The 48,328-nt window shown below is 40.2% G+C and carries 48 protein-coding genes; 46 read left to right on the top strand and 2 right to left on the bottom strand.

Annotated features, from left to right (window positions below; translation table 11 throughout):
• Positions 1-239 precede the first annotated feature (239 nt).
• The 26 genes from AC1FXZ_RS07580 to AC1FXZ_RS07455 all read left to right on the top strand — a co-directional run bounded on the left by AC1FXZ_RS07580 (position 240) and on the right by AC1FXZ_RS07455 (position 23,528).
• Positions 240-1,187, top strand: coding sequence for a nucleoside recognition domain-containing protein (locus AC1FXZ_RS07580; protein WP_480052202.1), 948 nt, complete (start codon positions 240-242; stop codon positions 1,185-1,187).
• The gene (gene ppaX / locus AC1FXZ_RS07575; protein ID WP_480052200.1) at positions 1,177-1,833 is read left to right on the top strand and encodes a pyrophosphatase PpaX; all 657 of its coding nucleotides are present in this window, start codon (positions 1,177-1,179) and stop codon (positions 1,831-1,833) included. The genes AC1FXZ_RS07580 and ppaX overlap by 11 nt, the downstream gene beginning before the upstream one ends.
• Positions 1,830-2,330 (top strand): acyltransferase, encoded by a 501-nt coding sequence (locus AC1FXZ_RS07570; RefSeq protein WP_480052198.1) that lies wholly within the window; start codon positions 1,830-1,832, stop codon positions 2,328-2,330. Before ppaX ends, AC1FXZ_RS07570 begins: the two co-directional genes overlap by 4 nt.
• A 203-nt stretch (positions 2,331-2,533) precedes the next feature.
• Positions 2,534-3,070, top strand: a complete 537-nt coding sequence (locus tag AC1FXZ_RS07565) for a TetR/AcrR family transcriptional regulator (RefSeq protein ID WP_480052196.1) — start codon at positions 2,534-2,536, stop codon at positions 3,068-3,070.
• 259 nt (positions 3,071-3,329) lie between these two features.
• Positions 3,330-4,229, top strand: a complete 900-nt coding sequence (locus AC1FXZ_RS07560; protein ID WP_480052194.1) for a beta-keto acid cleavage family enzyme — start codon at positions 3,330-3,332, stop codon at positions 4,227-4,229.
• The gene (locus AC1FXZ_RS07555; protein ID WP_480052192.1) at positions 4,222-5,190 is read left to right on the top strand and encodes an L-carnitine dehydrogenase; all 969 of its coding nucleotides are present in this window, start codon (positions 4,222-4,224) and stop codon (positions 5,188-5,190) included. The genes AC1FXZ_RS07560 and AC1FXZ_RS07555 overlap by 8 nt, the downstream gene beginning before the upstream one ends.
• A 17-nt stretch (positions 5,191-5,207) precedes the next feature.
• The gene (locus tag AC1FXZ_RS07550) at positions 5,208-5,681 is read left to right on the top strand and encodes a thioesterase family protein (protein ID WP_480052190.1); all 474 of its coding nucleotides are present in this window, start codon (positions 5,208-5,210) and stop codon (positions 5,679-5,681) included.
• 170 nt (positions 5,682-5,851) lie between these two features.
• Positions 5,852-7,051: a quaternary amine ABC transporter ATP-binding protein gene (locus AC1FXZ_RS07545; RefSeq protein ID WP_480052188.1), complete on the top strand. Its 1,200-nt coding sequence runs from the start codon at positions 5,852-5,854 to the stop codon at positions 7,049-7,051.
• A complete protein-coding gene (locus AC1FXZ_RS07540) occupies positions 7,048-7,878 on the top strand; it encodes an ABC transporter permease (protein WP_480052186.1) in 831 nt (276 codons plus the stop codon). The genes AC1FXZ_RS07545 and AC1FXZ_RS07540 overlap by 4 nt, the downstream gene beginning before the upstream one ends.
• 19 nt (positions 7,879-7,897) lie before the next feature.
• Positions 7,898-8,770, top strand: coding sequence for a glycine betaine ABC transporter substrate-binding protein (locus tag AC1FXZ_RS07535; protein ID WP_480052184.1), 873 nt, complete (start codon positions 7,898-7,900; stop codon positions 8,768-8,770).
• 100 nt (positions 8,771-8,870) lie between these two features.
• On the top strand, positions 8,871-10,601 hold the full coding sequence (locus tag AC1FXZ_RS07530) for a CocE/NonD family hydrolase (RefSeq protein ID WP_480052182.1): 1,731 nt from the start codon (positions 8,871-8,873) through the stop codon (positions 10,599-10,601).
• A 311-nt stretch (positions 10,602-10,912) separates the two neighbouring features.
• Entirely contained in the window at positions 10,913-12,085 is a 1,173-nt protein-coding gene (locus AC1FXZ_RS07525) for an ATP phosphoribosyltransferase regulatory subunit (protein ID WP_480052180.1), read from the top strand.
• A 1-nt stretch (position 12,086) separates the two neighbouring features.
• A complete protein-coding gene (gene hisG / locus AC1FXZ_RS07520; RefSeq protein WP_480052178.1) occupies positions 12,087-12,719 on the top strand; it encodes an ATP phosphoribosyltransferase in 633 nt (210 codons plus the stop codon).
• 1 nt (position 12,720) lies between these two features.
• Positions 12,721-13,992: a histidinol dehydrogenase gene (gene hisD / locus AC1FXZ_RS07515; RefSeq protein WP_480052176.1), complete on the top strand. Its 1,272-nt coding sequence runs from the start codon at positions 12,721-12,723 to the stop codon at positions 13,990-13,992.
• The gene (gene hisB / locus AC1FXZ_RS07510; protein WP_480052174.1) at positions 13,993-14,583 is read left to right on the top strand and encodes an imidazoleglycerol-phosphate dehydratase HisB; all 591 of its coding nucleotides are present in this window, start codon (positions 13,993-13,995) and stop codon (positions 14,581-14,583) included.
• Between the two features lies 1 nt (position 14,584).
• A complete protein-coding gene (hisH, locus tag AC1FXZ_RS07505; RefSeq protein ID WP_480052172.1) occupies positions 14,585-15,229 on the top strand; it encodes an imidazole glycerol phosphate synthase subunit HisH in 645 nt (214 codons plus the stop codon).
• The gene (hisA, locus tag AC1FXZ_RS07500) at positions 15,222-15,956 is read left to right on the top strand and encodes a 1-(5-phosphoribosyl)-5-[(5-phosphoribosylamino)methylideneamino]imidazole-4-carboxamide isomerase (RefSeq protein WP_480052170.1); all 735 of its coding nucleotides are present in this window, start codon (positions 15,222-15,224) and stop codon (positions 15,954-15,956) included. Before hisH ends, hisA begins: the two co-directional genes overlap by 8 nt.
• A 1-nt stretch (position 15,957) precedes the next feature.
• Positions 15,958-16,716 carry an imidazole glycerol phosphate synthase subunit HisF gene (hisF, locus tag AC1FXZ_RS07495; protein ID WP_480052168.1) on the top strand — a complete coding sequence of 253 codons (759 nt, stop codon included), beginning with the start codon at positions 15,958-15,960 and terminating at the stop codon, positions 16,714-16,716.
• On the top strand, positions 16,713-17,339 hold the full coding sequence (gene hisIE, locus AC1FXZ_RS07490) for a bifunctional phosphoribosyl-AMP cyclohydrolase/phosphoribosyl-ATP diphosphatase HisIE (RefSeq protein WP_480052166.1): 627 nt from the start codon (positions 16,713-16,715) through the stop codon (positions 17,337-17,339). The genes hisF and hisIE overlap by 4 nt, the downstream gene beginning before the upstream one ends.
• A gap of 118 nt (positions 17,340-17,457) precedes the next feature.
• A complete protein-coding gene (locus tag AC1FXZ_RS07485; protein ID WP_480052164.1) occupies positions 17,458-18,507 on the top strand; it encodes a tetratricopeptide repeat protein in 1,050 nt (349 codons plus the stop codon).
• 53 nt (positions 18,508-18,560) lie between these two features.
• Positions 18,561-19,547 carry a thioredoxin-disulfide reductase gene (gene trxB, locus AC1FXZ_RS07480; protein WP_480052162.1) on the top strand — a complete coding sequence of 329 codons (987 nt, stop codon included), beginning with the start codon at positions 18,561-18,563 and terminating at the stop codon, positions 19,545-19,547.
• A 346-nt stretch (positions 19,548-19,893) separates the two neighbouring features.
• The gene (locus tag AC1FXZ_RS07475) at positions 19,894-20,355 is read left to right on the top strand and encodes an NUDIX hydrolase (protein WP_480052160.1); all 462 of its coding nucleotides are present in this window, start codon (positions 19,894-19,896) and stop codon (positions 20,353-20,355) included.
• A 15-nt stretch (positions 20,356-20,370) separates the two neighbouring features.
• The gene (gene rapZ / locus AC1FXZ_RS07470) at positions 20,371-21,270 is read left to right on the top strand and encodes an RNase adapter RapZ (protein ID WP_480052158.1); all 900 of its coding nucleotides are present in this window, start codon (positions 20,371-20,373) and stop codon (positions 21,268-21,270) included.
• Positions 21,270-22,217: a gluconeogenesis factor YvcK family protein gene (locus tag AC1FXZ_RS07465; RefSeq protein WP_480052156.1), complete on the top strand. Its 948-nt coding sequence runs from the start codon at positions 21,270-21,272 to the stop codon at positions 22,215-22,217. Before rapZ ends, AC1FXZ_RS07465 begins: the two co-directional genes overlap by 1 nt.
• Before the next feature lie 79 nt (positions 22,218-22,296).
• The gene (gene whiA, locus AC1FXZ_RS07460) at positions 22,297-23,253 is read left to right on the top strand and encodes a DNA-binding protein WhiA (RefSeq protein WP_480052154.1); all 957 of its coding nucleotides are present in this window, start codon (positions 22,297-22,299) and stop codon (positions 23,251-23,253) included.
• 20 nt (positions 23,254-23,273) lie between these two features.
• Positions 23,274-23,528, top strand: coding sequence for an HPr family phosphocarrier protein (locus tag AC1FXZ_RS07455; RefSeq protein ID WP_480052152.1), 255 nt, complete (start codon positions 23,274-23,276; stop codon positions 23,526-23,528).
• Between the two features lie 148 nt (positions 23,529-23,676).
• Here the strand turns inward: AC1FXZ_RS07455 and clpP are convergent, their stop codons facing one another.
• On the bottom strand, positions 23,677-24,261 hold the full coding sequence (gene clpP / locus AC1FXZ_RS07450; protein ID WP_480052150.1) for an ATP-dependent Clp endopeptidase proteolytic subunit ClpP: 585 nt from the start codon (positions 24,259-24,261) through the stop codon (positions 23,677-23,679).
• Positions 24,262-24,670: 409 nt separating this feature from the next.
• Here clpP and rpoN point away from each other — a divergent pair, with 409 nt between their 5' ends.
• From rpoN to eno, 8 genes are all read left to right on the top strand, one after another.
• On the top strand, positions 24,671-25,981 hold the full coding sequence (gene rpoN, locus AC1FXZ_RS07445) for an RNA polymerase factor sigma-54 (RefSeq protein ID WP_480052148.1): 1,311 nt from the start codon (positions 24,671-24,673) through the stop codon (positions 25,979-25,981).
• Positions 25,982-26,087: 106 nt separating this feature from the next.
• Positions 26,088-26,339 (top strand): glutaredoxin family protein, encoded by a 252-nt coding sequence (locus tag AC1FXZ_RS07440; RefSeq protein ID WP_480052146.1) that lies wholly within the window; start codon positions 26,088-26,090, stop codon positions 26,337-26,339.
• Between the two features lie 131 nt (positions 26,340-26,470).
• The gene (locus tag AC1FXZ_RS07435) at positions 26,471-27,493 is read left to right on the top strand and encodes a sugar-binding transcriptional regulator (protein ID WP_480052144.1); all 1,023 of its coding nucleotides are present in this window, start codon (positions 26,471-26,473) and stop codon (positions 27,491-27,493) included.
• Between the two features lie 59 nt (positions 27,494-27,552).
• Entirely contained in the window at positions 27,553-28,560 is a 1,008-nt protein-coding gene (gene gap / locus AC1FXZ_RS07430; protein ID WP_480052142.1) for a type I glyceraldehyde-3-phosphate dehydrogenase, read from the top strand.
• 90 nt (positions 28,561-28,650) lie between these two features.
• Positions 28,651-29,835, top strand: a complete 1,185-nt coding sequence (locus AC1FXZ_RS07425; RefSeq protein WP_480052140.1) for a phosphoglycerate kinase — start codon at positions 28,651-28,653, stop codon at positions 29,833-29,835.
• Between the two features lie 42 nt (positions 29,836-29,877).
• On the top strand, positions 29,878-30,633 hold the full coding sequence (gene tpiA / locus AC1FXZ_RS07420; RefSeq protein WP_480052138.1) for a triose-phosphate isomerase: 756 nt from the start codon (positions 29,878-29,880) through the stop codon (positions 30,631-30,633).
• Positions 30,630-32,165, top strand: a complete 1,536-nt coding sequence (gene gpmI, locus AC1FXZ_RS07415; RefSeq protein WP_480052136.1) for a 2,3-bisphosphoglycerate-independent phosphoglycerate mutase — start codon at positions 30,630-30,632, stop codon at positions 32,163-32,165. The genes tpiA and gpmI overlap by 4 nt, the downstream gene beginning before the upstream one ends.
• Before the next feature lie 137 nt (positions 32,166-32,302).
• Positions 32,303-33,592: a phosphopyruvate hydratase gene (gene eno, locus AC1FXZ_RS07410; protein WP_480052134.1), complete on the top strand. Its 1,290-nt coding sequence runs from the start codon at positions 32,303-32,305 to the stop codon at positions 33,590-33,592.
• 45 nt (positions 33,593-33,637) lie between these two features.
• Here the strand turns inward: eno and AC1FXZ_RS07405 are convergent, their stop codons facing one another.
• Complete coding sequence (locus AC1FXZ_RS07405) at positions 33,638-34,306, bottom strand: hypothetical protein (RefSeq protein ID WP_480052132.1); 669 nt, start codon at positions 34,304-34,306, stop codon at positions 33,638-33,640.
• Positions 34,307-34,897: 591 nt separating this feature from the next.
• Here AC1FXZ_RS07405 and AC1FXZ_RS07400 point away from each other — a divergent pair.
• The 12 genes from AC1FXZ_RS07400 to rnr all read left to right on the top strand — a co-directional run bounded on the left by AC1FXZ_RS07400 (position 34,898) and on the right by rnr (position 47,987).
• On the top strand, positions 34,898-36,250 hold the full coding sequence (locus AC1FXZ_RS07400) for an FAD-binding oxidoreductase (protein ID WP_480052130.1): 1,353 nt from the start codon (positions 34,898-34,900) through the stop codon (positions 36,248-36,250).
• A 104-nt stretch (positions 36,251-36,354) separates the two neighbouring features.
• The gene (locus AC1FXZ_RS07395) at positions 36,355-37,203 is read left to right on the top strand and encodes an ABC transporter permease (protein ID WP_480052128.1); all 849 of its coding nucleotides are present in this window, start codon (positions 36,355-36,357) and stop codon (positions 37,201-37,203) included.
• Positions 37,204-37,354: 151 nt separating this feature from the next.
• Positions 37,355-38,395: an ABC transporter substrate-binding protein gene (locus AC1FXZ_RS07390; protein ID WP_480052126.1), complete on the top strand. Its 1,041-nt coding sequence runs from the start codon at positions 37,355-37,357 to the stop codon at positions 38,393-38,395.
• 16 nt (positions 38,396-38,411) lie between these two features.
• Positions 38,412-39,059: a creatininase family protein gene (locus AC1FXZ_RS07385; protein WP_480052124.1), complete on the top strand. Its 648-nt coding sequence runs from the start codon at positions 38,412-38,414 to the stop codon at positions 39,057-39,059.
• A 205-nt stretch (positions 39,060-39,264) separates the two neighbouring features.
• Positions 39,265-40,059: an ABC transporter ATP-binding protein gene (locus AC1FXZ_RS07380; RefSeq protein WP_480052122.1), complete on the top strand. Its 795-nt coding sequence runs from the start codon at positions 39,265-39,267 to the stop codon at positions 40,057-40,059.
• A gap of 271 nt (positions 40,060-40,330) precedes the next feature.
• Positions 40,331-41,590, top strand: coding sequence for an amidohydrolase family protein (locus AC1FXZ_RS07375; protein ID WP_480052120.1), 1,260 nt, complete (start codon positions 40,331-40,333; stop codon positions 41,588-41,590).
• A gap of 43 nt (positions 41,591-41,633) precedes the next feature.
• Positions 41,634-42,932 (top strand): amidohydrolase family protein, encoded by a 1,299-nt coding sequence (locus AC1FXZ_RS07370; protein WP_480052118.1) that lies wholly within the window; start codon positions 41,634-41,636, stop codon positions 42,930-42,932.
• 11 nt (positions 42,933-42,943) lie between these two features.
• Entirely contained in the window at positions 42,944-43,636 is a 693-nt protein-coding gene (wrbA, locus tag AC1FXZ_RS07365; protein ID WP_480052116.1) for an NAD(P)H:quinone oxidoreductase, read from the top strand.
• A gap of 137 nt (positions 43,637-43,773) precedes the next feature.
• On the top strand, positions 43,774-44,004 hold the full coding sequence (gene secG, locus AC1FXZ_RS07360; protein ID WP_480052114.1) for a preprotein translocase subunit SecG: 231 nt from the start codon (positions 43,774-43,776) through the stop codon (positions 44,002-44,004).
• A gap of 142 nt (positions 44,005-44,146) precedes the next feature.
• Positions 44,147-44,863: an alpha/beta hydrolase gene (locus AC1FXZ_RS07355; RefSeq protein ID WP_480052112.1), complete on the top strand. Its 717-nt coding sequence runs from the start codon at positions 44,147-44,149 to the stop codon at positions 44,861-44,863.
• Positions 44,844-45,590, top strand: coding sequence for an alpha/beta hydrolase (locus AC1FXZ_RS07350; RefSeq protein ID WP_480052110.1), 747 nt, complete (start codon positions 44,844-44,846; stop codon positions 45,588-45,590). Before AC1FXZ_RS07355 ends, AC1FXZ_RS07350 begins: the two co-directional genes overlap by 20 nt.
• A gap of 42 nt (positions 45,591-45,632) precedes the next feature.
• Entirely contained in the window at positions 45,633-47,987 is a 2,355-nt protein-coding gene (gene rnr / locus AC1FXZ_RS07345; RefSeq protein WP_480052108.1) for a ribonuclease R, read from the top strand.
• The last annotated feature ends 341 nt before the right edge of the window (positions 47,988-48,328 follow it).

The following is a 48,328-nucleotide window of genomic DNA, read 5'->3' as shown; positions in this document are numbered from 1 at the left end:
TTGCCGTCCATGAAAGTGCTAAACAAGATAAACACCAAAAGGGCGGTCTTCCCTTTTGGTGTTACTTCGAAGCAATGAGCGAAGCCCCTGCCAGGTTTTAAAGTTTCTGCGAGTGGTTTACTCGAAGAAACGAGCAGGGGGATAAGCCATTGCCGTCCAAGAAAAGGCTAAACTAAGATCAACACCAAAAGGACGGTTTCCCTTTTGATGTTACTTCTGAAGGAGGGAGAGCATTGGGGATGCTAAAAAGAGGGCTCTTTGTTGGACTACAGACAACATGGACGCTCGGTAAAATTATCTTTCCCATTACATTAATTGTTACAATATTAGGCTATACACCTGTCTTAGAGTGGCTTGCTGCTTTATTGTCGCCAATTATGCGTTGGTTTGGATTATCGGGAGAAGCGGCGATCCCACTTGTTCTTGGGAATGTTCTGAACCTCTATGCTGCGATAGGGGCGATCTTAACGTTAGAGTTAACGGTGAAAGAAGTGTTTATCTTAGCGATTATGCTCTCTTTCTCTCATAACCTTTTCGTTGAATCTGCTGTCGCCGCAAAAGTAGGCATACGGGTGTCTGTTGTGCTACTTGTACGGATTGGGTTAGCATTGTTCTCAGCTTTCGTGATTAACCTGTTTTGGAATGGGGGCCAAGAGATTGCCCAGTATGGTTTAGTCTCAACATCCACCCAACCGATTGTTGAAGGCTGGGGAGCCATTTTATGGAAAGGTGTTACAAGTGCTACATTTGGGATTTTACAGTTGGCGATGATTGTTATTCCGTTAATGATGGTTGTCCAAATTATGAAAGAGAAAAATTGGCTTAGATTAGTAGCGAAGGCGATGACTCCATTTACGAAAATGCTAGGAATAAAAGAGAATACTTCTACCACTTTAGCTTCAGGGTTAATGTTTGGTCTGGCATTTGGAGCAGGAGTAATGATTCAAGCAATAAAAGAAGATGGTGTAGAAAAGAAAGACCTATACTTAGTCTTTATATTTCTTGTTGCATGCCACGCCGTCGTAGAGGATACTCTTATTTTCATTCCACTTGGAATTCCTGTATGGCCCCTTTTACTAATTCGTCTCGTTACAGCCATTTTATTAACAATAGCAATAGCCTACATCTGGAACAGAGTAGAGAAAAAACAAGAGAAAGAGCGAAAGGAAGCGACTTATGGACACTAAAAAAATTGATACGCTATTATTTGATTTAGACGGAACACTTATTGACACCAATGAATTGATTATTACTTCATTTCTTCACACATTAGAATATTACAAGCCAGGTGAATACACACGGGAGAAAATTTTGGATTTCATCGGTCCTCCGTTAACGGATAGCTTTGGAACTGTTGATCCTGATCGAGTTGATGAAATGATTGATATGTATCGCAAGCATAATCATGAACTTCATGACGAGTTGGTCGAGGAATACGAAGGTGTTTATGAAACAATTGAGAGATTCCATAAAGAAGGATATAAACTAGCTATCGTGACGACTAAAATTAACAAAACAGCGTTAATGGGTTTAAAATTAACAGGACTTGATCAATTTTTTGACGTTGTGATCGGCCTTGACGATGTGGAAAAAGTAAAACCTGACCCAGAACCACTTGAAAAAGCATTAACTGCGTTAGGTTCATCAAAAGAAACAGCGATGATGATTGGTGATAACCTTTCTGATATTGAAGCTGGGAAAAATTTAGGAATGCCTACGGCTGTAGTTGGTTGGTCGATTAAAGGGGAAGAAAAAATTAAGACGTTTAATGCTGATTACATTCTCTCAGACATCCGAGATTTGTTGGCGATTGTCGGAGTGGAAAATCAATGAGTAGAAAAACAGAGCGATTTAAAGTAAAAGAAGCGAATTCGCTCTGGCAGATTTACAAAACAGTTCCTTTTTGGAAAGTGGTACGAAATTTTATTGTGATCCAATTGGCTCGTTATACACCTTGGATTGGAATGAAAAACTGGTTGTACCGGACTTTTCTTGGTATGAAGGTTGGCGGGCAAACAGCCGTCGCTCTAATGGTTATGATGGACATTATGTTTCCTGAACGTATCTCAATTGGCCGTAACTCGATTATCGGCTACAATACGACGATTTTAGCGCATGAGTATTTAATTAAAGAATACCGTTTAGGGGATGTTGTCATTGGAGATGAAGTTATGGTTGGAGCCAATACTACGATCTTACCTGGTGTGACGATTGGAGATGGGGCAGTTGTATCTGCAGGGACATTAGTTCATCGTGATGTTCCTGCAGGAGCTTTTGTCGGAGGAAATCCGATGCAGGTGATTCGTGAGAATATCGATGATGATCAATGAAAATGCTGCTTGAGCAATCGCTCGCAGCTTTTTTTGATTTACTGCATCTACTTTTCCGAGTAACCAACATTCCATATTAGGGCATTATAGTCTAAAAAGAGAAATTTGTTGAACGAGGTTTGAGAATTTTTTACAGGTAGTTGAAATCTAAACCGTCTGGATGGTATAGTTGAGTCGCAAATTTTTTTGAAAAGGAGACTATAATGAGCAGAACTTCAAGAAAAGTAGAGATTCTTCACGCTGCATCTAAAATAGTTAGTGAACGTGGAATATTTAATTTAACTTTAGAGGCAGTGGCGATAGAAGCGGGGATTAGTAAAGGTGGTCTGCTCTATCATTTCCCATCTAAAGAAGAGCTAGTTAAAGGAATGGTTGAGCATTTAGCAAGCAATTATCGAGCAAAAATCGCTGGAAATGCAGAAAAGGATCCAGTAGAAGAAGGTAAATGGACTCGTGCTTATGTAGATGTAACATTTAATCAAGCGTACACTAATAAAGATATGCACTCAGGACTCTTAGCAGCCAAGGCTGTTAACTCAGAATTGTTGGACCCGATTCGCGAGCTTTATTCAGAATGGCAAGAGTCGATTGAGGATGACGGGATAGATCCAGTGAAAGCGACAATTATTCGTTTAGCAACGGATGGGATCTGGTTATCAGAGTTATTTGATATCTATCATATTGGCGAGGATAAAAAAGAAATCGTATATAAGAAGTTGAGAGAATGGGCAAATGAATAATTAAACATAGCAGGCCATCCAATCGGGTGGCTATTTTTTTTGTCATTTTTTTTAGAATTATAGAGAAACCCTGATAATACAAGCTTTTCAGGAGAAAAGAATAATCAAAAAATAGAGTAAGAAAACCCTTTCATTTAAGGTCTTACTTGCATACATTACCGTCCGGATGGTATAGTTTTGTTTGTGCTTAGGTAAACCGTCCAGATGGTTTAGTAATATACTTGTATATGAATTAGTCAAATATAGAGGAGGAGACATGATGAAAAAGAAAATTTTATTAACAGCTGCGGTAACGGGTGCAGGTGATACAACAAAGAAAAGTCCACATGTCCCAGTAACTCCAAAAGAAATTGCAGAGGCTGCAATTGAATCAGCCAAAGCTGGTGCAACGGTTGCTCACGTTCATGCGAGAAACCCAAAAACGGGTGGAATCAGCCATAACGTTGAACATTATCGGGAGATCGTTGACCGGATTCGTGAGTCGGAAACAGATGTAATTATTAACATTACTTCGGGTGGTGGCGGAGATTTTATTCCAAGCTTAGCTACACCAGCTGCTGGAGGGAACGGAACGGATATTCAAACTCCAGAAGAGCGCCACAAACCTGTAGGGGAACTGCTTCCTGAAATGTGTACGCTTGACTGTGGAAGTGTTAACTTTGGCGACATGATCTACATGAGCCCAACCGAATGGTTACGTCAACAAGCAAAGTTAGTGCAGGAAAGTGGTGTGAAGCCAGAATTGGAATGTTTTGATACAGGACATATTCGTTTTGCAAAACAATTAATTGATGAAGGGTTAGTTGATGGCGATCCGATGTTTCAATTCTGTCTAGGAATTCCGTGGGGAGCAGATGCTGATATCGAGACGATGCTTTACATGAAGAGTCGCTTACCTGAAAATGCGCACTGGTCAGCGTTTGGAATCGGTCGTATGCAAATGCCAATCATGTTGCAAACAGCAATCTTAGGTGGGAATGTCCGAGTTGGCTTAGAAGATAATCTCTATCTTGATAAAGGTGTCTTTGCTCGTAATGATCAGTTGGTTGAAAAAGCTGCAAATCTGATCGAGAGCAACGGAATCGGGATTTTAACACCACAGGAAGCGCGTGAACAGTTCGGATTAAGAAACCCATACGGAGGCGATTGTAATGAGTAACAAACAACACGAAATGAAACAACTTGCTGTGATTGGAACAGGCGTTATCGGAAACGGTTGGATTGCTCGTTTCCTTCAACAAGGCTATGACGTTGTAGCGTTTGATCCCGCAGAAGGAGCAGAAGAGAGAACACGCAAGGTCGTTGCTCATGCTTGGCCGTCATTAGAAAAGCTTGGGTTAGCAGCAGGTGCTTCTCAGGAGCGTCTAACGTTTGTCCCGACAATTGAAGAAGCTGTAAGAAATGCTGATTTTATTCAAGAAAATGTACCAGAGCGTGAACAATTAAAGAAAAATGTGTTAGCTGAGATTGATCAGTACGCAAAGGCTGAAGCAATTATCGGATCTAGTACATCTGGAATTATGCCGACTGTCTTACAGGAAGGCTTGCAACATCCAGAGCGTTTGATCGTAGCACATCCATTTAATCCAGTTTATATTTTGCCACTTGTTGAACTAGTTGCAGGTAAGGCAACAACAGCTGAAGTTATCGAAAGAGCAGGTACGTTCTTTGAATCGATTCAAATGAAGCCACTTGTGATTCAAAAAGAAGTGGAAGGCCACTTAGCTGACCGTTTAATGGAAGCTTTATGGCGTGAAGCTCTTCACCTTGTTAATGACGGGGTAGCGACGACAGAAGAGGTCGATGCAGCGATTACGTACGGTGCCGGACTGCGCTGGGCACAAATGGGGCCGTTCTTGACGTTCCACTTAGCAGGAGGAGAAAAAGGCATGCGCCATATGCTCGATCAATTCGGTCCTGCGCTTAAGCTTCCTTGGACAAAGTTAGAAGCTCCAGAGCTAACTTATGAATTGAAAGAAAAAGTCATTCAAGGCTGTGAGAGTCATGCGGGTGATGTATCCATTGCTGAACTTGAACGGAAGAGAAATGAGTTTTTAGTAGAACTACTGGATCTAGTGGAAAAATATTGGCCAGAATCTAAAAATCTAGTTACGAAATAATAGAAAGGAGGGATTGGATGGGGGTTGAACCATTTGTTTATCAAGATTATGTACGAAAAGAGTGGGTCGATTACAACGGTCATATGAATGATGCCGAATATGCAAAAGTGTTTAGTTTAGCTGTCGATTCATTTATGGAGTATATCGGTTTAGATGAAAGTGCGCGTGAACGTTTGGACTATACCATTTTTACGCTAGAAACGCATCTGTGCTATTTACTAGAAGCACATGAGGGTGAAAAATTGGCAGTCGAAATGCAATTGCTTGATGATGATGCCAAACGTCTCCATGTATTTTTTACAATGAAAAATCATGATGGAACGGACATTGCCACAAGCGAACAAATGTTGATGGGGATCGGTACAAAAGAGGGAAAACCTACTCCTTTCCCTGCATCTGTGGCTTCAAACATTGAAACGTTACGAAACGCGCATGAACATTTACAACCACCAAAACAAGTAGGTAGACAGATCGGAATTAAGAAGCGATAAGGCTGTTACTTGTGCGTATTGAAATCAACCATGAGTATCTTGCTCACAATTTGGAATGGGAATTAGTTTTGGGTTTGCATTACAAACTTAAAATTTGGCGACGGGGCAGAATGCATCCTTAGATCCAACAAAGAAGCTCCGCCCTTTTCCATAGAAAGAGGAGAATGTTTATGAAGAAAATAGAAGTGAACAATTTGACGAAAATCTTTGGATCACATCCGAAGCAAGGCTTAAAAAGCTTAAAGAATGGGGAAACAAAGGCTGAGATTCTTGAGAAAACGGGAATGACGGTAGGAGTTAATGAGGCTTCCTTCTCTGTAGAAACAGGAGAAATTTTCGTCATCATGGGCCTATCAGGAAGTGGGAAATCGACATTAATCCGTCTAGTGAATCGACTGATTGAACCAACTGACGGAGAGATTTTAATCGATGGAGACGACATTACAAAAATGGATAAAAAGGCACTCATTGAAACGAGACGCAAAAAACTAGCAATGGTATTTCAGCAGTTTGGATTGTTACCCCATCGGACAGTATTAATGAATGTTGCCTATGGGTTAGAAATTCAAGGGGTAGACAAAGTCGAACGTGAAAAGAAGGCTTTAAAATCAATTGAAGATGTTGGGTTAAAAGGCTATGAAGAAAGTTACCCAAGCCAATTGAGTGGTGGAATGCAGCAACGTGTTGGACTTGCTCGTGCCCTCGCAAATGATGCGGATATATTGTTAATGGATGAAGCGTTCAGTGCGCTTGACCCATTAATAAGAAAAGAAATGCAAGATGAACTATTAAACTTACAAAGTAAGTTAGGGAAAACAATACTATTTATTACCCATGATCTAGATGAAGCATTAAAACTTGGAGACAGGATTGCGATTATGAAGGACGGAGCAATTGTTCAAGTTGGAACAGCTGAAGAAATTTTAGAAAATCCAGCGAATCAGTATGTCTCAAACTTTGTAAAAGATGTGGATCGCTCTAAAGTGTTGGAAGCTTCTCATGTCATGAAAAAACCTGAGGTGTTAACGACGTATAAAGACGGTCCTCGTGTCGCAGTTAGAAAGATGGAGGAAGTGGGGGCATCTAGTATTTTCGTTGTTGACAAAGAGAAGAATTTCAAAGGCTTGCTAACCATCGATGATGCAATTAGAGCTTATAAAGAAAGTATTCCGATGGAGGATGTTCTGCTCGATACTGTACATGCAGCTACTCCAGCAACACCGTTAAATGACTTGATTCCTATAGCTGTGGAAACAAAGTATCCTATCGTGGTTATTGAAGATGGTAAGTTAAAAGGAATCATTTCACGTGTCTCGATTCTCTCAGGCTTAGTCCTTGGAAAAGAAAAAGATGAGGAGGAATCAGCATGAATTACTTCAATTTCCCGTTAGAGGAATGGACGAACCACTTTGTTGATGGTTGGTTGCTTCCTGTAATGAGTGGGTTTTTTGATGAAATTAGCAATATTCTAAGAGGATTTATTGATATCGTAACCGGTTTGTTATTATTCCTTCCTGCTGAAATGATAGCGGTCATTGTGGCGTTAATAGCATGGAAATTTGCCGGGAAAGGGATTGCTATTTTTAGTTTAATTGGTTGTCTTTATTTAGGGTCAGTTGATCTATGGGAAGCGTCGATGCAGACCGTATCGATCGTCCTTGTGTCAACGTTAATTTCAGTCGCTGTCGGTGTGCCAGTGGGAATATTAAGTGCGACAAATAATATGGTTGAAAAAATCGTTAGACCGATTTTAGACTTTATGCAAACATTACCAAGTTTTGTTTACTTAATTCCAGCGATTTTACTATTTGGTCTTGGTGGTGTTCCAGCGGTTATCGCAACATTCGTGTTTGCAACGCCCCCAGCTGTTAGAATGACGAACTTAGGGATTAGACAAGTTCCTAGCAATGTCGTTGAGGCATCGAGAGCTTTCGGTTCGACACCTTGGCAATTGTTACTGAAAGTTCAATTACCACTAGCGTTGCCTACGATTATGGCAGGTGTGAACCAAACGATGATGCTAGCGCTATCAATGGCCGTTATTTCTTCGATGATCGGAGCGCCAGGACTCGGTTCAACTGTATTATCAGGGATTTCAACCGTGAATGTTGGTCTTGGATTAACAGGTGGATTAGCGATTGTCGTACTAGCCATTATTCTTGACCGAATCACTCAAGGTATTACGAAAAAAGCATAAAAAAAGGAGAGTTCAAAAAATGAAAAAAGTATTACAAGGATTCATGATTGCGTGTGTTTTACTCGTTATTGCTGCTTGTTCACAAGCAGAAGAAACATCTGATCAAGAAACAGTTAGTAATGGAGAAACGATCACATTAGGAGTAACTCCGTGGACAAGTACGATTCCTCCAACAGAAATTGCAAGTCTAATTTTACAAGATATGGGGTATGAAGTAGAAGAAACGAGTGCTGATGTTAGCAGTGTCTTTGTCGGTCTTTCGCGTGGAGATATCGACGTGTTTATGGATTCATGGCTACCAGCACACGAAAATCAATTAGAGAGTTACAGTGATACTGTTGAAAATATAGCAACTAGTTACGATGAAGCCGATTCAGGTGTTGTTGTCCCAACCTATATGGAAGATATTAATTCACTTAGTGATTTAGTTGGAAAAGAAGATCAATTTGGTAATGAGTTGTATGGAATTGAAGACGGGGCAAGTGTAACGGGTATTATTAATGAAATGATCGAAGGATATGAGTTAGAGTTAGAACAAGTCAATTCTTCTGAAGGTGGTATGATCGCTCAAGCACGCCGTTTAATTGAACAAGAAAAACCAGTTGCGTTTTACGGATGGCGCCCACATACAATGTTTAACGTATTTGACCTTAAAGTGTTAGAGGATGATTTGAATTTCTTTGAAACAGCTTCTGTTCATGTGTTAACAAATCATGAGTTACAAGATCGTGCTCCAGACGCGTATCAGTTTTTACAAAACTGGACCATCTCAATTGACGATGTAGAAGAGATGATCGTGAAGATTGAAGATGAAGGACAAGATGCACAAGCAGTTGCGCAGGAATGGATTGATAACAATCAAGACAAAGTTAATGAAATGCTAGGTAACTAATAAAAGGAAGGTCTGCGTTTGACAATTGTTTCATAGTCAAAGCAGACCTTTTTTCTAAAAGAGTTGAAGTCGACTATATAAAATAAAGAGGTGTTTAGAAATGTCTGAAACCAATCAAATTATCGTTGAGAGAGAAGTTCCTTGTACGATGCGAGACGGAGTTACCTTGTATGCGACGGTATACCGTCCGAAAGAAACTGGAACGTATCCTGTCCTGTTAACGAGACTACCGTATAATAAAAACCTTCCGAATTTCTCACACCGTTATATCGATCCGTTTCAAATGGTGTTGGCCGGATATGTTGTGATTATCCAAGACGTAAGGGGGCGCTTTGCATCAGAGGGAGAATTTGAACCTTTCGTTCATGAAGCAGAGGATGGGTACGATACGGTTGAATGGGCTGCTAAGCTGCCATATTCAAATGGAAAAGTAGGGATGTTCGGACTGTCCTATTACGGTTTTACGCAGTTGTATGCAGCACTTGAGGAAGCTCCATCTCTTAAAACGATTGTTCCAGCGATGACGGGTAGGTCCGTACAAAATGGTTTTTTCAAAAAGGATGGAGTTATTAGTTTAGCAGGGATTGAGACATGGTTTCTTGATTCTGTTGCAGCCGATTATTTGAGTCGTATACAAGAGGGGCAAAAACTTGAGAATACGCTCAAGGAGATCGTAAAAGACTTAGATAACATTGAAGAATGGCACAAATTTGCACCATTTAAAGATTGGCCACCGATAAAAAAGCATCCAGAACTTGCAGCGTTGTACCATAAATACATTGATGAAGAATCTGGTCTTTCCGTAAAAAATGGCCATAAAACGTTAGCTGAGCTTAATCTTCCTGCTTATCATATCGCTGGTTGGTATGATAGTCATCTAGGACCGACACTTGAAAACTACCAGGAAATGAGCCAATCGAAAAACAAGGATCAAAAGTTAATTGTTGGGCCATGGGCTCACGGTGTATTCAGCTCCGATATTGGAGAACGATCTTTTGGCGTGAATAGTTCAGGTCATTCGATTGAAGGAAAAGAAGATTTGACGACACTTCATATTAAATGGTTTGATCAATGGTTAAAAGGTAACATGACACCCGTAAAAGAAGAGGATCCGGTTAAAATCTTTGTACAAGGAATCAACGAATGGCGCTCTGAGAAAGGATGGCCTCTTAAACGAGCGCAGTATACACCATGTTACTTGCACAGTGACGGGAATGCGAATGCTAACAACGAATTAGGTCGCCTAGATTGGGAGAGTCCTGGTGCCCGGCAGCCTGATTATTATATTCATAACCCTAGTTCTCCTGTACCAACTCATGGTGGTGGAACGATTTTATACAATGGTCGAAATGCAGGACCAAGAGATCAGCGTGAGGTCGAAAAAAGAGATGACGTTTTAGTGTATACTTCAAAGCCAATGGAAAAACCTTTAGAAGTTACGGGCCCTATTAAAGTCATTCTCTATGCTTCTTCGGATGCACCATGTACAGATTTCACAGCAAAGCTAGTTGACGTATTTCCTGATGGGAGAGCGTACAGTCTAACAGATGGGATTGTCAGAACGAGCTATGCAAACGAAGATAGCGTGCCAGGTGAAGTAGCAAAATATGAGATTGATTTATGGGCGACGAGCAATGTCTTTCAACAAGGCCATTCAATCAGAATAGAAATAGCATCTAGCAACTTTCCAAAGTATGATGTGAACCCGAATACTGGGAAAACGCTTTTGGATACAACAGAAACGAAAAAAGCAACGCAAACGATATACCATCAAGATAAGTATCCTTCGCATGTATTGCTCCCTATTATTCCAAGCAATGTTGAGTTGTAAGGTGATTAGTTGAAGAGAAATCGAAAGAACTGTTAAGCATAAGCATAGCAGTTCTTTTTTTGTTCGAAATTTTCTCTTTAAATTGTAAGATAATTCGAGTAAAACGGTTGACGTTGTACGCACATCAAGGTACACTAACATTACACTTTATCTTGTTAGCACATTAGCGAACTAAAGCAAAAGTGATATATTTGAAAAATAATTACAGGTATTATGACAAAAAACGCGAATTAATAGGAAAGAATAGAAAGTAGCTTATCGGAGAGCTGCATGCTAAGCAGATAACGGAGAATGATTGAGGAGTGAAATCAATGTCGAAGCCACTTATGTTTGAAAAGCCACTTGGAATGCGTGATACATTGGCTGAAATGTACACGTTGAAAAAACAAGTTCGTGAGCAATTGGAAAAAGAAATGAGCGGATGGGGATATCAAATGATTGAGACTCCCACATTAGAATATTATGAAACGGTTGGTCTAGCTTCAGCAATTTTGGATCAGCAGCTATTTAAATTATTAGATCAGCAAGGCAATACATTAGTGTTACGTCCAGATATGACAGCACCGATCGCTAGGCTTGTTGCTTCAAGTATGAAAAGTGAGTCATACCCGATGCGTCTTGCTTACCAATCAAATGTGTTTCGTGCTCAACAGCATGAAGCTGGGAAACCTGCAGAATTTGAACAGGTAGGGGTCGAATTAATTGGTGATGGTACGGTTAGTGCCGACGGTGAAGTCATTTCTCTCATGATAGCAGCGTTAAAACGTGCAGGTCTGTCGCATTTTAAAATAGCAATTGGACATGTTGGCTATGTGAATGCACTTCTCCTCGATATTGTAGGTGAACGTGCTGATGAACTCCGCCGTTATTTATATGAAAAAAATTATGTTGGGTTCCGTGAGCATGTCAAGAGCTTACCGATCTCCTCGATTGATAAAGGCCGACTGCTTAGTCTCTTAAAGCTTCGTGGTGGAAAGACAACGCTAGAAGAAGCGGCTAAACTTGTACGAACAGAGGAAGGAACTAAAGCAGTAGCTGAGCTAGAAGAATTATGGCAAGTCCTTGAAAGTTACGGTATTGAGCAGTATGTGAAGCTTGACCTTAACCTTGTTTTACATATGAGCTACTACACAGGAGCTGTCTTTGAAGGGTATGGAAGCAATTTAGGTGTGCCGTTATGTAGTGGTGGTCGTTATGATGAACTGCTTGGCAAGTTTGAACGTCCTGGGCAAGCGACAGGCTTTGGGGTTCGTCTTGATTTATTAGTTGAGGCAATCGGTGATGTGGCGAAGAAACCAAAAAAAACGTGCATTGTTTTTAGCAAAGAAAGACGTGCTGAAGCATTCCAAGAAGCAGCAAGCTTACGTGAAAAGGGTGAATCTGTCGTTGTTCAAGACATCGCTGGTGTTGATGACGTAGACGGAATGTCGGAGCAATTTACAGATGTGCACTATTTCATTGGGGCGAAGAAGGGAGAAGCGTAAGATGAATGATTGGTTAACGGTCGCGATGCCGAAAGGGAGAATTTTTGAAGAAGCATTGGTGTTATTACGCAAAGCGGGCTATAACTTGCCTGCGGAGTTTGACGATTCTCGTAAGTTGATCATTGATGTACCAGAAGAGAAGATGCGCTTTATTCTTGCAAAGCCAATGGATGTACCGACATATGTTGAGCACGGTGTTGCAGATGTAGGAGTTGCTGGAAAAGATACGATGATTGAAGAAGAACGCGTCGTCTATGAAGTTCTTGACCTGAAAATCAGTGAGTGCTACTTGGCAGTTGCTGGACTTCCCGGTTATGAGAAAAAAGACATCAATCCAAAAGTAGCCTCAAAGTATCCAAATCTTGCTACACAATATTTTAAAGAGCAAGGTGAACAAGTTGAAATCATTAAGTTGAACGGTTCGATTGAGTTAGCACCGTTGATTGGTCTAGCTGATCGCATCGTCGACATTGTTTCAACGGGACGTACGTTAAAAGAAAATGGCTTGGTTGAGCTCGAAACGATTGTACCGATTACATCACGACTAATCGTCAATCCAGTCAGCTATCGTATGCAAGATGAACGCATTGATCAAATGGTTGAGCGCTTGTCTCAAGTGATTGAGGAGGATTAGGATGAAAATCGTTAAAGTTGGAGCGAATGTAAGCATTGCTCGTGATATAGATACAGGGACCGAGTCGCAACGTGAGACGGTAGAGTCGATCATTAGTCAAGTGAGAGAACAAGGCGACCAGGCAGTCTTGGAACTGACAAAAAAATTTGATGGAGCCGAGCTTTCTAATTTACGAGTGACAGAAGAGGAGCTTGAAGGAGCGTACGCACAGATTGACGCTTCTCTCATTTCAGCTCTCCAAGAAGCGATTGAAAATATAAAAGATTACCATGAGCGTCAAAAGCGCCAATCATGGATGACGACAAAAGAAGATGGAACGATTCTTGGACAAAAAATTACGGCACTTGATTCAGTGGGTGTGTATGTACCTGGTGGTAAAGCGGCTTATCCTTCTTCGATCATGATGAATGTGATCCCGGCACAAGTAGCAGGAGTCGAACGAATTGTGATGGTATCACCAGCTGGTGCCGATGGACAGTTGCCAGCAAGTGTTCTGGTAACAGCAAAAGAACTAGGCGTCAAGGAAATTTATAAAGTTGGTGGCGCGCAAGCTGTTGCTGCACTCGCTTATGGTACAGAATCGATTCCGGCTGTTGATAAAATTACAGGACCAGGAAACATTTACGTTGCCTTAGCCAAACGAGCTGTATTTGGAAAAGTCGATATTGATATGATCGCAGGACCAAGTGAAATTGTCGTTCTTGCTGATGAGTCGGCAAACCCTCGTTACATAGCTGCCGATCTATTATCACAAGCAGAACATGATGAGCAAGCTTCCGCTGTTTTAGTAACGACTTCACAAGAACTTGCAGAATCAGTAGCAAAAGAAGTGCAAGACCAATTAACGACATTGCCGAAGCGTGACATCGCTGGGGCATCGATTCGTGATTACGGAGCGATTTATATTGCCCGAGACTTGGTCGAAGCAATCGATGTTGTCAACCAACTTGCGCCGGAACACCTAGAAGTATTAACTGAAGAACCGATGAATCTGATCGGGAAAATCCGCCACGCTGGTGCCATTTTTATCGGACCATATAGCTCTGAGCCAGTCGGTGATTATTTTGCAGGACCGAACCATGTGTTACCGACAAACGGAACGGCACGGTTTTCAAGTCCGTTGAATGTTGATGATTTCACAAAAAAATCAAGCATCATTTCATACAGCAAGCAAGCAATCGCTGAAAATGGACGAAAGATTGCAGCACTAGCACGGTTAGAAGGTTTAGAAGCACATGCAAGAGCAATTGATATTAGGTTGGAGGAGAAATAGATGACAGAACGTCGCGCACAAATTGAACGTAATACAGGCGAAACACAAATAAAACTCGATTTTACGGTTGATGGCGAAGGGAAATCAAAGTTAGAGACGGGTGTCCCATTTCTAACGCATATGCTTGACCTTTTTACAAAACATGGTCTTTTTAATTTAACGGTCGATGCAAAAGGGGATACGGAAGTAGATGATCACCATACAACAGAAGATATCGGGATTTGTCTTGGGCATGTGTTGAAGGAAGCAATAGGTGATAAAAAAGGAATTCGTCGCTACGGAAATGCGTTTGTGCCAATGGATGAGACGCTTGCTCAAGTTGTTGTCGATCTCAGCAACAGACCACACCTTGAGTTCCGTGCAGAATTCCCAAGTCAAAAAGTCGGGACGTTTGACGTTGAACTAGTTCATGAGTTTATGTGGAAGCTAGCTCTTGAAGCACGAATGAATTTACATATCATCGTTCATTATGGCCATAACACGCATCATATAATTGAAGCGATCTTTAAGGCGTTTGCGCGTGCATTAGATGAAGCGACTAGTATTGATGAGCGGGTTAAAGGAGTCCCGTCAACGAAGGGAATGTTGTAGGATGATCGGCATTGTTGATTATGGGATGGGAAACTTGCATAGTGTTAGCAAGGCGCTTGAGCGTTTAGAGCTAGACTATGTAGTAACAGATGATATTGAACAGTTGAAAAAAACGGACGGATTGCTATTACCGGGAGTTGGGGCTTTCCCGGATGCAATGAAAACGTTGAATAAAATGGGATTAACAGAGTTTCTAAAAGACTGGGCAAAGTCAAAAAAACCGTTGCTCGGCATTTGTTTAGGAATGCAGCTTTTGTTTGACGAAAGCGATGAGCATGGTCATACAGAAGGATTAAAGCTACTTCCAGGAAGCGTAGAGCGTTTTGTCGGTCATACAGCGAATGGTGAAAGCTACAAAGTTCCTCATATGGGGTGGAATAAATTGACGTTTCACAAGCCAGAGCACATCCTTTTACAAGATGTTGAGGAAGGGCATGTTTACTTCGTGCACTCTTATGTAGTCAAACATAAGAATGATGATGTTTTACTAGCCTCATGTGAGTATGATGTTACCGTTCCGGCCGTTGTGGGACGTGACAATGTAATGGGAACACAATTTCATCCAGAAAAAAGCAGTCACGTGGGCATGTCAATCCTTCGTAACTTTGGAGAGCTAGTGACGCGAGGAGGAGAAAACCGTGAGTAATTTTGTTATTTACCCAGCAATTGATATGAGAGATGGCAAGTGTGTTCGTCTTGTGCAAGGAGATTATAACCAAGAGACCATTTACGGTGATTCTCCATTTGATATGGCGAAAGTATTTGCAGATAGTGGTGCAGAATGGATTCATATGGTCGATCTGGACGGTGCAAAAGCAAAAAAACGCGTGAATCATGAACATGTCCTTCGTGTCGCAAAAGAGCTGGATGCTAAGGTTCAAGTTGGTGGAGGTATCCGTACAGCTGAAGATGTGGCGTTTTATCTTGAGCAAGGAGTCGATCGTGTCATTTTAGGAAGTGTTGCTGTAAATAATCCTGAATTTACGAAGGAAATGCTTGCAACATACGGTGGAGAGAGAATTGCGATTGGCCTAGATGCCCGTGATGGATATGTTGCAACAGAAGGTTGGTTGGAAACTTCTTCAGTCAAAGCAGAGACATTGGCACTTGAACTTGCCCGTCACGGTGCTGAAGTGTTTATTTTTACCGATATTTCGCGTGATGGCATGCTTTCAGGTCCAAATACTGAAGCTATTTCTCAATTGGCAGAGGAAACAGGAAAGCAAGTAATCGCTTCAGGTGGAGTGAGCTCACTTGCAGATTTAACGGAGTTACGAGGCCGAGCAGACCGAGGCGTCAGTGGGGCAATCGTCGGGAAAGCCCTGTACACGAACCAGTTTACACTTGAAGAAGCGCTGCAAGGAGGGAAGTAAGATGCTGACAAAACGAATCGTTCCTTGTTTAGATGTAAAGGACGGCCGTGTTGTAAAAGGTGTGCAATTTGTTGATTTGCGCGATGCTGGAGATCCGGTTGAGCTCGCGGCTTTTTATGATGAGCAAGGGGCGGATGAGCTTGTGTTTCTTGATATCTCTGCTTCACATGAAGGACGGGAAACGATGGTTGAAGTTGTAGAAGAAGTAGCAGGGACACTGGCGATTCCGTTTACAGTAGGTGGGGGGATTAACTCTCTAGAAGACATGAAGCGTGTCCTACGTGCTGGGGCTGATAAAGTGTCGCTAAATACAGCTGCTGTTAAGCGTCCGGAACTGATTAAGGAAGGTGCTGACTTCTTTGGTTCGCAATGCATCGTCGTAGCGATTGATGCGAAATATGATGAAGAACTTGGTTCGTGGCGTATTTATACGCACGGTGGCCGTGAAGCAACAGATTGGGAAGTAACAGCATGGGCGAAGGAAGCTGTCAGGCTTGGTGCAGGGGAAATCTTGTTAACAAGTATGGACCAGGACGGTGCAAAAACTGGTTTTGACCTTGCGCTAACAAAGGCAGTAAATGATGCTGTAACTGTTCCTGTTATTGCATCCGGTGGTGCTGGAAAAAAAGAAGACTTTGCCGACGTATTTAATGAAGCACGAGCAGATGCAGCACTTGCAGCGTCGATTTTCCATTATAAAGAAACGTCGGTTGCAGAAGTGAAGGCATATTTAAAAGAAAAGGGTGTGACCGTACGATGAGCATCGATACAATCAAATATGACCAGAATGGACTTGTTCCAGCAATCGTTCAAGATGCAGCGAGTAAAGAAGTGTTAACACTTGCTTATATGAATAAGGAATCATTAGAAAAATCAATTGAAACGAGAGAAACGTGGTTTTATTCCCGTTCGCGTCAAGAGCTTTGGCATAAAGGAGCTACATCTGGGAACACGCAACAAATCGTTGATATGCGCTATGACTGTGATAGTGATGCACTTGTTGTACTCGTAGTGCCAGCAGGACCGGCCTGTCATACAGGTGCGTACAGCTGTTTTTCAGATTCGTTGTTAGGCGAAGAGAAACCACGAGTAAACGCGGATCGCTATGCTATTATAGATGAGTTAGAAAGAGTAATAGCTGAGCGAGAAGCTGAAATGCCAGAGGGAGCATATACAACGTACTTGTTTGATAAAGGCGTTGATAAGATCTTGAAAAAAGTCGGTGAAGAAGCAGGGGAAGTTATCATTGCTGCAAAAAACCGTGATCCGGAAGAGTTGAAGTGGGAAGTCGCAGATCTTTTTTACCATGTCCTAGTATTGTTACGTGAGCAAAAACTACCACTAGATGACATTCTCGCTGTTTTAGAGGAGAGACATAAATAAAAAGGGGTCAGACCCCTACCCCTGTGGGTAGAGGTTGACCTCTTTTTATCGTTCCCACAATAGAGAAAATAATGTATACTAAGTCTTATGATTGAGAAGCTGGAGGTAACGGTACTTCATGGATTTAACACCAAAAAATGAACGGGGAAAGCGAAAGGTCGTCCCCTTGTTTCAAACCGGCGATTATTTTTTTCATCGCGGAATTGAAGCTTATCGCAAGAATCATTTTCAACGGGCAATTAAACTGCTAGAAAGAGCGGTACAACTTACAGATACAGAACCAGTTTTCCATGTTCAATTGGCAGCGGTGCTTTCTGAAATCGGGGAATATGAACGGTCAAATGAAATTTTGCAAAACGTGTTAGACGAAAAAGACGATATAGCAGAATGTTACTTCTTTATGGCTAATAATTATGCGTATTTAGGATTATTTGAAAAAGCTGAGAAAATGGCGTTAAAGTATTTAGAAATAAGTCCTGATGAACGGTTTGCAGAAGATGCAAAGGATCTCTTACAATTGCTTCTTTTCGAACGAGAAGAAGAGGACTGGGACGATCTAGACGGAGAAGAAGATGAATTGATCGTTCAGTTTGAACGTGCGCGTTCTTTGTTAAGACAAGGAAACATACACTCTGCTATTCCTGTTTTGCAAACGATTATTAAGGAGCATCCAACCTATTGGGCAGCACATAATCAATTAGCTGAAGCCCTGTTTCGTTTAGGTGATGAGTCGGCTTTTGACATTTGTCAAAGTGTACTCGATAAGGATCCTGGTAATTTATTTACTTTATGTAACTTAGCTTTGTTTTACAGCAAAATTGGAGATGCTAAAAACGCTGAAGTTTTTATTAATTCATTGCGTCGAGTGTACCCAATAGATGAAGACCATTATATTAAAGTAGCTGAAACTCTTTGTACAGTTGGTGAATATCAATTGGCATATGATCGCTTGAAAGAATTGGATCGATGGCTACTAGAAGAGCGCCCGGAGTTGTTATATTGTTTTGGCGTGGCTAGTTATTATGTAACTAATCAGCAAAAGGGACTCTCGTTAATTAAACGTGCTGCAGAATTAGGATCCCAACAAGCGAAGGATGCTACATTAGATCGTAATACAGATGAAAAACAAAATCACATCATCCAATATGACATTTGGGTGACGAGATGAGCAAATAAATAGACAACAGTTGGTCTAATTCGCTACGATATCATTAGGAATAAATGCGACTAATAGTATTGTTTATTAGAAGGAGTGGACGTAAAATGACTGATGAAAAAATTTATGATGTTGTCATTGCAGGTGCAGGGCCAGCAGGAATGACTGCTGCTGTTTACACATCTCGTGCTGACCTGTCAACAATTATGATTGAACGTGGGATTCCAGGTGGGCAAATGGCAAATACAGAAGATGTAGAAAACTACCCTGGTTTTGATCACATTTTGGGACCTGAGCTATCAACAAAAATGTTCGAACACGCTAAAAAGTTTGGTGCTGAATATGGATACGGTGATATTAAAGAAATCGTAGATGAAGGCGACTTGAAACTTGTAAAGGCAGGGAGCAAAGAATACAAAGCTCGAGCTGTTATTGTGGCAACTGGTGCAGAGTACAAAAAGCTAGGGATTCCTGGTGAAAAGGAATTAAGTGGCCGAGGAGTATCGTACTGTGCTGTTTGTGATGGGGCCTTCTTTAAAGGAAAGGAACTTGTGGTTGTCGGTGGTGGTGACTCAGCAGTTGAGGAAGCTGTATACTTAACACGTTTTGCTTCAAAAGTTACAATTGTACACCGTCGCGAAGAACTTCGTGCGCAGAAAATTTTACAACAACGTGCTTTTGATAATGAAAAGATTGACTTCATCTGGAATCATACTGTTAAAGAGATCAATGATGAAAATGGCAAGGTAGGCAGTGTAACTCTTGTCAGCACGGAAAATGGAGAGGAGCAGCAGTTTAAAACTGATGGTGTATTTATTTATATCGGAATGCTACCTCTTAACGAAAGTGTAAAACATTTAGGAATAACGAATGAAGAGGGATATGTTGAAACAAATGAGGAGATGGAAACGAAGGTACCAGGTATTTTTGCAGCTGGCGATATTCGTGAAAAATCTCTTCGTCAAATCGTTACAGCAACTGGTGATGGTAGCTTAGCTGCACAAAATGTTCAGCACTACATTGAAAATCTAGCGGAGAAAACAAAAGCTTAAATGAATTTGCAATGGTTACGTATGCTATAAGATTAAGGCTAACGGGCAGCGCTGCGTCCTGCATCTTTCATGTGAAAAGCCTTTAGGTAACAGTGTATGCTGCGCTTGTCATTATTTTTGACATATAATGTTAATCTTGTTGTAACAGTGGTGAAATATAAAAAGGGTAATATATAGGTAAGTAATTGACCCCCTTTTTTATATACTTTGCACGGGCCACGTTGTCCGTGCCCTTTTTTTCGCTTTCAGGTTTGCCTCACTACATTTTTAAGTTCCCTAATTCTAGCAATTGTTAGACCATTCGATTAATTGTATAATAAGGTAATAGAACGTGAGGTGATAGCTGTTGCAGCGAATTACGAACTGTGTACTGACTAGAAATGATGAGACGTTATTATTGCAAAAACCAAGCCGTGGCTGGTGGGTTGCTCCTGGTGGGAAAATGGAACATGGAGAAACGATAAAAGAGTCGGCTGAGCGTGAATTCCGCGAAGAAACAGGATTAATTGTTGAAAATGCAGAATTACGAGCGGTTTTTACAATTGTTGTATTGGAGAATGATCAACCAATAGATGAGTGGATGATGTTTACATTCCAAGCAACGAGCTTTAAAGGAAAAATGTTTAACGAATCTCCTGAAGGAAAGCTTGAATGGAAGAACATTAAGGAAGTACCTCAGCTGCCGATGGCTTCGGGAGATAAGCATATGTTTGAACATGTTCTGCACCATAAAGGGGTCATGTACGGAACGTTTTACTATACAAAGGAGTATGATTTGGTATCGTATCGATTATCTCCATTAACATAGAGGGGGGAGAGAGGAATGAGTATCGAGCAGGAAGAAATTCAACTTGTAATTATCACAGGAATGTCTGGAGCAGGTAAGACCGTAGCGGTTCAAAGTTTTGAGGACCTTGGCTATTTTTGCGTCGATAATCTACCTCCGGCCCTGATTCCAAAATTCATAGAGCTTATTGAGGGCTCAAATGGAAAAATGAATAAAGTCGCACTAGTCATTGATTTACGTGGGCGCAAATTCTTTGATCATCTTTTTGAAGCGATTGATACAATCTCTCTCGCACCTAACTTGCATTTTAAATTGCAAATTCTTTTCTTAGATGCAAAAGATGCGAAACTTGTTCAACGCTATAAAGAGACGAGAAGGTCACATCCATTAGCGCCTAATGGGCTGCCACTTGAAGGGATACAGCTCGAACGTGAAATGCTCGAGGAGATGAAGGGCAGATCACAGCAAATTATTGATACAACTGAGATGAAGCCAATTCAATTAAGAGAGAAAATTATCCAAAGGTTCTCCTTAAATGAAAAACATCCCTTCTCTGTGAATGTGATGTCATTTGGTTTTAAATATGGCATGCCAATTGATGCAGATCTCGTTTTTGATGTACGCTTCTTACCGAATCCACATTATATTGATCATATGAGGCCGAAAACTGGGCTTGATGAAGAAGTATCTTCTTATGTTCTAAAGTGGGGAGAAACTCAGCAATTTATTGAAAAGTTAACGGATCTTCTGAAGTTTATGCTTCCACAATACAAGCGTGAAGGAAAGAGTCAGGTCGTAATAGGGATTGGCTGTACTGGTGGAAAGCACCGTTCGGTAACGCTTGCTGAACACTTTGGAGAAGCATTTGCTGATGAATATGTGTTACATGTTAGCCATCGCGACATTGATAAGGATAAAGGGAAGGCTACATTCTAGTGAGTAAGAAAAATGTGGTTGTGATTGGAGGAGGGACCGGCTTATCAGTCTTATTACGGGGACTAAAAACATTCCCGGTAGATATTTCTGCTATTGTAACAGTTGCTGACGATGGCGGCAGTTCCGGTCGACTTCGAAAAGAGCTAAACATTCCACCACCTGGAGATGTAAGAAATGTCTTGATTGCCTTGTCGGAAGTGGAACCACTTGTGGAGGAACTATTTCAACATCGCTTTTCAAATGGAAACGGCCTCTCAGGCCATTCGCTAGGTAATCTTCTTTTGGCAGGGATGACGTCTATTACGGGTGATTTCTCAAGAGGGATTACCGAATTGAGCAAAGTTTTAAATGTGCGAGGAAATGTGTACCCAGCGTCCAACTGTAGCATTGTTTTAAATGCTGAGATGGCTGATGGTAGCATTGTTACGGGTGAATCACTAATTCCACTTGAACGCAAACGGATCAAACGTGTTTTCTTAACACCTGATAATATTTCGCCACTTCAATCGAGCATTCGAGCCATTGAAGAAGCGGATATCATCGTGTTAGGGCCTGGAAGTTTATATACAAGTGTAATACCAAATTTACTTGTTCCTGGGGTTGTTGAGGCAATTGAACGGGCGCAAGCAAGAAAAGTTTATATTTGCAATGTTATGACCCAAAGTGGAGAAACTGATGATTATACAGCAGCGGATCATATACAAGCGATTATTGAACATTGTGGTTCAAAATTTGTTGATGAAATTATTGTTCATGGATCACCAGTGTCAAAAGAGGTACGTACGCGTTATGCAAAAGAAGGAGCAATTCCTGTAAAGATAGACGATGAACGGATTCAATCGCTTGGGGTTTCGATTATTCGTGATCATTTTGTAACTGAACGAGAAAATATGTTGCGTCATGATGCATTAAAAGTATCGAAGGCAATTTTACGAATAAACGAATAGAATTACTATACATGTAGAAGTTTGGTTGTCATACAAGTAACAAAATTAAAAAGCTACACGGCTGAAAGGAGTGAGGACCTTGTCCTTTGCAGCCAAAACGAAAAAAGAATTAACGCAATTTGAACAAGAGGACTGCTGTGCAACGGCAGAGCTTGCCGCATTGATTCGTATGAATGGATCTCTTTCGTTCAGTCAAATGAAACTAGGATTAGATGTCACAACAGAAAATGCTGCGATAGCAAGAAGAATTTACACGTTAATTAAAAGAGTTTACCCATCAATGTTTGTTGAGTTACTTGTTCGAAAAAAGATGAGACTGAAAAAGAACAATGTTTATCTAGTTCGCATGCAGCATGAGGCGAGAGAATTGTTAGAGCACTTAGGGATACTAGGAGAAGGTTTTGTCTTTCTTCGAACAATCTCTAATCGTTTAACAAAGTCTTCATGTTGTAAGCGAGCGTATCTGCGTGGCGCATTTTTGGCTGGGGGATCAATTAACCATCCAGAAACTTCCTCGTATCACTTAGAAATATTTTCTATCTATGAGGAACATAATGCTTCTTTATGTGAATTGATGAACGAATACCAATTAAATGCAAAAACTTTGGAACGAAAAAAAGGATTTATTACGTATATGAAAGAAAGTGAAAAGATCACGGAATTTCTTAACATCATTGGAGCACATCAAGCATTGCTTTATTTTGAAGATGTGCGAATTATGAAAGATATGCGTAATTCTGTAAACCGTCTTGTTAACTGTGAGACCGCTAACTTAAATAAAACGGTTGGAGCTGCTTTGAGACAAGTAGAGAATATTCGCTTTGTAGATCGTACGATTGGACTCGACCAACTACCTCCGAAATTAAGAGAAATTGCTGAACTTCGAGTAAACCATCAAGATGTTACATTGAAAGAGCTTGGCGAGATGATTGAAGGTGGAACCGTTAGTAAGTCCGGAGTGAATCATCGCTTACGAAAAATAGATCAAATCGCAGAGAAGTTACGAAACGGACAATATATTCAAACAGAAAAATAAACTATAAGGAGAGACAAAACATGATTAAGAAAGAAGTTACAGTCAAAAGAAAAACAGGATTACAAGCTAGACCAGCTGCATTGTTTGTACAAGAAGCGAATCGTTTTTCAGCAGAGGTATTCATCGAGAAGGATGGAAAGAAAGTAAATGCTAAAAGTATTATGGGACTTATGAGTTTGGCTATGGGCCATGGTGCGACATTTACTCTTATTACAGACGGTCAAGATGAAAACGAAGCCCTAGAAACGTTAAGCACATTTATTGAAACAGAATAAAGAACAAGACACCGCCATACCACTGACAGGTACCGGTGTCTTTTAGATTTAAAATGAACGATGATAGATAAAAATAGAGGATAAGGTCGCTGACCCTATCCTCTGCTCTTGGGAAGAACTACTCTATAGTTCCTCTTTTTACATGTAATTATTTTGAAGCAGGAATGACTTTATCGATCAAACCATATTCTTGAGCTTTCGCTGCGATCATGAAATTATCACGATCTGTATCACGCTCAATTACTTCAAGAGGTTGCCCAGTACGTTCAGCTAAGATTTTATTTAAGCTTTCACGCATTTCAATGATACGCTTAGCATGAATTTGAATATCAGATGCTTGACCTTGTGTTCCACCAAGTGGTTGGTGAATCATAACTTCGCTGTTTGGAAGGGCAAAACGTTTCCCTTTTTCACCAGCTGCAAGCAAGAAAGCCCCCATTGATGCTGCCATACCGATACAAATTGTTGAAACCTTTGGCTTTATATACTGCATTGTGTCATAGATGGCCATACCAGCAGTGATTGAACCACCAGGACTGTTAATATAAATAGAGATATCTTTCTCAGGGTCTTCTGCTTGTAAGAAAAGTAGTTGCGCAACAATTGAGTTTGCGACATTATCATCAATAGCGCTACCTAACATAATAATACGGTCTTTTAAAAGTCTTGAATAAATGTCATATGCACGTTCGCCTCTGTTTGTTTGCTCAATAACTGTAGGGATTAAATTCATTTAAAAACTCCTCCTTTTAGATTTGTGAACAATAGGCGTTCACTGAGTGTTTTATTATGTACATCATACCGAAATGGTCAAAGAAGGTCAAATAAAAACACTTCATTACCTAACCAAGTCAGCTAGCTGAAAGAAACGCTAAAAATTTAGCGTATGAGGTATAGCGAAGATCTCGCAAAAACTCTCATAATAGATACTATTCCATACCAAGGCAATTAAACCCTTCTTTCATAATAACCGTTTTTAAATAATCTAAACGATATTCTGCAATCATTACCATAGTTTTGTAGAACTAGATCATTTATAATGGGTTTAGGAATGAAATTTACTATTCGTTGCATAAGTATAGGAAAACGCTTTCAAAACTTTCGATAAAGCGATCTTATTAAATTGAAGGGAGGGACTGAATGTGCAGTTTGGTTTATTCCAACAGCAGACACAAAACTTAGTAATGACGCAGGAGTTACGTCAGGCGATTCATCTATTGCAATATACTGCTGCTGAACTAACTTCCTTTATACAAGAACAAGCACTGGAGAATCCATTATTGGATGTAGGGGAAACGCATAGATTCGAAGAACCAATCTATTCGTCTTTTACACAAGCTTCAGAAGATCAAGCCTCTCCCATTGATTACGCACATATCGATCGAACGTCTTTAAGTGATCATTTACTATTGCAATTACAAGAGTTAAATCTACAAGAAAAGCAAAAAAAACAACTAACGTATATGATCTATAGCTTACGAGAGGACGGATATGTGTCTAGACCTTTTGTGGAAATATGCGAAGAGTTAGATATTAGCCTACAAGAGGGCGAAGCGCTATTAGAGCTGTTACAAGGGTTTGAACCAGCTGGAGTAGGTGCACGTAATTTGCAAGAATGTTTATTACTACAATTGGAACGCATGGACGATCCTAATTATTTAGCCGAGCAAGTTGTATCACTTCATATGGAGGCATTTGCCAAAAGAAAATGGAAGGAACTATCTAAAGAACTACAAGTAACTTTAGCTGAGCTTCAAGAAGTGAATGACTTAATTCAAACACTCGATCCACGACCAGGTACGCAATATGTTTCTGAACCGGTGCAATTCGTCCAGCCAGAAATTCGAATTGTTCCGTTTGAAGGGGATCTGCTTGTTCATTTAGAAGACGATTTGATTCCTAATGTAGGGCTAAATCATCATTATGAAAAGTTGCTTTTAAATGATCAAGACGATGAAGCAAATCGCTATGTAAAGCAAAAGATTCAACAAGTACAATGGCTGGCTAAGAGCATCCAACAAAGAAAACAGACGATTTTAAAAGTCGGTGAAGCAATTGCCAAACACCAAAAAGATTATCTCTTAAATAAAAATGGAAAACTTAAACCTCTTACTTTAAAAGAAGTTGCCGAAGAGATTGATGTTCATGAATCAACGGTAAGTAGAGCAACGACAAATAAATATGCTGATACGCCTCGTGGGATGATTGAACTTAAATCATTGTTTTCTTCAGCTATACAAAGTGGGAATGGTGAATCAACATCAAGTCGTTCGATAAAAGAATTATTAAAAGAAGCTGTTGCAGAAGAAAATAAACAAAAACCATTGTCAGATGCGAAAATTGTTAATTGGCTCCAACAAGAACATGATATCACTGTTTCTCGAAGAGCGATTGCCAAATATAGAGATGAATTAGGAATTCCTTCGTCTAGTAAACGAAAAAGATTCGAATAATAGTAGGATAAAATGTGGATACAATATAAAATGTTACTGTATTGGTTTCCACTTTTATCCTTTACATAAAAGAGCTTGTTTCTAAAGTGAGGTAGGACTGATAAAAATGATAGATGTAACGGTAATGTCAAAGGTCGATTGTCCACTATGTGACAAAGCAATCGAAATAATAAAGCCTTTAGCTAAAGAATTTGGATTTGAGATGCAGATTGTTGATATTTATAAAGATGATCAATTGCTTGAAAAGTACCAAATTATGATTCCGGTTATTTTGGTCAATGGAGAAGAAGTAGATTATGGCCAAATTTCGAAAGATAAGATAAGAAAACGTTTACTTGAGATAAATAGGCAAATATAACTTGTGAATGGCCTCTATCCTTGGTAATATATACATGTAATGAGGATTTTGGTCTTTTTTTTATTCTCATCGGGACGTGAAAAGTCTATCCGGGACTGTAATTGTCCAACAAAGAATAAGGAGTTTGACTTATGAATCCAATATTAAATATTCAAAAGAAATTATTACCAGATGTGTTAGAAGTGATGATAAAGCGCTACAGAATCCTTCACTACATCAAATTAATGCAACCGATTGGTCGGCGTAGTTTAGCTTCTAATTTGCAACTTTCCGAGAGAGTTTTAAGAGGTGAAGTGACTTTCTTAAAAGATCAAGGACTCGTTCATTTTGCTTCATCTGGAATGAGCATTACGGATGAAGGAGAGCAGTTATTTGAACAGCTAGAAGTAGTAATGAAAGAATTGCTTGGGCTTCGCGAGTTAGAAACACAGTTAGAAAAAACACTCGGTGTAAAACAAGTGATCGTCGTTGCTGGAAACAGTGACCAAGATGAATGGGTAAAGCGTGAAATGGGCCGTGCTTGTATTAGCACACTAAAAGCGAAGGTTCAGCCTAAAGATGTCGTCGCTGTAATGGGTGGTACGACACTTGCAGCAGTAGCAGAAATGATGCAGCCAGACTCGAGAACGAAAGAAGTAGTATTTGTTCCAGCACGAGGTGGTTTAGGTGAGCAAGTGGAAAACCAGGCCAATACAATTAGTGCTGAGCTTGCGAGTCGAGCTGGAGCACAATATCGCTTATTGCATGTACCAGATCAAATTAGTGAAGAAGCATACTCATCCCTAGTATTAGAACCATCTGTAAAGGACATCCTAAATTTGATTAAATCAGCTTGTACTGTCATTCACGGAATTGGAGATGCAAAAATGATGGCTCTCCGGCGTGATTCGGTGAATACGTTTATTGACAAGCTTAATCGGGAAGATGCTGTAGCAGAAGCGTTTGGTTACTATTTCAATCGGAGTGGAGATCCAATCCACAAGCAAAGAACCATTGGATTACAACTTGATGACCTTGGGGAAGATAAGTATGTCATTTCTGTAGCTGGTGGAGCTTCGAAGGCAGAAGCAATTGCTGCCTATATGAAGTATCAACCAAGTGATGTATTGATCACTGATGAAGCTGCTGCTGAGTCATTGTTGAAAATTAAGTAGATAAAAGGGCATTGCTCTTTTAGATAAATTCTTTTTAAGTTACTAGGAGGAGATTTAACATGGCAACAAAGATTGGAATTAACGGTTTTGGACGTATTGGACGTATTGTATTTCGTGCAGCTTTAGACAACCCGAATGTAGAGGTTGTTGCAATAAATGACTTAACAGATGCAAATATGCTTGCGCATTTGCTTAAATATGACTCAGTTCACGGAAAGTTGGATGCAGAAGTATCTGTGAATGGTGAATCACTTGTTGTTAACGGACAAGAAATTAACATTACAGCAGAGCGTGATCCAGCGAACCTTGATTGGGGTAACCGTGGAGTAGAAGTAGTTGTAGAATCAACTGGTTTCTTCACAAAGCGTGCAGATGCTGCAAAACATATTGAGGCAGGTGCGAAGAAAGTTATTATCTCTGCTCCGGCTTCTGATGAAGATATTACAATTGTAATGGGTGTTAACGAAGATAAGTATGATGCTGCAAACCACCATGTTATTTCGAACGCATCTTGTACAACAAACTGTCTTGCACCTTTTGCAAAAGTATTAAATGACAACTTTGGTATTAAGCGCGGTATGATGACAACAGTTCACTCGTACACAAATGACCAACAAATCCTTGATCTTCCACACAAGGACTACCGTCGTGCTCGTGCAGCTGCTGAAAACATCATTCCAACAACTACAGGTGCTGCAAAAGCTGTTGCTCTTGTATTACCTGAACTTAAAGGTAAATTAAATGGTGGGGCAATGCGTGTTCCAACACCTAACGTATCTTTAGTTGACTTAGTGGCAGAATTAGATAAAGATGTTACAGCTGAAGAAGTAAATAATAAACTTCGTGAAGCTGCTGAAGGACCGTTAAAAGGTATTCTTAACTATAGCGAAGAACCACTAGTTTCTGGAGATTATAACGGCAACCCACATTCTTCATCAATTGATGCTCTTTCAACAATGGTAATGGAAGGCAACATGGTAAAAGTGATCTCTTGGTATGACAATGAGACTGGTTATTCTCACCGTGTTGTAGATCTTGTTGATTACATCGCTAAACAAGGACTATAATAGGTAAGAGTTGGTGGAGGAGGAAGATGGTAGCAATCTCCTCCTCTTTCCACTGTAAAATAACAGCGTATAGGAGGCCTCTGCAAAGAAATGAACAAACAAACGATTCGTGATGTTGATCTAAAAGGGAAAAAGGTTTTTTGTCGCGTTGATTTTAACGTGCCGATGAAAGATGGGCAAGTAACAGACGAAACGCGCATTCGTGCAGCAATTCCAACAATTCAAGCACTTACAGAACAAGGTGCAAAAGTCATCCTGGCTTCTCATCTTGGACGACCAAAAGGAGAAGTGGTGGAAGAACTACGCCTAACACCAGTTGCAACTCGTCTAAGTGAGTTACTTGGTAAAGAGGTTAGGAAAGTAGACGAAGCTCACGGTCCACAAGCTGAAGAAGCTGCAAATGCACTTTCTGAAGGTGATGTACTTCTACTTGAAAACGTTCGCTTCTATCCTGGTGAAGAAAAAAATGATCCAGAGTTAGCAAAAGCGTTTGCTGCTTTAGCAGATGTCTACGTGAACGATGCATTTGGCGCTGCTCACCGTGCACATGCTTCCACAGAAGGGATTGCGCATCACTTACCTGCTGTAGCTGGCCTTTTAATGGAAAAGGAGCTAGATGTGTTAGGGAAGGCATTATCGAATCCTGAGCGTCCATTTACTGCCGTTATTGGTGGAGCTAAGGTTAAAGATAAAATTGGTGTAATCGATAATCTGTTAGACAAAGTTGATAACTTGATCATTGGTGGAGGACTTGCTTATACATTTGTAAAAGCACAGGGCCATGAAATCGGCAAATCACTTCTTGAGGAAGATAAGATTGATCTTGCAAAGCAATTTATGGAAAAAGCAAAAGCAAACAACGTAAACCTCTTACTCCCAATAGATGGAGTCGTTGCTGACGAGTTTTCAAATGACGCCAATACTAAAGTTGTTGATATTGATTCCATACCTTCTGATTGGGAAGCATTAGATATTGGACCGAAAACGATTGATACATATCGTAAAGTAATTAGTGAATCAAAGCTTGTAATATGGAATGGGCCAATGGGTGTATTTGAACTAGAAGCATTCTCAAAGGGAACTAGAGGTGTTGGAGAAGCACTTGCTGATAGTCAAGATACGTATTCGGTTATCGGTGGAGGAGATTCAGCTGCAGCTGTTGAAAAATTCGGACTTGCCGATAAAATGAGTCATATCTCCACTGGTGGAGGAGCGTCACTTGAATTCATGGAAGGAAAAGAACTTCCAGGATTAGTTGCACTAAATGACAAATAAGGGGTCAGACCCCACTTTAACACTATAAAGAGGTGAAGTGCTATGCGTAAACCAATTATTGCCGGTAACTGGAAAATGAATAAAACGCTTGGCGAGGCAAAGCAATTTGTTGAAGTTGTAAAAGCAAGCGTACCAGCAAACAGTGAAGTGGATGCAGTTGTATGCTCGCCCGCTTTATTTTTGGAAAGTTTAGTAAGCACTACGGAGGGTACTGATCTTAAAGTTGGAGCTCAAAATGTTCACTTTGAGGAAAGTGGTGCATTTACGGGAGAAATAAGCCCGGTCGCTTTAGCTGATATGAAAGTAGACTATGTAATTATTGGGCACTCCGAACGTCGTGAAATGTTTGCTGAGACAGATGAGACGGTAAACAAGAAAGTACATGCTGCGTTCAAGCACAATCTAGTTCCAATTATGTGTTGTGGTGAAACAGACGCAGAACGTGAAGCTGGAAAGACAAACGATATTGTAAAAGGACAAGTGGAAGCTGGACTTGCTGGATTATCAGAAGATCAAGTGAAAAACACTGTGATTGCTTATGAACCGATTTGGGCGATCGGAACAGGAAAGTCTTCATCAGCAAAGGATGCGAATGAAGTGTGCTCATACATCCGAAAAGTTGTCGCAGAACGTTTTTCAAATGAAGCAGCTCAAGCTGTCCGAATTCAATATGGTGGAAGTGTGAAGCCAGCTAATATTAAAGAATACATGAGCGAGTCAGATATTGATGGAGCTCTAGTCGGTGGAGCAAGTCTTGAAGCCGATTCATTTCTTGCACTTTTGGGGGAAGGTAAATGAGTAAGAAGCCAGTTGCTCTCATTATATTAGATGGATTTGCAATGAGAGATGAAGTCAAAGGGAATGCTGTTGCGCAAGCAAAGAAGCCGAATTTTGATCGCTTTTGGAACCAATATCCACATGCAACTCTTGAAGCACAAGGTGAAGCGGTAGGTTTGCCTGAAGGACAAATGGGAAATTCAGAAGTAGGTCATCTGAATATTGGCGCAGGTCGCATTGTGTATCAAAGTTTAACACGCGTGAATTTATCGATACGCGAAGGTGACTTCTTTGAAAACGAGACGTTCCGTGCTGCTATGAACCATGCGAAAGAAAAAAAGAGTGCCTTACACATCTACGGTCTTCTTTCAGATGGGGGCATTCACAGTCACATTGAGCATTTATATGCTTTATTAGATTTAGCAAAGCGTGAAAATGTCGAAAAAGTATATGTCCACGGTTTTCTAGATGGACGAGATGTTGGTCCTACTTCTGCTGAAGTATATATTCGTGGCTTACAAAACAAACTTGAAGATTTAGGTGTTGGAGAAATTGCTTCAATTCATGGACGTTACTATGCGATGGATCGCGACCGTCGCTGGGAGCGCGTTGAGAAGTCATACCGTGCAATGGTTTATGGCGAGGGGCCTTCTTACACCAATCCAATTGATGTAGTTACTGATAGTTATAAAAATGAGATTAATGATGAATTTATTATTCCTTCTGTTATCACAAAGGAAGACGGAACACCAGTTGGTACAGTCGGTGATGATGATGCCGTTATCTTCTTTAATTTCCGACCAGACCGTGCAATCCAAATGTCTCAAGTGTTCACGAATGAAGACTTCCGTGGCTTTGACCGAGGCGATATGCACCCAAGGAATCTTCATTATGTTTGCTTAACGCACTTTAGCGAAACGGTAGATGGGTTTGTTGCATTCAAGCCGACGAACCTTGATAACACGCTAGGTGAAGTGTTAGCGCAACAAAATTATAAACAACTTCGAATTGCTGAGACGGAAAAATATCCACATGTTACGTTCTTCTTTAGTGGTGGGCGTGAGGAACCGTTCCCAGGTGAGGAACGAATCTTAATTGATTCGCCAAAAGTAGCAACATATGACTTACAGCCGGAAATGAGTGCCTATGAAGTAACGGACGCGTTACTTGCTGACATTGAAGCTGATAAGCAAGATGCAATTATTTTGAACTTTGCCAATCCTGATATGGTCGGACATTCGGGGATGCTTGAGCCAACAATCAAAGCAGTTGAAGTTGTAGATGAGTGTTTAGGAAAAGTTGTAGATGCGATTATTGCAAAAGGTGGGGCTGCTGTTATTACCGCTGATCACGGGAATGCAGACGAAGTCATTACACTTGAAGATAAACCTATGACTGCACACACGACAAACCGTGTTCCAGTGATTGTTACAGAAAGTGGAATCGAATTACAACAGAATGGCAAGCTTGCTGATTTGGCTCCAACGGTATTAGCGCTCTTAGGTGGTAAACAGCCAAAAGAGATGACTGGGATTTCATTAATAAAAAAATAAATTGCTCACTTGCTAGCAGGAATTTTTATATTTTAGTCGAATAATAAGACGGTTGGATTTGAAGTCTATGCCGATTGTATGAAAAAAACGATTTAAACCGAAAATAAATTGATAAATGATTAAGGAGTGACCTTACAATGACAATGATTACAGATGTATATGCTCGCGAAGTATTGGATTCTCGTGGTAATCCAACAGTTGAAGTAGAAGTTTACCTTGAATCAGGTGCTATGGGACGTGCTTTAGTACCTAGTGGTGCGTCTACTGGTGAATACGAAGCAGTTGAGCTTCGTGATGGTGGAGAGCGTTATATGGGCAAAGGAGTTCTTCAAGCGGTTGATAACGTAAATGAAGTAATTGCTCCTGAGCTAATTGGTTTCGATGCGCTTGACCAACTAGGAATTGACCAATTAATGATCGATCTTGATGGAACAGATAACAAAGGCAAGCTTGGTGCAAATGCAATTCTTGGTGTTTCCATGGCAGTTGCTCATGCTGCTGCTGATGCACTTGGTGTTCCATTGTATGTATACTTAGGTGGATTTAACGCGAAGCAACTTCCAGTTCCAATGATGAACATCATCAACGGTGGGGAGCATGCTGATAACAACGTTGATATCCAAGAATTTATGGTTATGCCTGTAGGAGCTGAAAACTTCCATGAGGCACTTCGTATGGGGGCAGAAATTTTCCATAACTTAAAAGCGGTTCTTAAAGGAAAAGGATACAATACGGCTGTAGGTGACGAAGGTGGATTTGCTCCAAACCTATCTTCAAATGAAGAAGCACTTTCAACAATCATTGAAGCGATCGAAAAAGCTGGATATAAGCCTGGCGATGAAGTAATGCTAGCAATGGACGTTGCAGCATCTGAGATCTACAACAAAGAAGATGGAAAGTACCACTTGTCTGGTGAGGGTAAGAGCCTTACAGCTGAAGAAATGGTTACATTCTATGAAGATCTTGTTGCAAAATACCCAATCATCTCAATTGAAGATGGTTTAGACGAAAACGACTGGGAAGGATTCAAACTTCTAACAGATCGTCTTGGTGGTAAAGTTCAACTTGTTGGTGATGACTTGTTCGTTACAAACACAACGAAACTTGCTGAGGGTATTGAAAAAGGTATCGGTAACTCAATTCTTATCAAAGTAAACCAAATCGGTACATTAACAGAAACATTCGAAGCTATCGAAATGGCGAAACGCGCTGGTTACACTGCTGTTATCTCTCACCGTTCTGGTGAAACAGAAGATGCAACAATCGCAGATATTGCTGTTGCAACAAACGCTGGACAAATTAAGACGGGTGCACCGTCACGTACAGACCGTGTTGCGAAGTACAACCAACTTCTTCGCATCGAAGACGAGCTTGCTAACGTAGCTACTTACGAAGGTCTTAAAGCTTTCTATAACTTAAAGAAATAAACAAAAAGAACGTGCCCTAGCATTAGTGGGCACGTTCTTTTTGTGTTAGCTAGTCCATTCGTCATGAATAATACCAACTAAAAACCATTTCTCCTCGTCTTCTTCTAAGACAAGACGTAGACTTCTCCAATCCATGCCTCCATATTCCTCCTTAAAACCGGAAAAATGGTATTCGATAATCGTTGCATCCGGGTATATTTCCTCGCTGTTATCAATCGTATTTCCTGGACCTAGTCGTTTGTTTACTGAGGTTTCCTCAGCATTTAGATAATCTTCGTCATAAACAAAGCGATCATAATACTCTGCAGGTGTCATTTCAATTGGTTCCCCACTGCCATCAAATTGTCCCCAATAATAAACCGTTTCATCCGATAGAAAATCAATGATTTCTAGAGAATCAAATACGAGATCATTTTCTACTTCGACATATGCGTAAGGTGAAAAACGTACTCCTTTTGTAGGATGGACGAGCTCTGCTAAACGCTCCATATCCTTGGTCTCGAGCAGTTGAACGATTTTGTTAGCTGTTTCTTTTGGATCTAGGTGGTTGTCCGGGACGTCTTCATCGTGTATATAGTATTCTTCTTGCCCTTCATCACTATCTTGTTCAACTGATTCGTCAACATCCTGTGGTGGTTGCTCTTGTTCATTGTCTGTATTAGCGCAACCAACTAGAGTGATTACCATCCCAATTAGTAACAATAATAATCTCATTTTTTATTCCTCCTTAAGTCTCTTACTAATAACTATATCCAAAAAAGATAAGATCTAAATATAAGGTTGGAAGCTAATTGATCGAATGCTTACTAAAAGTCTGTATATTGGATTGCCGTTAAAGATTCGGAGTGGCACAGGCTCACCAATTCGTGCCGTTGCCTTATTGGTCGATTGAAAAGAAGACATTGCCTAAAATAAATACAACTTGATATCAGTATTTTAGGAACATCATCCTCTTGTTCATAATTCAGGTGAAATCATAGAAATTGGTTAATTCAAATGGTAGATCTCCTAACATTACATTTAGGAGGTTGAACTTTTTTGTTTTTAACAAGGGTTCGTGGAGCGAATAATGGCCAGTGATAACCTCCATATTGGTTAACATTCACAATAGTATTTTGCGTTAGACAAAAAGCTCGTTAAGCTAGCAGAAAAAATGTGTGAGATAACCTTCCGATAACCAACAAATATCTGAATATTTTCATTACTGTTAATGGTATATTCGCATTGAATAAAATCGATTCAGTATTTGGTGAAAAATAACTTGCGAGCTAAAAAGGCACAACCTGAAAGGAGATGCAAATACGAATGGGTGGCATGTTTCTTGAGAAGGTTTTACAAAAGGTAACTCCAAATGAAGTTATTCATAACGATGAAATGATTAAGAAATTTTCTAAAGATTATTATTGGTATTCTCCTGTATTAGAAAAGGAGTTGGGAGAGAAGAAAGCTGATTATGTTGTTACCCCAGATTCTCACGAAAAGTTAAAGGCCGTTTTACAACTTGCAGTTGATGAAAAGATTGCCGTTACAGTGCGTGGATCCGGAACGGGTAATTATGGTCAGGCGATTCTGATGAATGGAGGATTAGTCGTTGACCTTAGCCGACTTAACATAGTTTTTGAAATAAAAGATGGTTTTGCACGTGTTCAAGCTGGAATGAAGCTTAGAGATTTAGAAAAACAAATTCATGCGACTGATCAAGAACTGACGATTTACCCGTCAACTTTTGTAAAGGCGACGATTGGAGGTTTTATCGCAGGGGGATCAGGAGGTATTGGATCAGTTACTTGGGGGAATTTATGGGACGATAATGTCTTAGCTGCCAAAGTCCTTACAATGAATGAAAAGGTCAGGGAGTTAGAGATCGAAGGAGAAGAATTACACCAGTATATCCACAGTTATGGAACGACCGGAATTATAACAGAAGTAACAATCCCACTCAAACCAAAAACGAGGTGGGTTCAAGAGATTGTACGTTTCAATAACTTAGAGAAAGCGCTAGATTTTTCTCGTGCGATAGCTGAAGCAAGAAGGTGGAAGAAACGGTTAGTATCAGTCGTAGAAGCGCCAATCCCAACGTTTTTTAGACCCTTAAAAAGGATCCTGGAAAAAAAAGACGAGCATTGGGTGATCATTGAGATCGCAGAAGAAAACCATAATAGGTTTTTAGAAGAGGCAAGTAAATATAACGGAAAAGTCATTTATACTACTAAAGCCAGTGCGTATCGTCAAGGAATTGGGGTTTCCGATTTTACATGGAATCATACGACATTATGGGCGTTAAAAGTGGATAAGAATTGGACGTACTTACAGAGTTTCTTCTCATTGGAAGACGTTCATAGTCAAGTAGCAAAAATAAAAGAACAATTTGGCGATGAAATCCTTCTACATTTTGAATGGATCCGTGATAAGGGAAAGTTAATACCAGCAGCCTTACCTCTTGTGAAATTTCAGTCAAAAGAAAGATTATATGAAATAATCGACTATTTCAATAAGATTGGAGCATGTGTCAATGATCCACACACGTATTTACTCGGAGCTGGTGGCTGGGATCTGCAACTTGAGAGAATCGTTAATAAAAAGCAAGAAAATGATCCGTACGACCTGTTAAATCAAGAGAAGTTACCGACTATCAAACTAGTAAAAGGATTGATGTAACTAAAAAGGAGGAGAAAGAATGAAGGGGACTAACATTAACGAGATTTTTGATAATGTGAGCAAATGTACAAGAATGCCAAATGAATTGAAAAGAGGTGTTACGCATGGCTAGAGGTGCAGTTAATGAAGTAGGTCAAGTTACAGTTCCAACAAATGGGATAGTAGAGAAAAGTAACGAGTTAATGAAAAAGGTATTGCCACCAGCTGTTGCATTACTTGCTTTTGTCGTTTTATGGGAGTTAATTGTTACGATTATTGGAACACCTCATTATATTTTACCGAAGCCTTCTGACATTTATGGAGCTGCCGTGAGTAATTGGGGGAACCTATCCACGGCACTAATGTCGACAGTCATTAGTTCGGTTACAGGATTTATTCTCAGCGTGGTTGTTGGAATTGGTGTAGCAGTGTTAATGGCTAGTTCTAAATTAGTTGAAAGAAGTTTTTATCCTTATGCTATTATTCTACAAACCATTCCAGTGGTGGCAATTGCACCAATTATTGTAATTTGGTTTGGTTCTGGTATGAATGCAATTGTTATCATCGCCTTCACAATTGGGTTCTTTCCAATGCTATCAAATACGTTAATCGGTCTGAATGCGACTGATCATAATATGAAAAACCTCTTTTATCTATACAACGCTTCAAAATGGCAAGTAATGTGGAAACTTCGCTTTCCGGCAGCACTTCCTTACATTATTGCTGGAGCTAAAATTTCTTGTACATTAGCGGTAGTTGGCGCGATAGTTGGTGAATATATCGCTGGTGTTGGTGGTGGTGCAGGTGGATTAGGATATGCCATTACCGTAGCTGCATCAAGATTACAAACACCATACCTTTTCGCCTTGGGGCTATCAGCAGCAGTACTAGGAATCACCTTTTTTCTTATTGTCAGCTATGCATCTAGAATATTCTTAGGATCTTGGCATGAATCAGAGATGGAGCAAGGCTAATAAGAATGTCAATGAACCCTTACCTGATATTTAATGAGGATATGCTTACAGTTTATCAATAGGAGATTAATCAGGTGACGGCTTGTTTGGTCAACTCTTGAAATACTTCTTTTACCGTCTCCAACAAAAAGAGAACTTGGGGGTTATACCATTGCTAAAATTACGATTTACGAAATCTACTTTTTTCATTAGTTTAACTTTTCTCGTTACATTAACTGCCTGTGGAGAAACAGCTGTGGATGAAACGGCAACAGTCAATGTGGAAGAAGAAACATCAGACACGCTCGAAGAAGAAGCTAGAGATGAATTAATGGAAATGAAGCAAATTACAAGTTGGTTCCCTCAAGTTGAAAATGCTGGTCAATACTATGCAGCAATGGAAGGTTTTTATGAAGAAACAGGAATAAATATGACGACAGAACCAGGTGGACCTCAAGTTTCATCAATCTCAATTGTCTCATCAGGGAGTGCACAGATTGGAATGGCGCAAGGGGACGAAGTTTTATTTGCGATAAACGAAGGAATCCCTCTCGTAGCAATTTTTGCTAATTTTCAAACAACGCCTCAGGGAATCATGTTTCACGCAGATCAACCGATTGAAACCTTCAATGATTTGGCTAAAAGTTATGAAATATATACTGCAGCAGGAGCTGGTTACTGGGAATACTTAGTTAGTCAATATGAAATTGAGCAAGATCAGAATAGAGTGTATACCGGAGACAATTCAACGTTTGTGTCAAATGAAAAAGCAGCATCACAAATGTATGTAACATCAGAACCATACTATTTGCAGGAAGAAGGGATAGAAACAGGACATTTGCTAATTGCAGATTCAGGCTATTCTCCTTATGCTGATGTGATATTTACGACGAAAGACTTTATGGAGGATCATCCAGAGATTGTTCAAGCATATGTAGATGCGATCACTAAAGGATGGGAAGCATTCAAAGTAGAACCAGAGAAAGTCTTTGATTATATCATCGAGCTGGAGCCAGAAAAAACAGTGAAACAAATGAAATATGCGACTGACCAAATGCAGGAACTTGTATTTGGAGGGGATGCAGCTGAGTATGGAGTCGGTTATATGTCGGAAAAGCGCTGGCAAACACTTATCGATCAATTGTATGACCTTGAATTAATTGATTCACAAATGATCGCTGAAGATGTCTTTACAACAGAGTTTTTAAAGTAAGATAGGGGGCTAATATTTGAGTAGGTCAAAAAGTAAGGCGTGGCAAGAACGATTCTTGCCTCGTTTATCAACAGAAGAAGTTCGGAATTTAGAGAAGAAACACGGTTTAGCTGTCTTGCCGATTGGAGCTGTTGAACAGCATGGCCCACATCTTCCTGTTTATACAGATACATTAATTGCAGATGGACTTTTGTCAGCTGCATTCGATCAATTAACAACAGAGGATAATATTTGGATGCTTCCCCCTATTCCGTATGGCAAGAGTACGGAGCATGGGAGTTACCCTGGGACGATTACACTTTCAGCGAATACGCTTTGCCAAGTCGTATTGGATATAGGGAAAAGCTTAAAGAAAAGTGGATTTCAGCGACTCGTCCTCTTTAATACACACGGAGGCAATAACGACTTATTAAATATGATTTCACGTGAATTGCGAATTGAGACAGGATTGGTCGTGTTTCGAATGAACGGCATGGATTTCAACTCAGAATTGACTGATCTGTTTTCTGAAACAGAGCTAACATATGGAATTCATGGTGGAGACGTGGAAACTTCACTCATTTTAGCTCTGGAAGAAGAGTGGGTACGAATGGAAGTGTCTCCTTGTGAATTTTATAAACGCCCAGAAGAGATAGACATAAAAGGAGGACCTTATGTGGCATAGGCAATAGACGATTTATCTGAAACAGGAATTGCTGGTAATGCCAAAGCAGGAACAAAAGAAAAAGGACAAGAAATTCTCGGACGTTTAAGCAAAAGGATCGCAAAATCATTAAAGATGATGAGTCAGTTTGAAATGGAATATTTAAAAAAGAACGCTGAAAAGACCTCGGTCTAAAAGTAAAGAAGATACGAGAGGGGATTGAAAGATGAAATCAGCAACGTTAGAAACGAACCAAGGCGTAATAGCGAGTAAGTCGATGCTTCGAATAAATAATGTAAGCAAAATTTATGATGGATCTATTACTGCTTTAACTGGTGTAAACCTTGACATTCCAGAAGGAGAGTTCATTTCTTTCGTTGGACCTTCAGGGTGTGGTAAATCAACAATTTTTAAAATTATTGCAGGGTTAAGTGAACCGACAACAGGGACGATCGAAATGTTCAACCCGAATAAAAGTGAAGTGACAATTGATCGCAATGAAGTTGGCTTTGTCTTCCAACATGCAACATTGCTACCCTGGAAATCTGTATTGGATAATGTCGGGTTGCCTTTGGAACTAAAAGGTGTTCAAAAGAAAGAACGAGAAGAAAAAGGAAGAGAAGTTCTTGAATTAGTCGGATTAAAGGGATACGAAAAAGCCTTGCCAAGACAACTCTCAGGTGGGATGCAGATGAGGGTGTCAATCGCGCGCTCCCTTATTGCAAAGCCTAAACTCCTTTTAATGGATGAGCCATTTGGGGCTTTAGATGAAATGACAAGACAAAACTTGCATTATGAACTATTACGTATTTGGGAGAAGACGGGTATGACCGTTTTATTTATCACACATAACGTATTTGAATCTGTTTTTCTATCAACGAAAATCGCAGTTATGAGTGCTAGACCTGGTAGGATAACGAATGTATATGATGTTCCTCCATATGAACGAGATGAATCGTTTCGTAGTACTCCGGAATTTAGCAATCTAGTTGGCGAAATTTCAAAAGGGTTACAGCACTAATTTATGGGGCTATAGAAAAGGAAGAGGCATCTGGAAAAGGAAACGACCTTTTTCAGATGCCTCATTCGTAGAGAGAACTGTCCCGAATCAGGGTGGTTATTAGGTTGCTTCGATTACATCAATTGAAAAAGGCTTATTTTAAGTCTGAATATTTAGAAAAAATCAAGGGTATTTATAGTAAGAAAGAGAAAAGAGTAGTACAAAGGTGCAAGCTCTATAAGTGAAAGTTAGAGCCACTGGAGTAAACTTACAAAGAGTGTAGGTGAATAAGATGTATGATTTAATTGTAAAAAATGTTCGCCTTAGTTCTGATATAGCGACTACAGACATTGGAATTAGGGGGCAGACAATTGTAAAGGTTGGCTCAATGGAAGCCCCTGCAAAAAGAGTATTAGAAGGAAGAGAAAGACTTGTATTGCCACCATACGTTGAGTCACATATTCACTTAGACACGGCATTAACTTATGGAAAGCCTTACTTTAATCACTCTGGTGAATTATTTGAAGGGATTGATGTTTGGAATAGTTATTGTCAGGAACAACTTAACTATACCGATGTGATTACTAGAGCGCTAATGGTCATTAAAGAGATGGCTGAGCAAGGAGTCCTGTATATGAGAAGTATGGTTGATGTAACTGATCCAGACTTAACAGCTTTACAAGCTTTGCTAGAAGTAAAGGAGAAGGTCGCCCATTTTTTTCACCTACAAATTGTAGCATTTCCTCAAAATGGAATTAGCCCAGCTAAGAATGGCTTAGCGCAACTTAAGAAAGCAATCCAATTAGGGGTAGATGGCATTAGTGCTGTCCCACATCTTGAAGCGACAAGGGAAAAAGGAGTGGAATCATTAGAAAGTTGCTTTCTACTAGCAAAGGAGCATAATTGCTTTGTTCATATTTTTTGTGATGAGATTGATGATCGCCAGTCGCGCTTTCTCGAAGTGGTTGCCTCTCTAGCAATTGATACAAACCTGTATGACGCTGTTACAGTAAGCCATGTGAATGCTATGGCCTATTATGAAGAGGCTTATGTTCGAAAGCTTATCGGTCTCATTAAGAAGTCAAGAATTAATGTTGTAACAGCGCCTCTGGTTAATTGTGCGATGCAAGGCCGGTTTGACAGTTGGCCTAAAGGCCGAGGAATTACGCGAGTGAAAGATATGAATCATGCCGGTATCAATATTGCAGTGGCCCATGATGATTTCTTAAGTCCGTTCTACCCTTTAGGGACAGGGGCACTATTAGCGGCAGGGCATATGCTTCTTCACCTAGCTCATATGACGAGGACTGAGGACTTCAATTCCGTTTTACAAATGGTGACAACAAAGGCAGCACATGTATTAAAAATTGAAGGGTATGGAGTGAAGGAAGGGGCACAAGCGAATTTCATAATCGTTGATGCAGAAGGAGCACATGATTTGCTTCGGAGACAGCCGGTTGCAGAAGCAGTTATATCAAGAGGACAGGTTATTACAAAAACCAAACCACAGAAAGCGGAATGGACAATAGATTTAGGAATAGGAATTAGTTGAGAGTTTTTTGTTTAATGATTAAGTAGGGTAAGGGGGAGTTGTGATGAAAATTGTAAATGTAAAAATACCTATTTTACATGAAGAGGATCATTATGATATTACCATTGAAAAAGGTCGAGTTACTAAGCTGGAGCCACATGGTGAAAAAGGGGGAGGAGCGCGCCCATTTTCTTTTTCTTTTGCTGACCATACAAATGAAGGCAGAGATATTTGGGACGCTCAAGGTAGAATCCTGTTGCCTGGATTGGTAGATGCACATATGCATTTAGATAAATCACATTCGCTTCATGTTGCAAAGAATAATAGTGGTACGCTACTTGAAGCGATTGAAAGTTATACAGAAGCTTCAGAGTCGTTTACAGAAGATGATGTCTTAGAAAGGATGCGCAAGACAGCTTTATCAGCATTAGCCCATGGAACAACCACGATTCGCACTCATATTGATTTTAGTACGAGAGTTACTGAAGAGACGACGTTTAGGGGTGTAAGGATGGCACTTGAATTAAAAAAAGAACTTGCTCCTTTTCTTGATATTCAAGTGTTTCCGATGCTGCCTTATTATCCGTATTCAGATGAAGACCGAAAAAAGATTGAGAAGATGTTAACACTTGGAATCGATGGGATTGGGGGAGCACCACATATAAGTGAATTGCCACTGAGGTGCATTGACGACATTTTTTCTTATGCAAGAGTTTTCGACTTGCCTATTGATCTACATACTGATGAGAGTGATGATCCTACTGTTGATACCGTTTTGTATATTGCTGACAAGACGATGGAGTCCCATTATGAAGGGAAGGTAGTAGTGGATCATCTATGTTCACTCGCAGCAATGGAACATAAAAAAGCGAAAGAAGTTATTGTGAAAATGAAAGAAGCCGGTTTAGGGGCGATAACGCTGCCAGCTGCCAATTTATATTTACAAGGCAGGGGAGACAGGGGCATGGTTAGACGTGGAATTACACGAGTACGTGAATTACTTGATGAGGGGATTCCACTTGCGATAGCTTCGGATAATGTTTGCGACCCGTTTCACCCTTTTGGAAGAGGAGATTTATTGCAAATTGCTCAATTAACTGGTTATACAGCGCATATGGGTGGAAAGACTGATATGCACACGTTACTAAAAATGATTACTGAAGTGCCAGCAAAGCTTATCGGAAAAAGAGAAAAAGGAATCAAGCATGGGCAAGAAGCTGACTTTGTTCTGTTTAATGCAACTACTATTGAAACGTTATTTGCTGAGTTACCACAAACAAGAGCTGTTTATAGCAAAGGTCGCTGGGTTGCAATGACAAGATGTGAAAGTGAGTTTAACCTAAATCAGGCATTTACGATGTAAGGGGGATGAACGTGACAAAGGTATTAATTGTTTATTATAGTGCGTTTGGACATATTTCAACATTGAGCGAGGCCATTGCTGATGGAGTTGAACGGATTGAGAGTGTTACTGCTAAGCACCTGCGTATTCCAGAATTCAATGATCGGAATATTCGAGTCGTGAATCAACGAGGAAATCAAGATGAGGAAGGGCTCGGGCAACATTTTAAATTAACAAAAAGGATTGAAGACTACGAAAGAGTGCAGCAGGAGCTTGCTCATATTCCGATTGCAACATTAGATGATTTACGTGATTCAGATGCTATAATATGGGGGTTTCCAACTTATTTAGGGTCAATGCCAGCGCAAGTTAAATCGTTCCTTGACCAAGCAGGCCAATTCTGTACAACTGGTGAACTAGAAGGGAAACCGACAGCTTTGTTTACAAGTGCCGGTTCTATACACGGTGGTCATGAAGCGACATTGCTCAATTCATTGGTTCCCCTTTTGCATCTAGGAATGATTTTTATTGGGCTTCCTTACACGCAAAACCCGGAATATTTAACGGATAAAGCCGTTGGCTGTTCACCGTACGGGGTGTCAACACTCGCGGGTCCTGATGGGTCACGTATGCCATGTAAGGATGAATTAACAATGGCTGCTAGGCTAGGAGAAAGAGTGGCACGAGTTGCAAAATCATTTTCGGTTGCGCGCCCGTTTGATTAATTTTTTTATCGAGTGAAGGCCCTCAAGCTAAGGCAACGGCTGCTGTTATTGTATAGGGAGAGAATAATTGTTGAGTTTTCTTGCTTTTATGTGGTAAATTAGTAGAAGCGCATACTGTGCTTGGAGGTGGGAGCAAAGTGCAACAATTAGCAACAATCTTACTCGTTATTGTATCGATAAGTTTAATCGCAGTTGTTTTATTACAATCAGGGAGAAGTGCAGGTCTTTCAGGTGCTATTTCCGGTGGAGCAGAGCAGCTTATGGGAAAACAGAAAGCACGTGGAATTGATGCTGTATTAAGTAAAGCAACAGTTGTTTTAGCTGTCTTGTTTTTTGTTTTAACCGTAACGGTCGCATATTTCTTGTAATCTAAGCAGTGGGTCTAATACCTGCTGCTTCTTTGTATAGGAGCTATAATTCTTACTAGTTGTGGAAACAATAAAAAGATATATCATTTTCAGTCTGGGTAAATTTGACAGATTACTGTTTCATGAAAGGTATGATGAGAAGATGATTGGCTGTTTGTGTTTGCATGGGTTTACAGGAGAGCCGTGGGAAGTAGAACCGATTTCTACTTATTTTCTCGAAAACAAGAAATGGCTTGTTTACACACCTACTTTACCTGGACATGGGCCAACAGGAAATTTAAAAGATGTTACATATGAGGAATGGGTCTTTGCTGCAGAAGTAGCAGTTTTAGAGTTAATGAAGCGTTGTGAGAAAGTATACGTGATCGGGTTTTCAATGGGGGGCATGCTAGCGTGCTATATTGCTGCGAAATATGACATCTCTAAACTCGTTTTGTTAAGCGCAGCTGCTTATTATGGTAATCCTCAACAGCTACTACAAGAATTAAAAGATAAAGTGCGTCTTCACGTTCGTGGTGAACTTGAAACGGATGAACATTTTTTATTATATCGTAAGAAAATTATCGAAACACCGATGGCAGCTGTCTTTCAATTTATGCAAGTTGTAAAAAAGATTAAGCCGATTTTAAAAAAGATAATCGCTCCAGCACTGATTATACAAGGGGAGTTAGATGGGATAGTCCCCAAAAAAAGTGCACATTTTTTATATGAAGCAATTGGTTCTAAACAAAAAGAGCTAACGTTGTTGCCTGAATCTAAGCATTTGATTTGCCATGGGTTTGAAAAGGAGATATTAATAAATAAGATTGAGGCATTTTTGTGTAGGGAGGAAGATGAAGATGAAAGTGGTTGTTCCTAAACCATTTACGTTTGAAGGAGGAGATCGTGCGGTCTTGCTTTTGCATGGATTTACAGGTACGACAGCAGATGTAAGAATGCTTGGCCGTCATTTGCAGAAGCTCGGATATACATGTCATGCTCCATTATATAAAGGACATGGTGTCCCTCCTGAAGAATTAGTACATACAGGGCCAAAAGACTGGTGGGAAGATGTTGTTAGTGGTTATGAATTTTTAAAAGAAAAAGGGCATGAAGAGATTGCCGTTTGTGGTCTATCGCTAGGAGGGGTATTCTCATTAAAAATCGGGTACACTTTACCTGTAATGGGAATCGTGCCGATGTGTGCACCGATGAAACCAAAAACAGAAGATGCGATATACAAAGGTTTGCTTGCTTATGCAAGACAATACAAGCAACTTGAAAAGAAGTCAAAAGAGCAAATAGATATAGAAATGGATTCATTCAAGGATTCACCAATGGAAACGTTGAATGGATTAAAAGGACTTATTGAAGAAGTAAGAGATCATCTTGATTTTATTTATTCGCCAACTTTTGTTGTACAAGCAAGACACGATCAAATGATTGATATCGAAAGTGCAGATATCATTCATGATCAAGTCGAGTCAGATATAAAAAAGTTAAAATGGTATGAAGACTCAACACATGTAATTACATTAGATAAAGAAAAAGAACAGCTTCATGATGACGTCTATCAATTTTTGGAACAACTTGATTGGACGGTCTAAATAAACATGGAAAGAAGCTGTTAACGAAAGGAGTAATGAACTTTGAATGAAGAATTAATTAAGCAATTATTAACGCACTTTCGCGAAACAGCGGAAAAACCTCTTTCTATAAAGGAAATTGAAGAAGCGTTTGGAACAGAGAGTAGTGATAAGTTTAAAGAGTTAGTGAAGTCGTTAAACGAGTTGGAAAACCGTGGACTAGTTGTTCGCACAAGGACAGACCGTTATGGAATTCCAGAGAAAATGAATTTGGTTCGCGGACGCGTCCAGGGGCATGCGAAAGGCTTTGCGTTTATTATCCCTGAACAAGAAGGTATGGATGATGTTTATGTGACTAGTGGGGACTTAAACAGCGCGATGAACGGAGATACCGTACTTGTACGTCTGAATGACAAATCTTCAGGGACTAGACCTGAAGGACAAGTAGTCAGGATTATTGAACGAGGAGTAACAGAAGCAGTCGGGACGTATTCTGATCAAGAATCGTATGGGTTTGTCATTGCAGATGATAAACGAATCGCAAACGATATCTTTATCCCAAAAGGGCAATCTTCAGGTGCTGTTGATGGTCATAAAGTTGTTGTGAAAATTACAAAATACCCAGAAGGTCGTATGAGTGCTGAAGGGCAAGTAATCAAAGTACTCGGACATAAAAATGATCCTGGTATGGATATCTTATCGATCATTTATAAGCATGGCATTCCGATCGAGTTTCCAGAAGAAGTTATTGAACATGCTAATTCAATTCCTGATGAAATTGATCCTGCAGACTTTAAAGATCGCCGTGACCTTCGTGATGAAACAATCGTTACGATTGACGGAGCTGACGCCAAAGATTTAGATGATGCCGTTCATGTAAAGAAATTAGATAATGGGAATTACCTATTAGGTGTTTCGATTGCTGATGTTACGCATTATGTGAAGGAAGGGTCACCGATCGATTTGGAAGCTGCAGATAGGGCGACAAGTGTGTACTTAACGGACCGTGTTATTCCAATGATTCCTCACCGGCTCTCCAATGGGATTTGCAGTTTGAACCCACGAGTTGACAGGTTAACGTTGACGTGTGAAATGGAAATTGATGCAAATGGCCAAGTGGTAAAGCATGAAATATTCCAAAGTGTTATTAAAACAACAGAGCGTATGACGTATACCGATGTCAATAAAATTCTCGTTGATAAAGATGAAGAAACGAGAAAAAATTATGAGTCACTTGTTCCTTTTTTTGAAGAGATGGAAGAGCTTGCAGCTATTTTAAGAAAGAAACGTTTTGATCGTGGAGCGGTAGATTTTAACTTCAAAGAAGCGAAAATTCTCGTTGATGAAGAAGGGAAACCGACCGACGTTGTTCTCCGTAGCCGTTCGGTAGCAGAAAAATTAATAGAAGAATTCATGTTAGCAGCAAACGAGACGGTAGCTGAACATTTCCATTGGCTAAAACTTCCATTTGTATACCGGATTCATGAGGATCCTGATGCAGAAAAGTTAGCAAAATTCCTTGAGTTTATTACAAATTTTGGGTATGTCGTTCGTGGTAATGCCAATACGGTTCATCCAAGAGCTCTGCAACAACTTCTCGATGAGATTAAAGGTGAACCAGAAGAAATGGTTATTAGTACAGTAATGCTGCGCTCGATGCAGCAAGCAAAGTACGATATTAACAGCATTGGACACTTCGGTTTATCAACAGAGTTCTATACTCACTTTACATCGCCGATTCGCCGGTACCCAGATTTACTTGTGCATCGGCTGATTCGCACATATCTAATTAAAGGCAATGTTGATGAGGCTACACAAGAACGTATGAACGCAATTTTGCCTGACTTAACGCGTCATGCTTCTGAAATGGAACGCCGGGCGGTGGAAGCTGAACGCGATACCGATAGCATTAAAAAAGCACAATACATGGAAGATAAAATTGGTGAAACGTTTACCGGTGTCATTAGTGGGGTAACTAACTTCGGTATGTTCGTTGAATTGGAAAATACGATTGAAGGGCTCGTCCATGTTAGTTATTTAACAGATGATTATTATCACTATGATCAAAAGCAGTATGCGATGATCGGAGAGCGTACAGGAAAAATCTTCCGTATTGGTGACGAGATTGAAGTGAAAGTAACCAATGTCAATGTTGATGAATCGTCAATAGACTTTGAAGTTGTAGGCATGAAACCACGAGAGCGTCGAGAAGTACGTGATCGTCCGAAAGTCATCGTCGGTGGAAAGCGAGAAGGCCGAGGTGGAGGAAAAGGCCGAAACGGAGATAATCGCAAAGGCCAAGGAAAAGATGCTCCTAAAAATGGCGAAAAAAATGGTGGCAAAAAGCGTAAGAAAAAGAAATTTTACGAAAATGCACCAAGTGCGAAGCGCAAAAAAGGCAAGAAGCGTCGGAAATAGGCATTGAGCCTTAGGTGTAGCATGCCATAGTTGCATTAATGGTGGGCATTGTAAAAAAGGTCTTCATCATCCACTGATGAAGGCCTAAAGTAGCTTTGTAGAGCAAGGAAAAGGCTATCATAAGAGAGATCAAGACTCAAAGTTGCTTTCTATAGCAAAGAAAAGGTCATCATCAGTGTGATGAAGACTGAAAAGAGCAAAACAGAGCAAGGAAAAGGCTATCATCAGTGTGATGAAGACTGAAAAGAGCAAAACAGAGCAAGGAAAAGGCTATCATCAGTGTGATGAAGACTGAAAAGAGCAAAACAGAGCAAGGAAAAGGCTATCATCAGTGTGATGAA

It is taken from the genome of Halalkalibacter sp. HAAS-P014, from assembly GCF_056619965.1.
Note: the sequence above shows the minus strand (reverse complement) of the source record. Positions and strands in the feature narration are given on the sequence as shown.

Excerpts from the sequence above, each read along its gene's own strand:
- AC1FXZ_RS07555 (WP_480052192.1), top strand. The coding sequence starts at position 4,222 with ATGAGTAACAAACAACACGAAATGAAACAACTTGCTGTGATTGGAACA.
- AC1FXZ_RS07395 (WP_480052128.1), top strand. The coding sequence starts at position 36,355 with ATGGCTAGAGGTGCAGTTAATGAAGTAGGTCAAGTTACAGTTCCAACA.
- hisG (WP_480052178.1), top strand. The coding sequence starts at position 12,087 with ATGAATGATTGGTTAACGGTCGCGATGCCGAAAGGGAGAATTTTTGAA.
- AC1FXZ_RS07440 (WP_480052146.1), top strand. The coding sequence starts at position 26,088 with ATGATAGATGTAACGGTAATGTCAAAGGTCGATTGTCCACTATGTGAC.
- rapZ (WP_480052158.1), top strand. The coding sequence starts at position 20,371 with ATGAGTATCGAGCAGGAAGAAATTCAACTTGTAATTATCACAGGAATG.
- AC1FXZ_RS07350 (WP_480052110.1), top strand. The coding sequence starts at position 44,844 with ATGAAAGTGGTTGTTCCTAAACCATTTACGTTTGAAGGAGGAGATCGT.
- hisF (WP_480052168.1), top strand. The coding sequence starts at position 15,958 with ATGCTGACAAAACGAATCGTTCCTTGTTTAGATGTAAAGGACGGCCGT.
- AC1FXZ_RS07530 (WP_480052182.1), top strand. The coding sequence starts at position 8,871 with ATGTCTGAAACCAATCAAATTATCGTTGAGAGAGAAGTTCCTTGTACG.
- hisH (WP_480052172.1), top strand. The coding sequence starts at position 14,585 with ATGATCGGCATTGTTGATTATGGGATGGGAAACTTGCATAGTGTTAGC.
- AC1FXZ_RS07405 (WP_480052132.1), bottom strand. The coding sequence starts at position 34,306 with ATGAGATTATTATTGTTACTAATTGGGATGGTAATCACTCTAGTTGGT.
- AC1FXZ_RS07485 (WP_480052164.1), top strand. The coding sequence starts at position 17,458 with ATGGATTTAACACCAAAAAATGAACGGGGAAAGCGAAAGGTCGTCCCC.
- AC1FXZ_RS07455 (WP_480052152.1), top strand. The coding sequence starts at position 23,274 with ATGATTAAGAAAGAAGTTACAGTCAAAAGAAAAACAGGATTACAAGCT.
- AC1FXZ_RS07370 (WP_480052118.1), top strand. The coding sequence starts at position 41,634 with ATGAAAATTGTAAATGTAAAAATACCTATTTTACATGAAGAGGATCAT.
- AC1FXZ_RS07375 (WP_480052120.1), top strand. The coding sequence starts at position 40,331 with ATGTATGATTTAATTGTAAAAAATGTTCGCCTTAGTTCTGATATAGCG.
- gap (WP_480052142.1), top strand. The coding sequence starts at position 27,553 with ATGGCAACAAAGATTGGAATTAACGGTTTTGGACGTATTGGACGTATT.
- AC1FXZ_RS07550 (WP_480052190.1), top strand. The coding sequence starts at position 5,208 with ATGGGGGTTGAACCATTTGTTTATCAAGATTATGTACGAAAAGAGTGG.
- AC1FXZ_RS07580 (WP_480052202.1), top strand. The coding sequence starts at position 240 with ATGCTAAAAAGAGGGCTCTTTGTTGGACTACAGACAACATGGACGCTC.
- ppaX (WP_480052200.1), top strand. The coding sequence starts at position 1,177 with ATGGACACTAAAAAAATTGATACGCTATTATTTGATTTAGACGGAACA.
- AC1FXZ_RS07540 (WP_480052186.1), top strand. The coding sequence starts at position 7,048 with ATGAATTACTTCAATTTCCCGTTAGAGGAATGGACGAACCACTTTGTT.
- gpmI (WP_480052136.1), top strand. The coding sequence starts at position 30,630 with ATGAGTAAGAAGCCAGTTGCTCTCATTATATTAGATGGATTTGCAATG.
- eno (WP_480052134.1), top strand. The coding sequence starts at position 32,303 with ATGACAATGATTACAGATGTATATGCTCGCGAAGTATTGGATTCTCGT.
- AC1FXZ_RS07565 (WP_480052196.1), top strand. The coding sequence starts at position 2,534 with ATGAGCAGAACTTCAAGAAAAGTAGAGATTCTTCACGCTGCATCTAAA.
- hisIE (WP_480052166.1), top strand. The coding sequence starts at position 16,713 with ATGAGCATCGATACAATCAAATATGACCAGAATGGACTTGTTCCAGCA.
- hisB (WP_480052174.1), top strand. The coding sequence starts at position 13,993 with ATGACAGAACGTCGCGCACAAATTGAACGTAATACAGGCGAAACACAA.
- AC1FXZ_RS07435 (WP_480052144.1), top strand. The coding sequence starts at position 26,471 with ATGAATCCAATATTAAATATTCAAAAGAAATTATTACCAGATGTGTTA.
- trxB (WP_480052162.1), top strand. The coding sequence starts at position 18,561 with ATGCGACTAATAGTATTGTTTATTAGAAGGAGTGGACGTAAAATGACT.
- AC1FXZ_RS07380 (WP_480052122.1), top strand. The coding sequence starts at position 39,265 with ATGAAATCAGCAACGTTAGAAACGAACCAAGGCGTAATAGCGAGTAAG.
- AC1FXZ_RS07425 (WP_480052140.1), top strand. The coding sequence starts at position 28,651 with ATGAACAAACAAACGATTCGTGATGTTGATCTAAAAGGGAAAAAGGTT.
- clpP (WP_480052150.1), bottom strand. The coding sequence starts at position 24,261 with ATGAATTTAATCCCTACAGTTATTGAGCAAACAAACAGAGGCGAACGT.
- AC1FXZ_RS07545 (WP_480052188.1), top strand. The coding sequence starts at position 5,852 with ATGAAGAAAATAGAAGTGAACAATTTGACGAAAATCTTTGGATCACAT.
- AC1FXZ_RS07570 (WP_480052198.1), top strand. The coding sequence starts at position 1,830 with ATGAGTAGAAAAACAGAGCGATTTAAAGTAAAAGAAGCGAATTCGCTC.
- AC1FXZ_RS07400 (WP_480052130.1), top strand. The coding sequence starts at position 34,898 with ATGGGTGGCATGTTTCTTGAGAAGGTTTTACAAAAGGTAACTCCAAAT.
- AC1FXZ_RS07560 (WP_480052194.1), top strand. The coding sequence starts at position 3,330 with ATGAAAAAGAAAATTTTATTAACAGCTGCGGTAACGGGTGCAGGTGAT.
- AC1FXZ_RS07535 (WP_480052184.1), top strand. The coding sequence starts at position 7,898 with ATGAAAAAAGTATTACAAGGATTCATGATTGCGTGTGTTTTACTCGTT.
- AC1FXZ_RS07525 (WP_480052180.1), top strand. The coding sequence starts at position 10,913 with ATGTCGAAGCCACTTATGTTTGAAAAGCCACTTGGAATGCGTGATACA.
- hisD (WP_480052176.1), top strand. The coding sequence starts at position 12,721 with ATGAAAATCGTTAAAGTTGGAGCGAATGTAAGCATTGCTCGTGATATA.
- AC1FXZ_RS07355 (WP_480052112.1), top strand. The coding sequence starts at position 44,147 with ATGATTGGCTGTTTGTGTTTGCATGGGTTTACAGGAGAGCCGTGGGAA.
- tpiA (WP_480052138.1), top strand. The coding sequence starts at position 29,878 with ATGCGTAAACCAATTATTGCCGGTAACTGGAAAATGAATAAAACGCTT.